Source organism: Serratia sp. M24T3, assembly GCF_000257645.1.
Taxonomy (GTDB): Bacteria; Pseudomonadota; Gammaproteobacteria; order Enterobacterales; family Enterobacteriaceae; genus Rouxiella.
Window position 1 is genome coordinate 1 of record NZ_AJHJ01000006.1, and the last position, 57,671, is coordinate 57,671.

The following is a 57,671-nucleotide window of genomic DNA, read 5'->3' on the forward strand; positions in this document are numbered from 1 at the left end:
TCACTGACGGGTGTCGGCTCATCGGGCTTCACGCTTTTGCCGCCTTGTCACAACGCCAATGGATCTTTTAAAGCTGTGAATGTTATTAGACTGTCACACTGTTTGGGCATGGCTCGCCGTTGGCGAGTTGTGCAAGATTGCCGAGTGTCGTTTCTGAAATGCTTATCAGGGCTTCGCTAGTCAGAAACGCCTGATGGCCAGTAAACAGCACATTGTGACAGGATGAAAGGCGGCGGAAAACGTCGTCGAGTACGACTTCATTGGAATTATCCTCGAAGAACAGGTCGCGTTCATTCTCGTAAACGTCCATTCCCAAAGCGCCAATCTTCTGTTGTTTCAAGGCGTCAATGGCCGCGCTGGCATCGAGCAAAGCACCGCGGCTGGTGTTGATGATCATCACGCCATCTTTCATCTGGCTGAATGATGCTTCATTGAGCAGGTGATGATTATCGGCAGTTAACGGACAGTGAAGCGAAATAACGTCAGACTCGGCATAAAGAGTCGCGAGATCAACATATTCTGCTCCTAATTCCACTGCCAGCGGGTTAGGGTAGGGATCAAAAGCCAGCAGGCGCATGCCAAAACCTTTTAATATACGCAGTGCCGCCAGGCCAATCTTACCGGTGCCAATAATACCCACTGTCCGTTGATACATGTTAAAACCGGTTAGCCCTTCCAGAGAAAAGTTAGCCTCGCGAGTGCGTTGGTAAGCGCGGTGAATGTGCCGGTTAAGGCACAGCATCAGCCCCACTGCATGTTCCGCCACCGCTTCGGGAGAGTAAGCCGGGACGCGAACAACATCGATACCCAGCTCTTTAGCGGCAGTGAGATCAACGTTGTTAAACCCGGCACAGCGCAAGGCCAGTTTTTTTATACCCAGCGAGGCCAGCTCTTGCAAAACTTCTCGGCCACCGTCGTCATTAACAAAAATGCACACGGCATCACATCCGGCTGCCGTTTTTGCCGTCGGCAAAGTTAACATAAAATCAAAGAAAACTAATTCGTAGCCGTAGCGTTGATTCACCAGCTCAAAATACTTTTTGTCGTAATTTTTGGTTCCATAAACCGCTATCTTCATGATTTGTGCTCCGACAAGTTATTAGTCCATTAACGAGAAACCTGTATTAAAACTAGCATCCCGCTTTCGCTGAGACAAAGGGTAAGCGAATGTAAAGTGAGATTTTATGCTATCTTGCAAGCGTTAAGAAAATATCAGGATATTTCATGAGGAAAGGACGTAAACAACTCATCTTGACGCTGTTGGCGGTCGTCGTGAGTCTGGCACTGGTGTTGGCAATACTGTGGAAAACCTTGCCGCAGTGGCTGCCCATGGTTGCTAAACACTGGTTGCCTGCGGGAACAAAACTGGTTTTATCATCCCCTCCTCATTGGTCGCAGGGCGGTTGGCAGCTGCCAGATGCGCGTTATCTGGCCGACCAGTGCGTGCTGGCCGATGCGCAAAACGTCAGCTTGCAAAAACAGCCTGACGGTTGGCATCTCCAGCTTGAGCAATTGAGTCTTGATACGACTTGCCTGAGTAAATTACCGGCCAGTGAAGGGGCGGGTAATCCTCTTTCTCTGCCAGATATTCAAAAACAGTTGCCGCTTGGTCAACTGCAAATTGGTAAGCTCAATGTGATGCCCTGGCAGCAGTATGCCGGAAAGTTGCTGCTGATTAATGATGGGAAAACCCAGAAATTGCGCTATCAGGGGGCGGCTTTGAGTTTTAATGCCGATCTGGATAATCAGCGTCAACTCGCCATACATTCACTCAGCCTGACGCCGCCCGGTGGCAGCGACCCGATTCAGCTTTCTGGTCAGCTTACCGTTCCTGCCGCATTGGACAGCTTGCCGTTGCAGGGCGAGTTGCGAGGTGAACTTCGTACTGCGGTGGTGCCTCATCCGTTGGATATCAGCCTGAATTGGCAGGATAAAAAGGGTGAATTAAAGCTCGTCGAGCAGGGCACTGCACAGCCGCTGGTCAGTATGCCGTGGACGTTGGGCGATAAGCAGATTGAAATCACTCAAGGTCAGTGGCGCTGGCCTTATGCCGAACAGCCGCTTTCCGGCGGACTCAATCTGACTCTGAATAATTGGAGCGATAGTTTTAATCAGACTACCCTCAGCGGCCGCCTGAACGTGCTTACTCAGGGGCACAATGGCAAAGCCAATGCAGTATTAACACTGGGACCAGGCCAAGTTGGGTTGCTAGACAGCAATATAACTTTCCAGTTGACCGGGCAGGCTAACCTGGCGCAGATTTCTCTCAGCGCCTCTTTCCCTGGAACCTTAACCGGCTCGATATTAAATCCGCTGGTTGCCTTGCACAGTGGTGCGCTGCTGCGCGCGTGGGGCAAGCCAACGCCGTCTCTCAATTTGCAGGATGCGCGCTGGCCGTTGGCTGGAGTTAAACTTAGCGCCAATGGCGTTAGCGGGCCGCTGCAGGCGATTGTTAAGGCAAAAGACAATTACTGGGGCAGCTTCGATCTGCATCTCAATGGTAAATCTCAAAATTTTTGGCCTGATAATGGTAATTGGGATTTCAACTATTGGGGCAACGGTTCATTGCCGCCTTTGGACGGAAGTTGGGATGTCACGGGGAAAGGCGCCTGGCACGACAATCAGCTGACGCTGGGCAAACTTTCTGCCGGATTCAATCACCTGCAATACGGGCTGGTCAGTGTTGATGCGCCGCGCCTGACACTGACGAAACCGGTGGTATGGCAGCGACCCGTTCCCGAGCGTTATCGCCAGGTGCTGCCAGTTTCGCAGCCGGATTTTAACGGCGAGCTGAGTTTAGTGGCGAAAAGGATCGCTTTTGAAAACGGTGGATATCTGCCTCCGGCCACACTGCAGCTGGCGTTTAAGGGCGATAATCCGACAAATATCACCCTGAAAGGCCAGCTCGAGGCCTTGCCAATCGGGCCGGTTCGTCTGGCTGGTCGCTGGGACGGCGAGCGATTGCGGGGTCAGGGCTGGTGGCCAAGGCAAGATCTCACCGCTTTTCAGACCTTGCTGACGCCAGACCTGAATATCAAACTCCGCGGCGGGCTTTTCTATGCCCAGTCGGCATTCTCTGCCGCGCGGGGCCAGGGATTTATTGCCGGTGGCCACTGGGTGGTTAAAGATGGCAGCATGTGGTTGAAAGACGGCGACCTCAGCGGGCTGGACTTTTCTTTATCTTATCGGCTAAAAAACCAGGTCTGGAACTTTGGCACCAAGTCGCCCGTTAGCCTGAAGATTGGCGAACTGAATAACTTATTCCCGATGCAAAACATCACTGCCAAGTTGCAGGGCAGTTACCCATGGAGTGAGAAGTCACCTCTGCGGTTGACCGATGTCGGCATGGATGCTTTGCTCGGCCATATCAGCCTCTCGGCCTTGCGCTTACCGCAGCACGACGCGGCCGTGCTCAAGTTGCAAAAAATTGACCTTAGCGCGCTGTTCACCGCCCTGAAACCTAAACAGTTGGCGATGTCTGGCAAGGTTAACGGCGAATTGCCGCTGTACGTCGATAACCCGCGCTGGCTTATCCACGATGGCTGGATTGCCAACGATGGCGGCCTGACGCTGCGTCTGGACACGGATTTTGCCAAAGCCATGGCGGGCGGCAATATCGCTAACGGATTGGTTATTCAGCTGCTGCAATATCTCGAAATTCAACGTTCGTATGCCAAAGTCAGCCTGGATAATCTTGGCGAGTTAACCATGGCGGCACAGGTTTACGGTGTTAACAATACCGATCATCATAAAAAGGAAATTCACCTCAATTACACCCATCAGGAAAACGTTTATCAGCTGTGGCGCAGTCTGCGCTTTGGCGACAGTTTACAGGAATGGCTGCAACAACAGCTCACTGTGTCAAGACAGTCTGCTGCCGTTGGCAAAGACAACGAATTAAGGAATGAAAAATGAAGTCGATAATGGCCTGTATAACTGCCGTCTCGCTGCCGTTAATGCTCAGCGGCTGCGTTCCGCGCATCGAGATTGCAACCCCGACCGCGCCAATCACCATAAATATGAACGTCAAAATCGAGCATGAAATCCACATCAAGGTTGATAAAGACGTCGAAGATTTGTTGAAGAACAAGAGCGATCTTTTCTAAGGAACCGCGTTATGAAATTTCTGAAAAGCAAAGGCTTGCTGATGTTGATGCTGCTCTGCGGCAGTTTATGGTGCAATGCGGCTTTGGCATTGACTGTCGAACAGGCCAAGCAGCAAGGGCTGGTGGGGGAAACGTTGTCGGGCTATCTGGCCCCGGTGAAACAGGGCGCGCAAACTCAGGCCTTGGTGACTCGTATTAATCAGGCGCGCGAACAGCAGTATCGGCAGCTGGCAGAAAATAATCAGGTCAGCACCGGCGATGTGGCGAAACTTGCCGGGCAAAAGCTGGTTCAGCGTGCGGGCAAGGGTGAATATGTGCGCGGCATCAACGGCCAGTGGTTGCAAAAGTAGGGCACGGCGCACCTTGCAAGGGTGAGGTGCGCACGGGTTTACTCACTAATTATTTTTTCTGATAGAAACGGGTAACCAGAGTTTTTATCTCGGCTCGTACCGGATCGCTGACGTGACTGATATTATGACCATTGTGCAGAATCAGGTTTTGAATCCGCGTCTGGTCGAGCTCTGGATCGGCAAAGTCGCGTAAAATCGCATGGAAGGGCACGGTGAAGTCGTAATAACCGCCAATGTTCAGCAGGCGTAACTTCTTGTTGTCACGCATCGCCTGTCGCCAATAGGGCATGACGCTAGAAATGCTCTTCGGCATGCGCTTTAGCGTGATCTTTTCAGTAGGCGGTGACGTTTTCTCGCACAGCGTCGGCCCATCCCAACAGGTAAATTTTACTCTGCTGGTATAACCCAGCGACTGGGTAAAAAATTCTTCCAGACGGGTGTACAGATTGTCGTTAAAGCCAAGTGCCCCGGGCGCATCTTTTCTGCGGCGCATGTCATTGGGCTGGTACGGGCAATCCGGTGAAGTGTCACTGTATGAAGCACATTTGAGATTGGCCGCGTCGATGTAAGTCATCTTTGGGTCTCTAAAGGTCCAAAAATAAGGGAACTCTTCGAGTGATTCACGGCTAAAACCGGTTATTGACAGCAGTTTCTGCACAGTTTTTTCCGGCAGTTCTTTTTCTTCACGCAATGCCGCCAACTCTTGGGGAATATAGGTGTTATCGACAAAGTTATTAACGTCTGACATGAAGTGTTCAAACGTCATTCCTTTACCCGCGATGCCGTAATAATAACTGGTGGCGGCCAGTGTAGGAATATAATCTGCGCAGTGGTGGCTAGGTTTGCGGCCATTGGTAACATCATTAATGTTATCGTCGCAAGAAGCATTATAATTCATGGTGGAAGGCGAGTGCAGAATAATGCCATCAAGAGAAATATGCGCCGCAAAGAGTTTATTCGCCAGAATAGCTGAACGCTCACCGCCTTGTGACCCACTATAAAGATATTTTGGTGAAGCTTGTTTACTGTTGAGGCGAATATATTCGCTAATAAAATCTCTCAGCACATCACTGTCGCCCTTCATCGAGTCAAAGTCACGGTTTTTCGCGGGAAGAATCGCCTGCGAATAGCCGACCATGGGTCTGTCGATATATATCAAATCTGATTGATCAAGAAGGGTGTCGGCAGCGGGAGCAAGAGGAAAAACTGGCGACTCCGCCGTGCCCGTATTGTTGAACAGCCGCATCGGGCCCCAATAGTTAAGCTGCATCGGTGTTCCGGGACCGTTCCAGCCGCCACCAAAGAAAAACGTGAGCGCGCGGGTATTTGGCTTGTCTGTTTCTGCCGTATAGGCCGTATAAAACACCGATGCAGCAGGTCCATTGTCGGTGGGACGGGTCGTAACATGCCCGGTAGTGACTTTGTAGTTCAGAGTTTTGCCGCTGTCCAGTTTTATCGAATGATACATTACCGCAGCTGTATTCATTACTGGAGCATGGAGTGCAGCTTCGGGCTTGAGTGAGTAAAGTATTGGATCATAAAACGGTAAATCTGCTGTAGCAAAACTCGAAGAAGAGAACGTTGTACAAACTAATAAAACGCCGTAGCTGAGGCTGTGTTTTATATTTATTTTAAAGAAATTCCCTGAGTGATATTGTATATATTTCATAATAATCCTTTTTTAAAATGGCTCCATTTTTTACTGGTGCAATAAAATCGAAGTCAAGGGTATAGACTATAAGGAATTAATGAAATAGATAATTGGAGGTTTAAAAATATATCAACAAAGGCAAAAAAAAACGCGCCACAGTGGGCGCGTAATAGTTATTTATCAGAACAGATTATTGCATCACTACCGGCTGAAATGAAATGCTAAAATTAATTAGCCGGTAATGAAATTGCCAAATTAAGCAGCAGCAACTTGTTTGATAGCCACGTCGATGGCAGCTTTGGCGTCAGCCTGAGCTTTAGTCGCAACTTCTGGACCGTAAGCGATGCCCTCAGCGTAAACGAATTCCACGTCAGTCATACCCAGGAAGCCCAGGAACAGGCTCAGGTAAGGAGCAACCAGATCGCTTGGCGTATCTTTATGGATGCCGCCGCGGCTGGTCAGAACGATAACACGTTTGCCTTTGATCAGGCCTTCTGGACCTTTCTCGGTGTATTTGAAAGTCACACCGGCACGGGCTACCAGGTCAAAATAAGTTTTCAACTGAGTAGGGATATTAAAGTTGTACATTGGTGCAGCGATAACGATCACGTCGTTAGCCTGCAGTTCGTCGATCAGAGTGTTGGACAGAGCCAGCGCTTCTTCCTGACGAGCAGTCAGTGGAGCATCGGATGGACGCAGTGCGCCAACCAGCTCACCGTCAAGAACAGGGATTGGCTCGGCAGCCAGATCACGCACAGTGACCTGAGATGCGCCGTTGGCAGCCTGGAATTGAGCAGCAGCGTAGTCAGCCAGTTGGTTCGACTGAGAGAAGTTAGCCAGAATACTTGATTTCAGAATCAGTACTTTACTCATTTAAAATTCCTTCACAGAGTGTGGGTCATACAGGGACGAATTGTCCCGAGAATGTTCATTACTTTATTGATAAAATTCATTGAGTGATAGTGCAATATTTCGAGATCTACATCCAAATATTTTGAACAACCTTTTGGCTTCGCCATTGTCACTGCAGAGGCGTTGGCTTCCTTCACTCGCCCGAATCACTGACTTTTGTCAGCTCATCGGGACTCCTTCAGTCGCCGCCTTGCTACAGCGCCAATGGCTTTGCCAAAAAACTTTGGCTTTGCTTTAGACGCTGTTCCTGCGTTGACTTCCCTCACTCGCCGCCTTGTTACAGCAACAAAAGCCTTGCCAAAAAATTGCTTTATTAAAACAACATTTGTCCAAACATCGCTTGTGATAACATAGTGTTATTCAGGCAAGGCCAGCGCCTGCCGACCATCAAGGAATCTCGAACGTGAAATCACCGCTCGCGGCACTATCAGCACAACTTGACGGGCTGATGCTACGTGACCGACAACGCCTGCAACGCCGTATGCAGGGCGCTAAAAAAGTTAATGACCCCCAGGTATTGCAAGGTCTTACTCAAGAACTGGAAAACGCTGTCCAGCAGGGGCTGCAAAAAGTCAGCTCTCGTGAAGCCTCACGCCCAAAAATTACTTATCCCGACAACCTGCCGGTCAGCCAGAAGAAGCAGGACATCTTTGAGGCTATTCGCGACCACCAGGTGGTGATTGTTGCCGGTGAAACAGGGTCGGGTAAAACCACGCAGATCCCGAAAATTTGCATGGAGCTTGGAAGAGGTATTAAAGGCCTGATTGGTCATACCCAGCCGCGCAGGCTGGCGGCGCGTACCGTGGCCAACCGTATTGCCGACGAACTCGAAACCAGCCTCGGTAATACGGTCGGTTATAAAGTCCGCTTTAACGATCAGGTGAGTGAAAACACGCTGGTCAAGCTGATGACCGACGGCATTCTGCTGGCTGAAATCCAGCAGGACCGCATGCTGATGCAGTACGATACGCTGATCATCGATGAGGCCCATGAACGCAGTCTGAATATCGATTTCATTCTCGGTTATTTGCGCCAGCTGCTGCCAAAACGCCCCGATCTCAAAGTTATCATTACCTCGGCGACCATCGATCCTCAGCGTTTCTCCAGGCATTTCAACAACGCGCCGATAATTGAAGTGTCGGGCCGTACCTATCCGGTCGATGTGCGATACCGCCCGGTGGTTGACGATGCCGACGACACCGATCGCGATCAGCTACAGGCGATTTTTGACGCCGTTGATGAGCTGGGGCGTGAAAGTCGCGGCGATATTCTCATCTTTATGAGTGGTGAGCGGGAAATCCGCGACACCGCCGATGCGCTCAATCGTCTTGATCTGCCGCATACCGAAATCTTGCCGCTGTACGCGCGGTTGTCGAACAGTGAGCAAAATAGGGTATTCCAGTCGCATTCGGGGCGTCGAATTGTCTTGGCGACCAACGTGGCCGAAACCTCACTGACTGTGCCGGGGATCAAATACGTTATTGACCCGGGCACTGCGCGTATCAGCCGCTACAGTTTTCGCACCAAGGTACAGCGTTTGCCGATTGAGCCAGTCTCACAGGCTTCGGCAAACCAACGTAAAGGCCGCTGCGGCCGCGTTTCGGAAGGGATTTGTATTCGTTTATACTCCGAGCAGGACTTCTTGTCGCGCCCGGAATTTACCGACCCTGAGATTCTGCGTACCAATCTGGCATCCGTTATTCTGCAAATGACCTCGCTGGGTCTCGGCGATATATCGGCTTTCCCGTTTGTCGAAGCCCCGGACAAGCGCAATATTCAGGACGGTGTGCGCCTGCTGGAAGAGCTGGGCGCGATTAATCACCCTGAAAATGGTCGTTATACCTTGACCGAGCAGGGGCGTAGTCTGGCGCAACTGCCGGTGGACCCGCGTCTGGCGCGGATGGTGCTTGAGGCGCAGAAAAACGCCTGTCTGCGTGAGGTTATGATTATCACCGCCGCGCTGTCGATTCAGGACCCCCGCGAGCGACCAGCCGACAAACAGCAGGCGTCTGACGAAAAACATCGTCGTTTTGCCGACAAAGACTCCGACTTTTTGGCCTTCGTCAATCTCTGGGACTATCTGCAAGAGCAGCAGAAAGCGCTGTCTTCTGCGCAATTTCGCAAGCTGTGCCGCACCGATTTCCTGAACTATCTGCGCGTTCGTGAATGGCAGGATATTTATACTCAGCTGCGCCAGGTGGTGAAAGAGCTAGGCCTGCGCATCAACAGCGAGCCAGCGGATTTTCGCAGCGTGCATTGCTCATTGCTGACCGGTTTACTGTCGCATATTGGTCAAAAAGATGTCGAAAAGCAGGAATTCACCGGAGCGCGCAACGCCCGTTTTGCGATTTTCCCTGGTTCGGGGCTATTCAAAAGGCCGCCGAAGTGGGCGATTGTCGCCGAACTGGTAGAAACCAGTAGGCTTTGGGGGCGTATTGCCGCCAAAATCGAACCTGAATGGATTGAGCCGTTAGCCCAGCATCTGGTGAAATACAGCTATAGCGAGCCGCATTGGGAAAAAGCCCAGGGCGCGGTGATGGCAACAGAAAAGGTCACGCTGTTTGGTCTGCCTATCGTTATGGCGCGCCGAGTGAATTACGGCAGTATTGATCCCGTGGTTTCACGCGAACTGTTTATCCGCCACGCACTTGTCGAGGGCGATTGGCAAACGCGGCACGCGTTCTTCCGCGAAAATTTACGCCTGCGGGCCGAGGTCGAGGAGCTTGAACACAAGTCTCGTCGCCGTGATATTTTGGTTGATGAAGAGACTTTGTTCCAGTTTTATGACCAGCGTATTGGCCACGAGGTGGTTTCCGGCAAGCATTTCGATACCTGGTGGAAAAAACAGCCCGCTGACAGCCTGAACTTTGAAAAGAACATGCTGATAAAAGAAGGCGCAGGCAAAATCAGCGCCCACGATTATCCGAACTTCTGGCATCAGGGCAATATCAAGCTGCGAGTTACCTATCAGTTTGAGCCGGGTACGCAAGCGGATGGCGTTACGGTCCACATCCCGCTGCCGTTGCTTAATCAGATTGAAGAGCAGGGGTTTGACTGGCAAATTCCCGGCATTCGCCGCGAGCTGATTATGGCGTTGATCAAATCATTGCCAAAGCCGGTGCGCCGCAATTTTGTTCCCGCGCCTAACTATGCCGATGCTTTTCTGGGCCGCGCTACGCCGTTTGAATTGCCTCTTTTGGAGTCTATGGAGCGTGAGCTGCGCAGGATGACCGGCGTGACGGTGTCACGAGAAGACTGGCAGCTGGATCAGGTGCCCGATCATCTTAAAATAACCTTCCGCATTGTCGATGAGAAAAATAAAACTCTGCGTGAGGGCAAAAGCCTGACCGCGTTGAAATCGACCTTGAAAGAACAGGTGCAGCAAACACTGTCAGCGGTCGCCGATGACGGTATTGAGCAAAACAATCTGCACGTGTGGAGTTTTGGAACGCTGCCAGACTGCTATGAGCAGAAGCGTGGCGGCTACGAGGTTAAGGCTTATCCGGCGCTGGTGGATGAAAAAGACAGTATCGCCATCAAACTGTTCGACAGCGAACTCGAACAGTCGCAGGCCATGTGGCGCGGTACTCGCCGGCTTCTGCTACTGAATATTCCTTCGCCAATCAAATATCTGCATGAAAAGTTGCCCAACAAGGCCAAGCTGGGGCTGTATTTTAACCCTTACGGTAAAGTCCTGGACTTGATTGACGACTGTATTTCATGCGGTATCGACAAGCTGATTGCAGAGTCCGGTGCACCGGTGTGGAATGAAGACCGTTTTGCCAAACTGCACGAGCACGTTCGTGCGCATCTTAATGATACTGTTGTCAGCATTGCAACACAGGTGGAGCAGATTCTCACCACGGTGTTCAATATCAATAAACGGCTGAAAGGGCGAATTGATATCACCATGGCATTGGCGCTTTCAGATATCAAAGCGCAGATGTCGGGGCTGATTTATCGCGGTTTTGTGACTCAGAATGGCTGGAAACGTTTGCCGGATACCTTGCGATATTTGCAGGCGATTGAAAGGCGAATGGATAAGCTAGCGGTTGATACCCATCGTGATCGTGCGCAGATGCTAAAAGTGGAGAGCGTCCAGCAGAAGTGGCAGCAGTGGATGAACAAATTACCGCCAGTGCGTCAGGCGAGTGAAGAAGTGCAGGAAGTGCGTTGGATGATTGAGGAGCTGCGCGTCAGTTACTTCGCGCAGCAGCTCGGAACGCCTTACCCTATCTCGGACAAGCGTATTTTGCAGACGATGGAGCAGCTGGCCTAATAAAGGTTTTAAAAATAACTCTCGCTTTAAGATATTAGGTAATATCTCCCATAGAGCGAGAGAAAATTTTGGCACTTAATGGGTTTACTGCATTAGTCGAAACGCTATGAATTGTATTATCTTTTCGAGATGAGGCGATAGCGGCAAGAAGCGAAAGTGAGGTGCCTAATCCTTTGGCATCATACTTTCCAATAGTAATGCCGAATTGCTGTTTTATTTCCTCGCGCTTAGATGAATCTAACCGGGCGAGAAGTGCTGTTGGGTGGACCGATATCCCTCTAACAGTCATGACACCGTTCAAATGTGTCAGCATGGCGATTGCAAAAGGATCATTATTTTTTTTCTTTTTCAGCATGTAAAAATGTGCGCTCGCCCTTTGCTGATTAGGCTGCTTGTATAGGTCAGCTATTTTCTTGATATACTCATTTATGTTAATGGATTGTTCAAGATTATCGCTAATAGCATCATTGTTAAGCATCCCACTAAGTTTACTTTTATAATCGATGGCCATCTGTGCATAGGCGTCGCTCAGTGTGCTCGCATCGGCAGCAGAAATACTTTTTATCTTAAAATCGCCGGATGAACGATAACGATTTTCATTAGGCACTTTGGGACGAAATTGCAGTTTAGTGAAATGTTTAACCAAGCGGTTGTTCATTAGCCCCATCGGTAAATGTTTACGAAAAAATCCCCGCAGGCCGTAGTGCGGAAGGGGAGCAGAGTGTGTCATGTCGTCTTCCTCACTCCCCGCCGAGGAGCTCCTTTGACTAAGGCGTGAAGAGGGGGGCATTGAACCTAAGCTTTGCGTTTCATTTGAATAACTGGGATCAGGGTTAAAGGTTTGAAGTAATTCTCTGGTGCGTTGTTCAGCAAGTTCTTGTTCAGTTGGCGTATATAATGTGCCCATCGTCAAGCGCCTATTCCACTCAAATTGGTTTATTATCCCTGGGCTAGAGTCATGTGATGAGTGCGAAGAATTTGAGGAACTTGAAAGCCGCCTGGAAGGCATAGTTAATGGGGGGGCATAAGAACGCATAAATATCCTCTGGGTGATTCAGGTTATTTTGCAAGCTTATGGCATCAAGACCAGGCTAGATAGGCGGCTAGATTCCGCCTTGTAAGATGATGATATTAATTGAGGATTAAACGCCAGTGTCTATACTTTTAGCTTCGGACACTGGCAAAAAACTAATGGGCCAGCTGGTTACCGCTTAATTCAACTAACGCGTCCCGGATTGCAGGAACAGCCAGAGCGCGGTTATCGGCCAGATAGCGGTCTTGCGCCGCTGGAGCCGAGCTCTGAATGCCAATCAAGGTCCATTTACCATTCTGTTTAAGCAGCAACGGTGAACCGCTGTCGCCCGGCAGTGTGTCACAACGGTGTGACATCACCCCTTGCTGTGCCCATCCCGTAATTAAACAATCCTGATGACTGTACAAGTCATCGAGGTGATCTTCCGGATAGCCAGCCTGAGTAACCTTGCGACCATTGGCCTTGAGCGCTGCGGTCAACTCATCGCGGGTTCCTTGCCATAAAGGCAGAGGCTTGATCGGCAATTTATGTTTAGTGTCGGTAATACGCACCAGCGCGAAATCATAAGGTGCGGCTTTTGGCGGCACAATCCAGCCATCGCCATCGGCTTTAAGTTTTTTACCCAGTGTCGGGTCAACCAGCGTCTCTAATGAGGTAATTTTGTAGCGCCATTTTTCGTGCTGGGAAACAAAGCGCAGGGCGATCACTTTATCGAGATTACCTGGAGGGGCCATAACGCAGTGACCGGCAGTTAACACTAAATGCTCTGAAATCAGCGTGGCGGTACACAAGTTGCCACTGGCTGTTTCTATCTGACCAATTGCCTGCCAGGGCCAGGTTTTAACTTCACTAACGTGAGTACGGTGATCCTGGCCAAAAAATAGGGCAGTTTTCTCTTTAAGGCTGATCGCGGGAGCATCTGAATCGCTATCCGAATCGGAAGAGTCGGCATGAGCAGGGAGAGCGAAGCAGAAAAAGCACAAGACAAGCGGTAAAGCTATGCGCATATCGTTTTGACCTTGAGTGCGGGGGAAGACTGGTGTCGATGAGTAAGATATTGATTATAGCTGGTTATAGCTTTCAGGAAACAGGAGGTCGTGTTAACTCGTTTTAAAACTGTTTCTGATTATGCTGACAGGTGAATGACGTTTCCATTAGAAATAAAAGAATAACGTGATCAGGCCGCAAAGAATCAGTGAACTTAGGGTAATTTCGAACAGGTAGCGTCGCAGCATCGTCCATCAATACCTCAAGATTGCCTAAAGTGATAACCCCGTTTTTAAATCGTACTAAGGGGTATAAGGCCGGAGAAAAAAACACCCGGCGAACCGGGTGTCAAATAATCAGTCTTGATAATGGTGAGACGATTTGCTCACAAAGACTTATTACTTAGCTGCTGGTGCAGCTTTTTTAACGTGTTTCTTGGTAGTGTGCTTTTTAGCAGCCTGAGCTTTCTGAGCTACTGGCTTCTTGGCAGCGTGTTTCTTGGTAGTGTGCTTTTTAGCAGCCTGAGCTTTCTGAGCTACTGGCTTCTTGGCAACGTGTTTCTTGGTAGTGTGCTTTTTAGCAGCCTGAGCTTTCTGAGCTACTGGCTTCTTGGCAGTGTGTTTTTTAGCAACGTGCTTTTTAGCAGCTTGAGCTTTCTGAGCTACTGGCTTCTTGGCAGCGTGTTTCTTGGTAGTGTGCTTTTTAGCAGCCTGAGCTTTCTGAGCTACTGGCTTCTTGGCAGTGTGTTTTTTAGCAACGTGCTTTTTAGCAGCTTGAGCTTTCTGAGCTACAGGCTTCTTGGCAGCATGTTTCTTAGTGGTTTCTTTTTAGCAGCCTGTGCTTTTTGAGCAGCTGGCTTCTTGGCAGCGTGTTTCTTGGTAGTTTCTTTTTAGCCATGTGCTTTTTAGCAACTGGAGCTTTAGCAGCCGGAGCAGCAGTAGTGGTGGTGGTTGCAGCAGCAGCTGGAGCAGCAGTTGTAGTTTCAGCTGCGAAAGCTGCAGAAGACAGGCCCATTGCAGCGGCAATAACCAGAGCTAATACCTTTTTCATCGTTAATTCCTCAGAATTTTAATTTGTGTATCCACCCCACTGCGGGGCCGGTGAATGAATACTAGGCCTGTTACTGTCTGGTGTCCGTTAGTGATTGGTTTCGGCGTGTAACGCTATGTACAAAGCATTAAATCTATAATTATCAGCGGGTTATGCTTGTTGTGACGCTGATTTGTACATCCCAAAACCCTACTTAGTTACAACATACTGAGTGTTGCGGTTACTTGTGATATCTGAAGGTGCATAAATGTCTGTAAATCAGGGGGATCTGTAGAGATTAATTAAGATAATTCTGGGCAGGCGGCGGGGCTTTTACCCGGCCCTGAAATTTCAGAACCGGGTGGGGGATTTCAATTAATGTTATTACAGAATTTAACGATATTACAGATAACGGCTTTCGAGATGCTTACGGAAATAGTCAGTATTAAGCGTTTCACCGGTAGCATTGACCATGAGCTGATCGGTCGAGAAACGGCTGCCGTGCTGCCAGATGTTTTGATTCAGCCATTGGAACAGTGCAGTGAGGTCGCCGCGGCTAATATCATCTTGCAGGGTGGGAATGGCTTTATTTGCGGTCTGGAATAACTGTGCAGCGTACATCGCTCCCAGCGTGTAAGTCGGGAAATAGCCAAAGCCGCCATCAGTCCAGTGAATATCCTGCATACAACCGTTGGTATAATTACCTATCGTGTCGATGCCCAGATATTGCTGCATTTTGCTGCTCCACAGCGCCGGAATATCCTCTACTTCAATTTCACCCTCTATCAGCGCCTGCTCGATTTCATAGCGCAGGATGATATGTGCCGGATAACTGACTTCGTCGGCATCGACACGAATATGTCCTGGCTGCACGCGCTGGTTAAGATTGATAAAGTTGTTTAGATCTAATCCGTCGCGCTGGCCGAACTGCTCAGTGACCAATGGATGAATAGATTTCAGGAAAATTGGGCTAGCGCCAAGCTGCATTTCAAACAACAGACTTTGTGATTCGTGAACCCCCATCGAACGCGCATTGGCTACCGGTTGTCCGAGCCATTCTTTAGGTAAATTCTGTTCATAGCGGGCATGTCCGGTTTCGTGGATAACACCCATCATGGCGGTAATAAACTCATCCTGATTATAGCGGGTGGTAATACGCACATCCTGAGGGACGCCGCCGCAGAAAGGGTGGGCGCTAATATCAAGACGGCCAGCATCGAAGTTGAAACCCAAACGTTTCATGACTTTCAGCCCGAGCTGTTTCTGCTGTTCGATGTCAAACGGCCCCTGCGGCTGAATAAACTGTATTGATTGCTGTTTATCGACCACCTTTTGCAGCAACTGCGGTAACCAGGTTTTCAAATCGCCAAAGATTACGTCGAGCTCGGCGGCGGTCATACCAGGTTCGTACAGGTCAAGCAGGGAATCATAGCGGCTAATGCCAGCAGCCTGCGAACGCAAAGTCGCTTCTTCACGGCTGAGTTTGACCACTTCACGCAGGTTATCGACGAAGCCTTCCCAGTCGTTGGCCGGACGCTGACGACGCCACGCGTGCTCACAGCGCGCACCGGCCAGCGATTTGGCCTCCACCAGGCTTTCGGGCAACAAGGCTGCGTGCTGGTAATGGCGCGCCATTTCACGCAGGTTGGATTGCTCAACATCGTTGAGGTCTTCTTGTTTGGCCTGTTCCAGCCACTCACCGACTTTACCCGCGGTCAGTATCTGATGCTGGAGTACGCTGAGTTCGGCCAAGGCTTCCGAACGCGCCTTGCTGCCCTCCGGTGGCATCATGGTTTGCATGTCCCATCCAGCAATGGATGAAAGGTGGCTAAAACGTGATAACCGGGTGAATGTTGCGCGTAACTGTGAATAAGCTGTCGCCATGATCTACTCCATGCTTTAAAAAAATATGAATACCCGCGCCGCAAGCCAGCGGGGTCATGCCCGATTACTGCGGTTCGATTGCCAGGTTAAAAGAGGGTTTTATCGGCCAGCTAAAACGTATGCTGGCCCCTCCGAGCGGGCTGGCATCGACCATCACCCGACCCTGATAGGCCACGGCAATTGAATGTACAATCGCCAGGCCTAAGCCACACCCGCCAGTCGCTCTGTCACGGCTTGGGTCAAGACGAACAAAAGGCTCGAAAATACGTAGACGCTCTTCCGGTGGAATTCCGGGGCCATCGTCCTCAACCTGCAGGTTGGCTTCTTCTCCCTCGAGCCACAGGCTAATACGCAGCGTGTTGGAGGCGTAGCGCTGGGCGTTGTTCACCAGGTTGTCCAGCACGCGCTCCATCAGGCGCAAATCGACACCGCCAAAATCAGCGGGTTTGGGAACGTGAAGCTCGATTTCATGTTCAGTATTTACCAGACGGAAGTCATCGGCCTTATCTTCAATCCATTCGGGTAGATTAATTTTCGTTAAATGTAATGCCACCTGAGGGCGATCCAGACGGGCATAAGTGAGTAACTCATCAATTAGCGATTCCAGCTGACCGATGTCGCGGTTAATCGCCTGCTGTTCAGAATCAGGAAGATTTTCGCTGATTGCCAGACGATAGCGCAGTCGTACCAGCGGAGTTCGCAGTTCATGGGCTATGCCGTCGATAAGCTGCTTCTTGCTGGCAATCAATGTATTAATATTATCGGCCATCTGGTTGAAGGCAATGCCCAGCCGGTTAAGGCTCGAGGTCGAGTCAAAATTGGTGCGTTCATCAAGATGCCCGTTGCCCAGACGCAGGGCCGAGTTTTCGAGCTTGAGCAAGTCTTGCCAGTGGGGCCGCATCCATAGGAATACCGGCAGAGCCAGCGACAGGCCGATGAAAATAAGCAGGCCTAAATCAAGCAGCCGCATTTCATGCATATAAAACAGATAGGGTATTGGCCCGACGACCAGCACATAATTACTGCGGGGAACGCGCTGGATAAAAGTGTATTCGCTGTCAAGGGCGATAATTTCGCCATCACGAAGCTGGGCGTCCAGCGCCGGGCTGAGTTTGCGTTTACCCAAAGGCTCGATATGCAGTTTGAACGATAGGTTCAGTTCAAGGGTGCTAATGGTTTTATTCCAGTCACGAATGGGGATTTCTCGCAGCTCACTGCGCATCAGATAAAGTGAGCTTTTCATCAAGTCATTCATCGACTGGCGACCGGTGCGTTCGGCGGTAACCTTATAAACCAAACCAACCAGCATCGCCATGACCAGAAAACATACCAGCAGCAGCAGGAAAAACTGCACAAAAAGCTTTCTCATCCCTGCACCGACTCCCAGGCATTAGGGGCAAACAGATAACCTTTATTACGCACTGTTTTAATGCGGAAAGGCTCGAGGGCATTGTCATAAAGTTTGCGACGCAGGCGGGAAATGGCGACGTCGATGCTGCGATCGAGTCCGTCATAGCTTACGCCGCGAAGATTAAGCAGCAGGGCTTCGCGATCCATAATGCGGCCAGCGTGAGTGGCGAGCTCCCACAGCAGATCGAAGTCAGAAGTTGAAAGAGTAATCGTTTCATCGCCCAGCGTGACTTCTCGGTTTACCGGATCAATACACAGTTGGCCAAAGTGCAGGGCATTGCCTTTTTGAATCGGTTTGCCGGTTTTTTCCGGTTCGCTGCCCGCTGTCGTTCTCTGGCGCAGATGCAAACGCAGGCGCGCCAGCAGCACCGCGGGCGGTGTGGTTTTCAGAATATAGTCGTTGGCGCCCATTTCCAGCGATAATATGTGGTTCATATCGCTATCGAGGGACGTCAACAGCACAATAGGGCCATCATAGGCCGGGCGCAGATCGCGGCAAAGGGTCATGCCGTCTTTTCCGGGCAGCATAATATCCAGCAACACTAAATCAGGCTGTTCGAGAGCAATTCTTGCCTGAGCCGTATCACCGCGTGGTTCTATCAGAACTTCAATGTCATGCTTACCCAGATAAGCAGCGATCAGCTTGCCTACCTCGGCGTCATCTTCTACAAAAACGATTCTATTCATTGGTTTGCTGTTAACATAAAAATCGGCTTCCAGAATAGCGCGAGCAGGGCATCAACGCTATAACCCAGTCTACATTAACGCAGTTTTTGGCCATGGTTAAAAGCGGAAAGCACTTTAACTCACTGGCAAAGTAGCCATAAACTATGTCATTATATAAAGCTATGCCATTATATAGATGATTGTGTTTATCGTTTCAAAACATTATCTTCAAAATAGTAAGGTCTTTTCTAACTCACGTTAGATTAGTTAGCACTGGCCGCGAGAGGAATGGAGATGGCTGATAGTCGCCTGGTACCCGATGTGCGTAGTGAAACAGCTTCCTTTGATTATATGGAATACCTGTCCGCATCGTGCAAGAAGCAATGGAGTTTTCTCGATGCCATCTACGGCGTATTACCTTTTTTCGGCATGGTGTTGAGATCTCGCACTACCCACGAAAAATCTAAACAAGACACGCTTAACGCGTTGGCATTGCAGGTGGTTTCTACCCAAGTCAGCGATGAAATCAATATCGTACGTTTAATTGAGCTTGCACAGCAGCAAAATATTTACAGCGTAGATATTCATCTTCCTTATGGATTAACCGAAGAACAAATTGCCGCTATCCATCGGGAATGCAAACACCCGCTCGCACTGACCCAGAGTGATGAGCATTTAGCGGTGCAGATACTGATAGATTCCTCAAAGCATTAAACAGTCATTCAGCGAGTTATTCTTCTCGACTCCCCATTTTCGAAAAAAGCGGCATTTCGCACACGGTGGGTGATGTCGATTACTACAACCAAAGACTTGACGTCCTTGGTTGTAGCCAACCTAAACATATTTCAATTACTTAAACAGGTCTGCTGTAACAGTCAGGTTGCCACCGCTTTGGTTCTGCCACTGGCGAGTCACGTGATAGAATTTAGCGCCTGCGGCATCGGCACGCTTCGCAACTTCTTGCGAGACATCAGTGATGCTGTTGAAGTGACCCGTAAAGGTCACAGTTTTAAACGGCGTCATCTGTGCGGCAGTAATATTGTTAACTTCTTCAACTTTATTGCCGCTTGGCAATGTCACCGAGTAGCGTTTACCGGTTGAAGACTGTGTCTGGAAGAACAGACCAACATTGCTGCTTGGTGTGCTGGAAGAGGCCACGCCAGGAATTTCGACTTTCTTGGCTTCAGCACCACCGGCTGCCAGCGCGGCACGACCCGCTTCAGAGTTGTAAGGAATAGCATCCGGGCTCTGGGTCACGCGCTTGGGCGCATCTTTCTTGTACACGAAGGCAGTAATGTACTGATTGCCGCCGTTGTTGGCATCAATTTGGCGAACGATAAAGAACGAGTATGCGCCTTTAGCTTTCGCCGCCTCTGCTACTGCCTCTAAAACGTCTGGCTGGCTGTGGAAAAGGCCATTAACGCTGACGGTGTCAAAAGGTTCGAGCTGGAAAGCGACTTCTTTCGGCAGCTGCTTAACGCCGCTCACTCCATTGACGCTGTTCAGAACCGGTTTAGGGCTGGCCTTGGGGGCATCTTTACGATATAGATCAGCCACTACGCGCCAGTTACCGCTTTCACTAACGCTGTTGGTATCCAGAATATAGAAATATGCCGCGCCTTCTTTATCAGCACGTTTCGATGCTTCGTCAGAGGCATCGCCCAGATTATTAAAATGACCAGTAAATGCAATGCGATCAAAGGGTTTTAGGGCAGCTGCTTTCTCGGGACTGATTTCTTCTGCAGCCTTGGCTACAGACAAAACAGAGAGTTGCGAGATTAATAAAACAACGGCCGATGCGATGATCGTTTTCGTCTGCTTCATAAAAAATCCTTTCACCTTGCGCAGTAATGTTGAAACATGCTGAATTATTGATGTGTAACAGATTAGCTCCCGATTATTGCATGTAATAATGGCGAACGCTTGAGTAATTTTTTAAAAATCGCAACCCCTAAATCTTAACTCAGGTCACTTTAATTTCTATTGATAACTTATATAAGTAGGGTGACTCAATGAATAAGTGAAATAAATGTTAATTTTTTACATTTTACTCACTTTTTCCTGCGCGGGGTGAGGATTTGATGATGCCTTGCAGAGTGAATCATCTCGTTTAATTACCATTATTAAGTGAATTAAATAGGTAATTTGGCCCGTTAGCAGAGGGATTGTGGCTTATGCCGCTTTTAGGTGATTTAACCCTCATAACTGCGCTTTCAATGTAGCTTATTAATCTGATATTCAGTAGGTTATAGCCGGCCTGAAAAATGTGTCAGTAATTCGGCGAAACAAGCCGACAGGTTTTTAATTTTCTATCTACATCGATGACTAGCAGTATCAAATAAAAGGGTGAAGGGAATAATTATGCGTATTGGTATACCAAGAGAACGGTTGACCAATGAAGCCCGCGTTGCAGCAACACCAAAAACGGTGGAACAACTGCTGAAACTCGGCTTTACAGTCGCCATCGAGCAGGGCGCAGGTAAACTGGCCAGTTTTGATGATGCTGCGTATGCAGCAGTTGGCGCAACGGTCGAAGCGGGTGATGTCGTTTGGCAGTCCGATATCGTGATGAAGGTCAATGCGCCTCTCGATGACGAAATCAATAAATTACAGGCAGGATCTACTCTGGTCAGCTTTATCTGGCCTGCACAGAATCCTGAACTGATTCAAAAGCTTGCCGAGCGTAATGTTACTGCGCTGGCCATGGATTCTGTCCCGCGTATTTCGCGCGCACAATCTATGGATGCTCTCAGCTCGATGGCTAACATCGCCGGTTATCGTGCGATCGTCGAAGCCGCTCACGAGTTTGGCCGCTTCTTTACGGGGCAGATAACCGCCGCAGGTAAAGTTCCACCGGCAAAAGTAATGATTATCGGAGCCGGTGTTGCCGGTTTGGCGGCCATCGGTGCAGCGGGCAGTCTGGGTGCTATCGTTCGCGCCTTTGATACCCGTCCGGAAGTAAAAGAGCAAGTTCAAAGCATGGGCGCGGAATTCCTCGAGCTCGACTTTGAAGAAGAAGCCGGCAACGGCGACGGCTACGCGAAAGTGATGTCCGAAGCTTTTATTAAGGCCGAAATGGCGCTCTTTGCCGCGCAGGCTGAAGAAGTCGACATCATTGTCACTACCGCGCTTATTCCGGGCCGTCCGGCACCGAAACTGATCACCCGTGAAATGGTTGAATCAATGAAGCCGGGCAGTGTGATTGTTGACCTTGCTGCACAAACTGGCGGTAACTGCGAACTGACCGTGGCAGATACCATCACCGTGACGCCAAACGGCGTGAAAATCATTGGCTATACCGATTTGCCAAGCCGCCTGCCGACACAGTCGTCGCAACTTTACGGCACTAACCTGCTTAACTTGCTGAAACTGTTGTGCAAAGAGAAAAACGGCGAAATCGTTATCGACTTTGATGACACCGTCGTTCGCGGCGTCACGGTTGTTAAATCAGGTGAAATCACCTGGCCAGCTCCGCCAATTCAGGTTTCTGCTCAGCCGCAGGCTGCCAAAGTCGAGGCACCGAGTGCCAAAGCCGCAGCCAAGCCTTCGTCGCCGTGGACCAAATACATCATTATGGCGATTGCTGTGGTGTTGTTTGGCTGGTTGGCCGACGTCGCGCCAAAAGAGTTCCTGTCGCACTTTACCGTATTCGCGCTTTCTTGCGTGGTAGGTTACTACGTGGTCTGGAACGTCAGCCACGCGCTGCATACTCCTTTGATGGCGGTAACCAACGCAATTTCAGGCATTATCGTTGTCGGTGCATTGCTGCAAATCGGTCACGGTGGCTGGGTCAGTTTCCTGTCTTTTGTCGCGGTGCTGATTGCCAGTATCAATATTTTTGGCGGATTTACCGTCACTCAGCGCATGCTGAAAATGTTTCGCAAGAATTAAGGGGTAGCATATGTCTGGGGGTTTAGTTACAGCTGCATACATTGTTGCCGCTATTCTATTTATTTTCAGCCTTGCGGGATTGTCGAAGCACGAGACGTCCAGGCAGGGGAATATTTTTGGCATCACCGGAATGGCGATCGCGTTAATCGTGACCATTCTCGGACCTGACTCCGGCCACACAGGCTGGATTATTCTGGCAATGGTTGTCGGCGGTGCGATCGGCGTTTATCTGGCGCGTAAAGTCGAAATGACTCAAATGCCAGAGCTGGTCGCGATTCTGCACAGTTTTGTCGGATTGGCGGCTGTACTGGTTGGCTTTAACAGTTACCTCGACCGTGGCGCAGTGCCGATGGAAGGGGTGATGGAAAATATCCATCTGGTCGAAGTGTTCCTCGGCATCTTTATCGGCGCAGTGACTTTTACCGGTTCAATTGTAGCGTTTGGCAAGCTGCGCGGGATTTTCTCCTCCAAGCCGCTGGCTCTGCCACATCGCCACAGGCTGAATCTGGCGGCGCTGGTCGTTTCCTTTATGTTGCTGATTATCTTTGTGCGCACCGAAAGTGTGTCCACTCAGGTACTGGCTCTGCTGGTCATGACCGTGATCGCTCTGGCTTTCGGCTGGCATCTGGTGTCATCCATTGGTGGAGCAGACATGCCGGTGGTGGTTTCAATGCTTAACTCTTATTCGGGTTGGGCGGCAGCGGCGGCGGGCTTTATGCTCGGCAATGACCTGCTGATTGTCACCGGCGCGCTGGTGGGTTCTTCAGGTGCGATCCTGTCTTATATAATGTGCAAGGCGATGAACCGCTCGTTTATCAGCGTGATTGCCGGCGGTTTCGGCACCGAAATCTCCTCGACCGGTGACGATCAGGAGATGGGCGAGTACCGTGAAGCCAGCGCGGAAGACGTGGCTGAAATGCTGAAAAGCGCCAGCTCGGTGATCATCACTCCTGGCTACGGCATGGCGGTGGCACAGGCGCAGTATCCGGTGCAGGATATCACCGCTCGACTTCGCGCCAAGGGTATCAAGGTTCGCTTTGGTATTCATCCGGTTGCCGGTCGTTTGCCCGGGCACATGAATGTGCTGCTGGCTGAAGCCAAAGTGCCTTACGATATCGTGCTTGAAATGGATGAAATCAACGACGATTTCAGCGATACCGACGTGGTGCTGGTGATTGGCGCCAACGATACCGTTAACCCGGCGGCACAGGAAGATCCGCGCAGTCCAATCGCGGGTATGCCGGTGCTGGAAGTGTGGAAAGCGCAGAATGTTATCGTGTTTAAGCGTTCAATGAGCACCGGTTATGCTGGCGTTCAAAACCCGCTGTTCTTCAAAGAGAACACTCACATGCTGTTTGGCGATGCAAAAGATAGTGTTGAAGGGATCCTGCGCGCGCTGTAATTGATCGCCAGTTTCTAGATAAAGAAAAAGCCAGTCATCGTGACTGGCTTTTTTTATCACAAAACGAAGTCGAATTTCGTGGGTTTATTCGGCATCTGCCGCCTTAAGGTTTTGGCTAGTTTCATCCAGCGTAATCGGACAAACGAAGTCATCAGGCTTGATTGCCAGCAAATCACATTTCAGGTGATCAATGACCTGTTCAGTGGTGTTACCGAGAAACGCAGCGGAAAGTCCGGTGCGGCCAATAGACCCAAGAACCACGACACCAGCCTGCAAATGCTCGGCCAGATCCGGGATAACCTCTTCAGGCAGCCCTTTCTCGACGTGGGTATATTTTTCATCGAGCTGGAATTTTTGTCTTAAGGCCTTCATGGCAATCAGATGCTGACCACGGATGGCATCGTTATACACACTAGGGTCGAAATCTGGCAGCTCAATCGCAATATTGATTGGCGTAACCGGGTAAGCGCCGACCAGGTGAACTTCAGTCTGATTGACGTGGGAAGCCAGCTCAATGCTTTCTTTAACCAGTTTGATGTTGAGCGGATCGTGATAAGGCTCTTCACTGGACAGGTTGACCGCCACCACCGCTTTGCCGCCCTCGGGCCAGGGTTGGTCTTTCACCATCCAGACCGGGCAAGGACATTTGCGTAAAAGATTCCAGTCGGTAGGCGTGAAGATAACCGACTCGAGGCGGTCGTGCTGATGGGCCATCTTAAGCAGCAGATCGTGCTTGCCGACCAGAACTTCATTAATGATGGCTTCAAAAGGTTTGTTATTCCACACCACTTTAATATCAATGGGAATGCCTGCTTCGACATAATAGTGGCACTGCTCGGCTATCCATGCGGTACGTTCGCTGATCACACCCTGACGCATTGCGCTGCGCTCTTCAGGGGAAAGCATGGTGGTCATTTCATAGGAAAAATCATAGATGGACAGGAAGGCTTTAATCTTCCCGCCGTTGCGTTGAACCAGATACACCGCACGGCGTAACGCCGGTTGGTCGTCCTGATTGGGGTCAATAGCGACCAGAAGGTTCTGATACTTGGCCAAGGTAGCCTCCTAAACATCTGTGATTGAAACCGCACAGTTATAGAGTAAACCAGGAAGAGGAAACAGAACAGAGGATAAATTGAACCGGATCAATAAACTAAAGTTAATTTTGATCCGGTATTAACCGCTGCCAGAGGTAACAGCGGAGAGTTTATTTAAGAAGCGACCGGCAGAGGGTGTCCGGCAAGCACGGAAAGCGCGCTATAGTCTTCAATTGTAATGTATTTGCCTTTCACGCTGAGCATGCCGGATTTCTGGAAACGGCCCAGCAGGCGGCTGATGGTTTCAACCGTTAAGCCAAGATAATTACCAATGTCCCCGCGCGTCATAGTCAGGCGAAACTCACGCTGCGAGAATCCACGTTGCGAGAAGCGGCGGGCAAGATTGTAGATAAAGGCCGAAAGGCGCTCTTCAGCGTTTTTCTTGGACAGCAGTAATATCATGTCCTGGTCGCCTTTTATCTCGCCGCTCATCAGACGCATCATCTGCTGGCGCAGTTTTGGCATTTTTCCTGAAAGGTCATCCACGGTTTCAAACGGGATTTCGCAGACCATTGAGGTTTCCAATGCCTGGGCAAAACTTGGGTGCTGTAGCCCGGCAATTGCGTCGAAACCCACCAGATCACCGGCAAGATGGAAGCCGGTTATCTGCTCATCGCCTTGCTCGGTAATGGTATAGCTTTTAATGGTCCCGGAGCGAATAGCATAAAGAGACTTGAGTTCGTCCCCTGCTTTAAACAACGTTTGCCCTTTCTGAATCGGTTTTTTTCGCTCAATGATGTTATCAAGCTGGTCGAGTTCATGCTCGTTTAAGGTGAATGGAATGCATAGTTGACTAATACTGCAATCTTGGCAGTGAATTGCACAGCCACCAGATTGGATACGTCGAATAATACGTTTTTCCGGGATCATAGGTTTCGCTCTCGCAATATTGATATGAGTCAATTTTAACATCATTTGCAATAAGTGATAAGTGCAATATTTGTTTTAAATAGGGTATTTACTTAAAAGCCACGATTTATAAAGGGTTTTTTCTTAAATAAATATTGATCTGACAACCGATTATTACCTCATTAGAGTTAGAGATTAATGGTTAAATATAAAATTTATCATTATCAATGAGATATGATTGCCATGAAATATGGATATTTTTAACTTGCGCGGTGAAAGCCACCAGAAAATTTTGAGGTTAATATTCCAATTGTTGCCGTAATGTTATTTTTAACCTAATGGATACTTTTAGTGGATTATTTTAAGTAAGAGTTTACGTACCCCGAGGGAGTTATTGACTAAGGTTTATTAAGGGAGATTCACGCTATTAAATCGTCTGGCATTAATATTTAATGTTATTGAGTAGGATTGCGGTCGAAATTTCAACAACTTAAAACGAAACCTGGCCAATCAATCAGCCAGGCATCGGATATTTATTACTTCAACTCGAAAAACATTATCTTGTCCTGAGTCGTGCTTAAACGAGAAATGGGAGCAGGTTAAACATTACCCTTATTGTCTTCCTCCACTGCATCATGCAAACGTTCAAGCATATCCGGGAAGGCAGACTGCACGCGGCTCCAGCTTGGAATAAACGGTTTTTCACTCGGCGTATCAATAAACGCCGAGCCTGCTTCCATAATTGCGCCGGAGAACAGTTCTACCGCCGACTCCTCGCTGTGTCGATCAAACTTCAGACCATTCATGCGAGCATCGTGTTCAAAGCCATCAATCATATCCAGCGCATTACGATAATAAGTGGCTTTAAGGATACGGAAAGATTCTGAGGTGATAGGAACCCCCAAAATTGCCATTTTGCGATACAGCGCCTTGGTAATATCAATACTCATGCGCTGTAGCCCATTGCTGGCGTCGTCTTCAGACATCGGTTGATGCTTGTGATCGTAATTATCCGCGATATCCACCTGGCAAATACGCTTGGTCGCCGTGGTGCGATGCAGCTCTGAAAGTACGCCAATCTCCAGGCCCCAGTCGCTGGGAATACGCAAATCATTCAGCACGTGAGTTCGCATCGCAAATTCGCCGGAAAGCGGGTAGCGGAAGCTGCGCAGATACTCGAGAAACTCAGTGGTGCCATAGACTATCTGCAACGATTTCAGCAATGGGAATACCAGCAAACGACCCACGCGACCATTAAATTTGCCGTCGGCGACTCGGGCATAGTAACCCTTGCAAAAATCATAATGGAAATTGGGGTTTGCCACCGGATACATCAGGCGTGCAAGCATGTCACGACTATAGGTGACGATGTCACAATCATGTAACCCAACGACCGTGGTGCGGCGTGAAGCCAGCGTGTATCCGACACAGAACCACACATTGCGGCCTTTTCCCGGTTCCATTGGCGAGAGATTTTCTTTCTTCAACTCTTCATCCAATGCCTTGAGTCGCGGACCGTCGTTCCACAAAATACGGTGTCTTTGCGGCAGCCTGGAGAAGAATTCGCGGGCGAAAAGAAACTGATCGCGGTCGGCGCGATCGAGTCCAATAACAATTTCTTCAAGGTAGGGAACCTTGGTCAGTTCATCGACAATCTTGGATAAGGCAGGCCCTTCAAGCTCCGAGAATAGGGAAGGGAGAATCAAACCCATTGAGCGGCGACCAGAAAATACCTGTAAATCGTATTCCAATTCTTCTAATTTTCGTTTTGTCAGATTGTGAAAATTAGTAATGATGCCGTCCTGATAAAAGTCGCTCATAGGAACCTCTCTAAAAGTACCCGCGGATCTGTCGCTTTAGCTCCAGTTTTCCAGGGCCTTATTGTTGTGGAGTAGATGGCGGGCTGATGATGTGGTCAAGCCCCTGCTTCCAACCTTCAGGTCCGTGCTGGCTGGTACGAAAAACGTGCTTCTCCTTGTCGAGCTGCATGGGGCGGTCATGATGACCGAGAATAATGACTGAATAATCAGTGGCATTAAGCATGCCAATATCGTTGGGACCATCACCCAAACCGATGCTAACCACCGGCCTTGCGGTGCGCTGGTGGTATTGTTGGCTGAGCCAGTGCACCGCCGGACCTTTACCGGCCTCGACGCCCATGACATGCCAGAAGCGGCCACCGCGAGTTAGAGCAAGTTTCTCGGCCTGTAAAAATTTCTCGAAACGAGCGAAATCCAGATCATTACCAAACCAGACGATAGGTTCAGAGGCTTCACGCTGCATCGCCAGTTTTGCCCCTTCTTGCGGCAGACTGGTCCAGTCAATGACCTGTTGGACACTGACATCGCCAAAACCGCGAAATTCAAAATCATAACGTTGACGCAGGCTGACCAGAGTATGGCGAATTTCTGAATATGCCAAACCGATAACATGGCTGATTGACGAGTTCTCGCGCGAGGGCCAGCCAGCAGGCAGGCCAATCAACGCACCGTTTTCAGCAATAAAAGGGTGCTGCGTAAGTTGCAGCTGTTGCTGAAGTTCGGCAACTTCGGCGGAGGTTTTGCTGGTAGTCAAAATAACCGGCACCTGCGCCGCACTCAGTCTATCTAGCCATTCCTGAGCCGGCTGCCAGCTGTAACTGTTATGGTCCAGTAGCGATCCGTCGAGGTCAGTAAATACAACCAGATTGTCATCAAGGTACGGCATCTTTTCTCCTCACTTTTAATGGAAACAGTAAAGCCGCGTATTGATGGTTTTCTGTTCCAGCTTTTAAGTATATACCGAAATTTATAACCTATTTTTTAAGCAATTCAATAACACGCAATGTTACAGGGAGTTATCTGAGTATCACCGGGCTAATAGCCACTAAATTAATCCAGGAAGATTGCAGCCAGAGCATTTTTCTATACACTCAAAATTTGGGGTTGATGGGCCAGCATAGACAGCCGTCATCCTCGAAAAGTGCATAAAACGTTCAGCTACGTCGGGAGGCAAGCGATGAAAAATGATGATGAGAATGAGGATTTTCTTTTCTTTCAGGAAATGGCCGACGTACAAAAATTATCAGAAAATAATCAGGTGGTTTACTTAAAAAACCATCATAAAACCCTCAAGTCTTGCCCAGAGGAGCTACAAGAGCCCGAGAACATTCTCACCACAGGATTTCTCGAGGTGATCGACTGTGCCGAACCGCTGGAATACAAGCAGGATGGCGTGCAGCAGGGCGTGCTGGACAAGTTGCGCCACGGTAAATATCCACTTGAAGCGAGCCTTAACCTGTTACGCAAACCGGTTGAAACCTGTCGCCAGGAGCTATTTAGCTTTTTCTTGCAGGCGCAGGCACAAAATCTACGCACCTTGCTTATCGTACACGGTCGCGGCCGTCATGATGAAAGTCACCCCAATATTGTTCGTAGCTATCTGGCGAAATGGCTTAAACAGCTCGATGAGGTGCAGGCTTTCAGCGTCGCCTTGGGTAAAGACGGCGGGGCGGGAGCCTGTTATGTCGCGCTGAAAAAATCTGCCGCCGCCAAGCAGGAAAACTGGGAACGCCACGCTAAACGCAGTAAATAAATCACGTTTAAACGACAGGAAAACAGGTAACTCTGTGTTGGCATCGTTAACGCGAGGTTTAATAAGATCTGTATACTCTCAGGCCTACGGTTTTGATATCTCGCAAGTTTATTGTCTTTCGATGTATGGATATCAATACCTTGGACCTCTAGGCTGTTAGTTTGAAAGTCTGAGTATCAACTTTTTATGCGTTTCGCTAAGCGAGTTTTCATGCTGTCCTATCGTCATCTTATTGCTACTTCTCTGGTTATCGGCTGTGGGGCGCTGCTCGGCGCCTGCGGGCCGACAAATGAAAACCAGCCTGCCGTCGTTATATCTGGTACAACCATGGGCACCTATTATCGCGTTAGCATGGTAGGTCTGGATAAAAGCCGTGAGCCAGAGCTGCGCCAGCAAATTGAAGCCCAGTTGAAAGAAGACGATCATGAGCTGTCGACCTACAAAAACGATTCGGTGCTTTCCCGGTTCAATCAATATCAGGGCACTGACCCGCAGCCAATCAGCAATGGGATGGCCGATGCCATTATCACTTCACTGCGTATTGGTCATAAAACCGATAATGAGATGGATATCACCGTCGGTCCGCTGGTGAATCTTTGGGGCTTTGGCCCGACCAAAGAGCCGGTAAAAATGCCGACCCAACAGCAAATCGATGCTGCCCGTGCAGAAATTGGTCTGCAACATCTCAAGGTGATTCAGCAAGTTAATGGCGATTTTCTGCAAAAAGATATGCCCAATATGTACGTCGATTTATCTACCGTGGGCGAAGGTTATGCCACCGATCACCTTGCTCGTTTAGTTGAAGGAAACGGGATAAGTAATTATCTGGTGTCAGTGGGCGGAGCCGTTGTCTCACGCGGCCATAACCCTGAGGGCAAACCTTGGCAGGTCGCTATTCAAAAACCCACCGATAAAGAAAACGCCGTGGAAGCGATTGTTGATTTGCAAGGCATGGGGATCAGTACCTCCGGCAGCTATCGAAACTACTATGAGCTGGATGGCAAACGCCTTTCGCACATTATCGACCCGGCAACCGGGCGTCCAATCACCCACAAATTAGTTTCTGCTACCGTGATTGCTCCAACGGCGCTGGAAGCCGATGGCTGGGATACCGGCCTGATGGTGCTAGGCACCCAAAAAGCGTTGGCTTTGGCCGAGAAAGAGCATTTGGCGGTGTATTTGATTACTAAAGAGCCGAACGGCTTCAAAATTACGATGACGCCGCAGTTTAAGGCCTATTTGCGAAAAGCCGATAAATCACTCTGACTCTGGCTAAGAAATTTCTCAAAACGGTTTTGCCGATCCCTACTGGGCGGGGCCGTTTTGTTCTGCAACGATTTTTTTACAATTTACTTTTTGGTCGCTTGATGCAAGTTGGGCAGTATTTGTCTTAGGGGGAGCTTTTGTCTGGCAGAAAAAGCGCGATCCCCTGCACTGTCTTCAGGAAAGCGGCTGGATTGTCACTATGTTGTTGAAGTCATACATTCATTTTTAAAGTCTTATGGTCGTCATGTCATTTTTTTCCCGCAATCTTGCTTCTAAAACTATCCGTTTCGCGCTGCTGGCTACTGCGCTATTCGCTTCACTGGTCTCAACCAGCGCGCTGGCTAAAACTTATCCCCGCATGCTGTCACGATCGGTTTTGGTGATGAACGCCACCAATGGCCGGGTGCTTTACCAGAAAAACACCACACGGGCTTACCCCATAGCCTCATTAACCAAGCTAATGACCGCGATGGTGGTGCTCGACAGCAAACAGTCATTACAGCAAAAAATCACGGTAACCTCGGCGGACCGCGATTTGCTGAAGCATACCCATTCCCGCCTGACGATTGGCTCGGTGCTGTCACGCAAAGATATGTTGCACATTGCACTGATGTCTTCCGAAAACCGCGCCGCTGCAGCGCTGAGCCGTTATTATCCCGGCGGTCGCAAGGCGTTTGTGCGCCAGATGAATCGCAAGGCGCGAGCTTATGGTATGCGGAACACTCATTTTTATGATCCGACCGGCTTAACGCCGCGAAATACCGCCTCGGCGCATGATTTGGCAATAATGGCCAAGCATGCTTATCGCTACGCATTAATTCGTCAGCTTTCAACAGACAAACGCTACGTGGTGCATCCGGGACGCGGACAACTGGTGTATCGCAGCTCTGACGGGCTGATCAACAATAAAACCTGGAATATCGTGCTGCAAAAAACCGGCTTTACCGATCAGGCCGGGCACTGTCTGATTATCTACAGCAAGATTAAAGGGCAGGACGTATTGATGGTGATTGCTGGCGGGCCTCGCGGTTACTCCCACTATCACGATGCATTGGGACTGAAAGCCTGGCTGATGCACGGTAATCTGTAGGCTGCGTTGCACAGACAACAGGGCAGGCGTAGGCGAAAGATTATCGCCGCCGCCTGCCTGAGTTTATTTCGGCAAGCTCATTAACTCGAACAGCACCACGGTGCGTGAAGTACATTTATACTCTCGGCCAAAGTCGAAGCTGTGCTCATAAATATCATCCGGTTGGAAAGTATCCAGAATGTGGCGCCAGCTTTGACCATGTGCCACCGACGGCAGTGTAAACACCACATCTTCATGGGCGGCATTAAACAGCAGCAATACGGTGCTCAACGAACCGTAACGCATCAGGCCGGTGGGCTGTGCGCGACCGTCCAGCAGCATACCGATACATTTAGCGTGCGCGTCACCCCAGGCCTCATCGGTCATTTCCTCTCCGTTAGGCTGAAACCAGCTTACATCTTTTACATCGAGCTTTTCATGCAATTCACCCGTGAGGAAGCGACCCCGGTGCAGAATTGGAAAACGCTTGCGCAGGGCAATCAGTCGATAAGTAAACAGGATTAACGCCTTGCCTTTGTCGCCGATTTCCCAGTTAACCCAGGCGATAGGCGTATCTTGGCAGTAGCCGTTGTTGTTACCGTTTTGCGAACGGGCAAACTCGTCACCCGCCAGCAGCATCGGCGTGCCCTGCGAGAAGAACAGCGTGGCCAGCATGTTGCGCATTTGCCTGACGCGCAGCTCGTTGATTGCCGGATCGTCGGTTTCGCCCTCTACGCCGTAGTTGGCTGAAATATTGTTATCGGTGCCATCCTGACCCCCTTCGCCATTCTCATCATTGTGTTTATCCTGATAAGAGACCAGATCGTTGAGGGTGAAGCCATCGTGCGCGGTGATAAAGTTGACCGAGGCGTAAGGCTTGCGGCCGCGATGGTTAAAGATGTCGGCAGAGCCGGACAGGCGCGTGGTGAACTGCGCCAGCTGGCCCTCGTCACCCCGCCAGAATTGACGGACGGTATCGCGGAAGCGGTCGTTCCATTCCACCCAGCCGGGAGGGAAACCGCCAACCTGATAGCCGCCGGGGCCGCAGTCCCAAGGTTCGGCAATCAGCTTGCACTGGCTTAAAATCGGATCCTGACGGCAGGTGTCGAGGAAGCCGCAGCCTTCATCAAAACCGTAACTTTCGCGCCCAAGAATGGTGGCCAGGTCAAAGCGAAAACCGTCGACCTGCATTTCAGTCGCCCAATAGCGCAGCGAGTCAGTCACCATCTGCAACACGCGCGGATGACTGAGGTTTAAGGTATTACCGGTCCCGGTATCGTTGATATAGTAGCGTTTATTTTCCGGCATTAGGCGATAATAGCTAGCGTTATCAATGCCTTTAAACGACAGCGTCGGGCCAAGTTCATTGCCTTCGGCGGTATGGTTATACACCACATCCAAGATCACTTCGATTTCGGCCGCATGCAGCGCGGCGATCATCTGCTTGAACTCACTGATAGTGTGCGTCGCCATATATTGAGGATGCGGCGCAAAGAAACTCAGTGTGTTATAGCCCCAATAGTTGTGCAGGCCGTTATCCTGCAAATGACGGTCATCGGTAAAGGCGTGGATAGGCATCAGCTCGATTGAGGTGATGCCCAGCGATTTAATGTAATCGACAATTTGCGGCGTGCTCATGCCAGAGAAGGTGCCGCGCAGATGTTCGGGTACCGCCGGATGGCGCATGGTGTAGCCGCGAACGTGAGTTTCATAGATGATGGTATGTTCCCACGGCACGGGATTTTTACGCGATCTGGACCATGAAAAAGCAGGGTCGATAACTCGACACTTAGGCAGAAACTGCGCGCTGTCGCGATCGTCAATGTGCAGGTCTTTCTTGTCGCTTTCCATATCGTAGGCAAAAAGTGCATCGTCCCATTTCAAATCACCGACGATTTGCTTGGCGTAAGGGTCGAGCAGCAGTTTGGCCGGGTTAAAACGATGGCCGTCATGCGGAGCATAGGGACCGTGTACGCGATAACCATAAAGCAGGCCGGGGCGCGCATCGGGAAGGTAGCCGTGCCAGACTTCATCGGTATATTCTGGCAGATCGATGCGGTCATATTCTTCGCCATCGTCATTAAACAGGCAAAGCTCAACTTTGGTGGCATTGGCCGAGAAAATAGCAAAGTTGACGCCTAATCCATCCCAGGTTGCGCCTAATGGCACAGGCAAACCTTCGCGAACGCGAGTCTTGTGGCCGCTATCAAAGTTTTTAACCAGTTCTCCATCGCTGTAGGGATGGATCAGACGCACTCCTTGCTCGTTAACTTCAACATCTACTTGGGCCTGAGGTTTAATTTGGGTGTCGAGTGAAGCCGTAGGTTTAACGGGTTTTTTAGGTGGGGCTTTGGCCATCGTTAGACAATCTCCGGGAAAGTAAACAATCAAAGTTGTGCAAAGCGCATATTTGGAGTGTAGACGAGTTTACAAAACGCACCTTGAAACAGATGATTTGGCCGAAATACTGTACAACTTGAAGTTGTTACCGGATAGTAAATAGCAGGCTAGTTATTTTTTTTCGAGCGCGTTTAAAGCGCCATATGACGTCATGCAAGGCCGTTTTTTACGCCTGACGATGATTTTTTTGGGGGATTACCGATGAATATTCCACTGTTATGCCATTTTGAAATGGACCCTGGCTTCCCGGCGCATTATGCCGCGGCGGGCTATGAAGTCCATTATGCTCGAACGCCGCAGGAGCGTGACAACCTTGACCCAAAACTGGCCGCAGAAATTCGCGCGGTGTTAACCGTGGGGTCTATCGGCCTTTCAGCGCAGCAGATGGCATCGATGCCGAAGCTGGAGATAATTTGTGCGCAGGGAGTCGGCTTTGAATTAATCGATACTCAGGCAGCCAAAGCGCGAAATATTCAGGTTACCCACGGGCCAGGCACCAATAATTCTGCCGTTGCAGACCATACTTTGGCCCTGATGCTGGCCATAACGCGTAATATCCCCGATTTTGACCACCGAGTTCGTACCGGCCAGTGGGCACGCTCCCGCGTGGTAACGCCGGGCATGTTCGGTAAGAAACTCGGTATTATCGGCCTTGGGAATATTGGTATGCAGATAGCCAAACGCTGCGCCGGAGGTTTTGACATGCCGGTGGGGTATTTCAATCGCCGACCGATTATAGATAGCCCATACCAATATTTTGATAGCCGTGAAGCCTTGGCGCGCTGGGCTGATTATTTGGTGGTTGCCACGCCGGGCGGTAAAGACACACGCCAACTGATAGACGCCGACGTATTACGTGAATTAGGCCCAAGCGGTTTTCTGATTAATATCGCTCGCGGAACCGTGGTTGATACCACCGCGCTAATTGAAAGTCTCAACAACCATAGCATTGCTGGCGCAGCGCTTGACGTGCTCGACGGCGAGCCTGACGTCCCCGAAGCGCTGATTGGCATTACCGGTAATTTGGTCATGACACCGCACGTTGCTGGCCGCTCGCCACAGGCCATGAATAATATGATGCAACTGGTGCTCGGCAACCTTAACGCCCATTTCTCCGGCAAGCCGGTATTAACGCCTGTTCCGGCATAATAAAGGTGTTTATTCGAGCTGATTACATTCAGTAAAGTCGGCCAATAATCATTGAAATACTGCATCAAACGGATATAAAGCATCACCCCTTATTAGGAAAAAGCATAAGTAACGATTTTTTCGTATTTGTCCTACTGCTTACTTGAACGTAAGAATAGTCGACAAGTAAAACTAACAGGGGTGCACGGTGAATTTCCAACAGCTAAAAATTATTCGGGAATCAGCGCGATGCAATTACAACCTGACCGAAGTGTCGAACATGCTTTTCACTTCACAGTCAGGGGTAAGTCGACACATTCGTGAGCTTGAAGACGAGCTTGGGGTTGAGATATTTATTCGACGCGGCAAACGTTTGCTGGGACTGACTGAGCCTGGCAAAGAGCTGCTGGCTGTCGCTGAACGTATTCTCAACGAGGCACAAAACATCCGTCGTCTGGCTGACATCTTCTCCAAGGAAGACGCCGGAGTATTGACCATTGCCACGACTCACACGCAGGCGCGTTACAGTCTTCCTCGGGTGATCAAGGCGTTTCGCGCGGTTTACCCTGCGGTACGGCTGGAGCTGCATCAAGGATCGCCGCAGGAAGTGTTGGCGATGCTGCTGAGCGGGCAGGCGGACGTGGCGATTGCCAGCGAGAAGCTGATAAGCGACCCTTCGGTAGCCTCGTTCCCTTACTATCGCTGGCATCATGCAATTCTGGTCCCGGACGGCCACCCATTGCTTGAACAGCAGCCGCTGACACTGGAACATCTCAATCAGTATTCTTTGGTGACTTATCGTCAGGGGATAACCGGGCGTTCAAGAGTTGACAGCGCTTTCGAGCAGCAAGGTTTAAATCCGGATATCGTACTCAGTGCCCAGGATTCTGACGTGATTAAAACTTATGTCGAGCTAGGATTGGGCGTTGGGATACTGGCCGATAAAGCCTTTGACCCAGACCGCGATCGCGGGCTGCAACTGATTAACGCAGAACACCTTTTTGAATCCAACACCGTATGGTTAGGCCTTAAGCGCGCTCAGTTACAACGTAACTATGTTTGGCGCTTTATCGAATTGTGCAATCAAAGTCTGTCGATTAATGAGATCAAGGAAAAGGTTTTCAAACAGCCACAAACGGGTACCGATGCGGTCATTGATTACCAGATTTAGTTTTTGATGGCATAAACTTTTCTGCTGCTGAACTTAGGTCCTAAAAAGATTTCTCAGGCATGAGCGCTTATTGATGAAAGGGCTGCAATGAATTGCCAATTCAGGCCATAAAAATGGGCAGCCTAGGCTGCCCATAACGTCAGTGCTTAATATTTTCTAGCGACGGCCGCGCGGATGGGTTCTTGCGGTCCAATCATAAGTTGCCGAAGTGCTTGGCGTGGCATTGGCTTTGGCACGGCGTTTTTCTGCGCGCGCCTTGCTGGCGACTTTCTCTTTTTCAGCCATCAATGCATCAATATAATCGTCTTTAATACGGTTGTTCTCGGAGTTTGTCAGCTCTCGTCCCTGGGCCTTTCTCGCCCTGTCTAGCTGAGTCTTCAACTCACGTTGCTCGCTTTCCGTCATGTCTTGCTGTGTCATTCTTTTCATTACTTTTGCGTCCCTCTGAGGAAAGTGACAACCAGTGTAGCCGTTAAACGTTAAAAAACTCAGACATTACGCTTATTTTACTCAAGAATTTCGTGGTTTTCCTTTGGCTGCTGTTTAACGCCGGGAAATTGAATCAGCGGCAGTCTTGTCGATTGCCAAAACGCCAGCAAAGCCAGCAGCGCAGAAACCGCCAGGCCGATATCAATCGCGTTGACGATTGCACTGCGCGCCAGCGGATAGTACTGAGCAAACTGCTGCGCGACGGGCTGCAACAGCACCTGAGGATCGGCAAAGTACTGGCTAACCGCCTCGGGAACTTGCCTGTCACCGGCTTCAAGCAGTTTACCGCCGACGTGTACGCCGTACCATTTGGTGACCGCAGCACCGGTTAGCGCGGTGCCAAGCAGCCCGCCAACCAGACGCAGCGACTGGGTCAGTGCGGTCGCGATGCCCAGATATTCGCGCAGGGCGAGGGTCTGAATAAAAATGGTCACGTTAAGCAGAATGAACCCGATGCCGATCCCGGCCATCATCATCAACCCCATCAGCACGCCATAATGGCCGTTGCCGCCAATCAGGGCGAGTATTGCGCAGGCGGTGGCGGTCACCAGCAGACCCATCTGTGGCAGGCGCATCGGGTTACGCATGCGCGTGACGATACGGCCATTAATAATGGCGCTGACGGTAATGCTGACCCCCATCGGCGTTATCAGCCATGCTGCCTGTTTCGGCGAATACCCATAGCCCCCCTGAAATAAAAGCGGCATAAAATACAGCAGAGTAAACAGCACCGCGCCAATCAGAATCGAAATCATAAACAACTGTCTGATCGGTCCGATGGCAAACAACGGCGGCGGCAGGATAGGCGAATGCGCACGCCGCTGCTGGAATACCAGCACCGCGCCGCTTATCCCGCAGGCCAGCATCAGTGCTATCAGGGTAAAGGCCGAACCGTTGCTGGGCAGGAATTCTGCCAAAAGCTGCATGCTGCCCAGCACGCACATGATAAGCAGCGCTCCCAGCCAATCGAGGCGGATCGCAGCCTTCTTCGACGGCCTGATATAGGGCAGATAAATCCACGACACCACCAGCGCCACCAGCCCCAGCGGCAAATTAAGGTAAAACACGGAGCGCCAGCCGTACTGTTCGGTCAGGATCCCGCCAAGCGTCGGCCCCAAGGCATTAACGATGCTAAATGCAGTACTGAACAATATTTGCCAACGCAGGCGCTGTCGAGTATCGGGAAACAGTTCAGGAATACAGGCAAACGCGGTGCCAACCAGCATCCCGCCGCCAATACCTTGCACCGCACGCCAGAGGATCAGCATCTGCATGCTGCCGGCAAACGAGCACAGCGCGGAGGAGAGGGTGAACAGCACGGTCGCGGCAATCACAAAATATTTACGGCCATAGTAGTCACCCAGGCGACCAAAAATCGGCACGGTGATAATCGAGGTCAGCAAATAGCTGGTGGCTACCCAGGAATAGAGGTTGAAATTACCTAAATCGGCGACGATGTACGGCATGGCGTTGCCAATTACCGTTTGATCTAAAGCAGAAAGCATCAATACCAGCGCCAGTCCAAGCACGGCTAATAAAGAACGGCGAAAAGTTAAGGTTGAGGCAACAGCTGAATCGGTCATAAAACGTGCTCTGCGGCAGAATATAAATAAGTACAGCCTCAACCCGGTCTTCCCTGGCCTAAGCCTGCCAAGATAATGGGCCGTTAATCGCCTGGAAGCAAAGAGGAGTTTCACATCACCTAATCAGTTTTACTTATAGCTGGCAACATGCTGGGAGCGCCCAGAGCCAAAAGCCCGTCCACCACTTTCTTAAGTGCTTTATTCAGCGGTTTATCCTGTCGCAGCACCACGGCAAGCTGACGATTTAAAGGCGGATTCAGCGGGTGCGAGCAGAGGCGGCTGGAATTTTGAGGCTGACTCATCGCCAACTGCGGCACAATGCTCACGCCTAAACCGGCCATCACCATCTGCTTAATCGCCTCGACGCTGCCAAGTTCCATGATAGGGTGCGGCCTCAAACCCTGCCGCTGAAACCAGTCATCGATCAACTGCCGCGTACTGCTGCCGTTTTCAAACAATATTAATGGCAGATTGACCAGCCGTTCAGGCGTTATTTCATCAAGTAAAAGCCGAGGCTGTGCCTGTTGAATAACAACGAAACTTTCTTCATACACTGGCGTAATCGACAGGTTGTTGCCCGCAGCCGGCAAGGTTACCAGTGCCAAATCAAGACGGTTTTCCGTGACCGCTTTCAACATTTCATCGGTATTACCTATTTTGACGTTGACGTCCAACTCTGGCCATTGCTGCTTTAAGTGACCAAGCAGCGGCGGCAGTAAATGGATGCAGGCGGTGGCGCCAGTGCCCAGAGTGACTTGCCCACTGATTTCGTGAGCATGGACTGCCATCGACTGTAAAGCCTCATCAATGGCGTTATTTATCAATATATTGTGTTCCAGCAGGGTGAATCCAGCCGAGGTGGGTTTCATCTTTTTGGCAATGCGTTCCAGCAACTTGAGGTTGAAGAATTTTTCCAGCTGACGAATTTGCAGGCTGACAGCCGGTTGAGTCAGACCCAGCTGCTCGGCCGCGGCAGAAAAGCTGCCGTGCAGTACCACCAGTTCGAAAGTCGCCAACTGCTCAAGGTTCAGTTTTTGCGGGATGATTCGTTTCATGGCAAAGTTTTTCTTATGATGATGATAAGTTTGCAAAGCTACATTAAGTTATCTGTTTACTTTACTCTTAATTCAAATCAATCAGCGAGTGAAAAATAGCTATGTTTGCAGCGCGTTACGACGAGCAGGAGATTGAACTGGCAGACGCCAGCGAGTCCGATATGGCCGAGGTTCAGGCGATTTATGCCCATCACGTTATCCACGGGTTATCCAGCTTTGAAACTGAAGCGCCCTCGGTGGAAGAAATGCAGCAGCGTCGCAAAACGGTGTTGGAAAAAGGTCTGCCGTATCTGGTTGCGCGCCAGCAGGGCAAAGTGCTGGGGTATTGTTATCTTTCGCCCTATAGACCGCGTTACGCTTACCGTTTTACCGTTGAAGGTTCGGTATATATTGCCGTGGGTCAGCAGGGTAAAGGGCTGGGCAAGAGGCTAATGGCCGAGGCTATCGAACGCGCCGAACGTGGCGGCTGGCGGCAGATGATGGCAGTGATTGGAAACAGCGAAAACATTGCTTCACTGAGGCTGCATCAGTCGTTGGGCTTTCACACCATCGGCCAGCTAACCGGAGTCGGATTCAAGCACGGCCGCTGGGTGAACACCATCATGATGCAGCGCACTTTGGGTGAAGGTGATACCACGCCACCTGTTGATTGCGAAAAATAATAATAATCATTATCATCCAAGGCTTTGAAGATGAATTTTGAGGCCTTATGCGTTTTTCAAGTTGGGCAATAGCCATCACTATTGCAATAGGCGGCGGGGCGCTGGCGTCTGGCGTAGAGGCCAAAACGGTGGTAGATATCTATCAGCGTAAAGTCGAGGTGCCAGACAACCCGCAGCGTATTATTCTCGGTGAAAGCCGCATGTTGTACAGTCTGGCACTGATTGAAAACGGTGATCCCTCGGCGCACGTTGTCGGTTGGCCGGGCGATATGTTGCATTACGATCCACAAAGCTGGCAGCTCTACGTTAAGGCTTTCCCTCATATTGCCACCATTCCTCAGCTCGGCACGGTGAGTTACGACCAGATGAGCGTCGAGAATATCCTGGCGCTCAAACCTGATTTAGTCATTTTGCCGCGCTATGCAAAACGCCCTTCCAGCGAAGGAACGGTTGAAGCGCAGCTCACCAAGGCCGAAGTCCCTTTTATTTATGTCGATTTCCGTGTTGACCCGCTGCATAACACCGTACCCAGTCTCAGGCTGCTGGGCGAGGTGCTAAATACGCAGCAGAAAGCAGGTCGATTTATTGAATTTTATCAGCAGCATATGCAATATATCAGCCGCACGTTGGCGACCTACAAAGGACCCAAACCCAAGGTGATGCTGCAACTGCATCTGGGCCGCAAAGAGAGCTGCTGTACCACGGTGGGCAAGGGTAATCTGGCTGATTTACTGGAGTTTGCCGGTGGTCAGAACATTGCAAAAAATATGTTCAAAGGTGTTTACGGCGAGATGAACCCAGAGTCAGTTATCATCGCCAACCCGGATATCTATATGACGACCGGCATGTCGGGCGCTGAAAAACCGGATGATTTACAGCTAGGTCCTTTGGTCAGTCGTGAACAGGCCGAGGAGAGTTTTAGAAATCTGATGTCGAAGCAGCCAATTTTATCGAGCCTGCGCGCGGTGAAAGACGGCAAAGCCTACAGCCTGTGGCATAATTTTTATCTAAGTCCGTATCATTTGCTCGACGTAGAAATGTTTGCCAAGGCGTTTTATCCACAACTGTTTGCCTCGCTGGACCCACAGCAAACGCTGCAACAGATGTATCAGCAATTTTTACCGATACCGCTTACCGGCACCTATTGGACACAGCTTCCCGCTGCGAAATAAATGACGCACTGCCGGAATTTCCCGTCAGTGCGTTGGTTGCCTTCAAACTTGGTCAGAATACTGCCTAGAAATCTACACTGGCCGACAGCACCACATTGCGCGTCTCACCTTCCTCGACGCGCAAGTTACCGGCGCTGGAGGTGTAGTATTCTTTGTTGAAAATATTATTGATGTTCAGCTGTAGCTGGGTGTGTTTGCCTAACAGTTGGTTGTCCCACGAGATAAAGGCATCCGCCACTGTGTAAGCCGGCATGGTGAAGCTGTTTTCCGGATCGCCTGCGCGTTTACCGACATAACGCGCTCCGCCGCCGAGGCGAATATCGCCCTGAACCGGCACCCAGCGCAGTGTGTGACTGAGATACAGACTGCCCATATTCGTGGGGGCATTGACCAGACGATTGCCAACGTTGTCTGGCGTAACATTATCTTTCACGATCTCGGTTTTGTCATAGGCGTAGTTGGCGCTGAGGTTCCAGTCTTTGGCAACCTCGCCGTTCATTTCCAGCTCTATTCCACTGGATCGCGCCTTTGGAATATTTCGCGTTACCCCATTGATGTAAACTGACATGTCTTTCTCATCAATACGATACAGTGCCAAAGTGGCATCAAGGCGCGGGGTTATCTGCCACTTACTGCCCACTTCATAGGTTGTGCCCAGCTCGGGCTGCGCGGTAGTTCCGTTGTCATCAACGTCGGTGGACGGGGTAAACGACTTGCTGACATTGCCATAGAACGACAGCGATTCATTGAGCTTGTACACCAGTCCAACCTGAGGCAGGAACTTGTTCACGGTATAGTTCTGCGTTTCTAGCGGGGTGACAAAACCTTGCGAACCTTTCTGATTGACGTGCTGATAACGCCCGCCAATGACCCCAATCCAGTGCTCGGTGAAATGAATGCTGTCCTTGGCATAAATCGAGTGATTATAAATTGTCGATCGTAAATTGCTGTTGCTGTCTGAATACGTCGAACTGTTGGTGATGGGCGCGACCTGATAAACCGGATCGTACATATTGAAGTCAGAGTTAACTTTGCCGCGATAGGAATACTGCTTGTAGGTCTCGACTTTTTCGTATTCTGCGCCAATCAACAGGTCATGAGTCATGCCGAACACCTGCGGTTCGCCAATCCAGTCCCACGAGGTCAGGCTGGTTTGGTGATTGAAGCCCCGGTTGGCGTCGGCGCGGCGCGTGACCGCTCCGGTGGTGGTGTTGATAGCAGTGGCGCGGACCTCATTGCTGTCATAGCGGCGCTGCATCCAGGCATAGGACAAACGGGTTTTCCAGTCAGGGCCAAGCTCGTATTCCCAAGTGGTGTTCAGGCGTTTATTTTTTCCCCAGGCGTGGTTGGCCGCTTCGTCGATTCGCTCTTTGTAGGGGATGTCTAACGGTTTGCCGTTGATAAACGCCGTGCCGCGGTCGTAAGGCACGTCGTATTTAAACTCTTCATAACTAATATTAAAACTGGCTTTCTCGCCAAACCAGCTCAGTGAAGGGGCTAGCAGGGTATGCTGATTTTTACCAAAATTTCGCCAATAGTCTTCCGATTGTCGTTCGGCTATCAACCTAAAGGCAAAGCCGTTGCCCAACGGCCCAGTCACATCGAGGGTTCCCGAGCCGCCGCCGGATCCGCCGGTGCGTCCGCTGACGCGAGTATTCCATTGGTATTGTGGCTTTTTACTGATCATGTTGATCACGCCACCGGGATTCTGGATGCCGTAAAGCAGCGATGCAGAACCTTTCAATACTTCTACATGATCAATGGTTGAATCGAACGCCAGACCCTGATTACTGCGCACGCCGTCGAGCAGGATGGAGCCGTCGCTGTTGGCTCCGAAGCCGCGTTTTACGAAGCCATCTTCAGTACCGCCCAGCGTGTTGCCCTGGGTGACGCCACTGACAAACTTCATCGCATCGTCCAGCGAAGTCACTTGATAATCTTCGATCATCGAGCCGGTGACGACACTGACAGACTGCGGGGTTTCGTTGAGCGGAGTGTTATTTTTGTTGGCGGTCGATGCCTGCGTTGCGCCGTACTCTACAGCGGCATCATCGTCTGCATTGGCGGTGATGGTCATCAGCGAGGCAGAATTATCGGCATCGCTGGTGGCCGCCAGCAGCGGGGAGCAGTGCAGAATAGCCAGTGCGATCAGGCTAGGTTTACAATATTTGGGGGTAAAACGTTGGCCAGCGGCACTGCGTGTTGCGTTTTTTTTATAATTGGATAGACAGTTCAAAATAGTAATCCCTGAAAATGCAAATGATAACGCTTTGCATTCTAATTACCATTTCAAAACTTTTAAACGATTATTTACATTTATTTATCTTCTACTGAGTTGATAGATATCTTTGGATTCCATGATCTTATCGCCTTCACACAGTCTGGCGGCGTTGAGCATCGCGAAAGCAACATTTTCGGTAGTCAAGATAACGCCGGGCATCAATGGCTTCAAGACGGTAATAAATGGCCACATAAGCGGGTACAGCAGGCGATAGGCTTTGGTTTTCGATTTCACACCGTGTAGCGGTTGGATAACGCCCGGCCGGAACAAATAAGTCGCCTTGAACGGCATATCCAGCAGCGCATTTTCGGTCTTTCCCTTGACTCGCGCCCACATGCTTTTCCCTTTCTCAGTGCTATCGGTGCCAGCACCCGAGACGTAAACGAAAGTCATCATTGGGTTATGCGGCAACAGCATTTTCGCAACCGATAGAGTCAAGTCATAGGTAATGTGCGAGTAATCGGCTTCGCTCATCCCCAGCGACGACACGCCCAGGCAGAAGAAACAGGCATCAAGATTGGTTAATTGAGGAATAAAGCTGTCGAGGTCGAAGAGGTCGCGGTGTACAAGCTGGGTAAGTTTGTGAGCGGGATCGCCAGGCGGTAACGGCTCGACCGGCGATCTTGCCAATGAGATAACCTCACTGACGTCTTTGGCCAGCAGAGTTTCGCGCAAAACTCCCTGACCCACCATTCCCGTGGCACCTAAAATCAGAATTCGCATCATGAACCTCTACAAGCTGGAGGGCGGCGTACACGCCGTCGTCTGACGGCGTGACTGTTAATCGACAGTATCGTATTTGATGTATTTATTTGTACAGTTCAGATGAGCCAGATATTTCAGTGTGCCGTCAGGGCCCTTGGCGCTGAATGGAATAATGTAAGTGCCTTTATCATCTTTTACGGTATCGGCAATAAATGCCAGACTAGGAACTTCTGTACCAAGGTTGTCTTTATCGTTGCCCCAGTTAGGCAGTTTGTTTTGCATATAATCACGGGTGATCAAGTCCATTGCGTTTTGCGGCGTTAAGCTGGTGCAGGCCTGTGGCGTAGTGCGTTGCATGTAAGTTGGATAGATATAAGTCATACCCAGCGTCAATACCACCATCACAAAAACCACACAAACCATGGTGCCTAAAACCATTTTACCCGTCTTTCCAATCACATTAACTCCTGAGTCTTACTGACAAATAACAAAAATTTACCCGCCAAGAGTACGATAAAGAAAGAGGGAGTGAAACGGCAGGAGGATTTTTTAATGCCTGATTCGCATTTACAAACAAATTCAACGTTAAATATCCTGCCCTACGTGCTAGCCTTTTAGTTAGATTAATCCATCAATTTAGACCGACATTGCCGTATTTATAAGGAGTTGGATATGAGTCAGCAACCTAGCGTCGCAGTATTGGGATTGGGTGCCATGGGGCACGCATTCGCCGCTAACCTGATTAAAAAGGGTTTTACAACCCGCGTCTGGAACCGCACTGCTTCCAAGGGCGACGATTTGGTCAAGGCCGGAGCCGTGGCGGGTAAAACGCCGCGTGAAACCGTTGAAGGCGTTGATGTGGTGATCGCCATGTTGGCCGACGGTAAAACCACTCAGTCTGTTCTCAACGGGGAAGATGGTATTCTCGCTGGCCTGAAACAGGGCGGGATCGTGGTACAAATGGGGACCATCGGAGTCGAAGCTACCGATGAACTGATCGCTCAGCTGAAAAAACAACGCCCTGACGTTGTGTTCTTTGACGCGCCAGTTTCTGGCACCAAAGCGCCTGCCGAGCAGGCGCAAATCGTGGTGCTGGCCAGCGGCGATCGCGAAAAAGGCGCGGCGGTCGAGCCGGTATTTGCGGCTATCTCCAAGGGTGTAAAATGGCTCGGCGAAGCGGGTAGAGCCTCGAAAATGAAGCTGGTCGTTAATGCCTGGCTGATTTCAATGGTGGAAGGGATTGCCGAAAGTTCGCAGCTGGCGCAAGAACTGGGCTTTACCACGGATGAGCTTTGGAACGTGCTCGACGGCGGTCCACTGGCCGTGCCTTATATCAAGGGCAAAATGGAAATGTTCAAAACCGATGATTACACGCCGCAGATGCAGCTGACCTGGGCGCTTAAAGACATCAATCTGGCACTGAAAGCCAGTGGTTCGCGCACCTTGCCGCTGATGCAAAACATCAGTAATACCTGGCAAAAAGTGGTCGATGCCGGATACGGTGACAGCGACCTGTCGGTGGTTTACCGCTATCTGGGTAGCCAAAACAAGTAAAAAATTTTAGCGCCGCCTTATTCTGCCGGCGGCGCAGCAACGAGCCTTATCATCACAACTTTTTCAGGTTTTCCTCAGATCTTCCTCAGCTTCCCTTACGGCATTATCAGATCTCATAGTGACTCAGGCCTCACTCAGGCGTTCCTCAGGTTGCAATTGGAACTGTCACCTCGCATTAATAAAACCGTCATTTAAGCTCGTTAGCTTAATCCCGTTGCTTTAACTTTCTCTGCCCCTTCAAGGGCCGATTCTGTGCGGGATGCATTATTGATGTCTTCAATAGAAATTAATCAGTTAACCAAGTCTTTCGACGGCAAAAAAGTGCTCGATAACGTGTCGTTGCAGATTCATCACGGTGAGTTTGTCGTGGTATTGGGCCCCTCGGGCTGTGGCAAAACCACGCTGCTGCGCACGATTGCCGGATTTGAACCGATCGACGAAGGTAACATTAAAATCGGTGGCAACACGGTCTCAACCCCGGAGCGGCATCTTCCTCCAGAACAACGCCAGCTTGCGATCGTGTTCCAAAACTATGCCTTGTGGCCACACATGTCGGTGGAAGAAAACGTCGCCTATAGCCTTAAAGTTAATGGCGTTAATGCGTTTGAACGTGCCCAGCGCACGGCTTGCGCCCTGGAACAGGTTGGATTGAGCGAGTTTGGCAATCGCCGTCCGGCCGATCTTTCCGGAGGCCAGCGGCAAAGGGTAGCACTGGCGCGATGCCTGGTCGCACAGCCTTCCGTGGTATTGCTCGATGAGCCGCTGGCGAATCTTGACGTACATTTGCGAGCCGCCATGGAAGAAGAGTTTGCTCAATTCCATCGTCATACTGCCGCGACGTTGCTTTATATCACTCACGATCAGCATGAAGCGATGGCAATTGCCGATCGGGTGGTGGTTATGAATGCCGGAAAAATCATGCAGTTTGCCACCCCGCAAACTCTGTACCTCGAACCGGCCAATGAGATGGTCGCTCGATTTATCGATGATGGCCGCATCATCGAAGTGGAAAATATCCGCCCGCGTGGCCACGGCATGGCAGATGTCATGCTGTTTGGCACTGAGTATCGGCTGCGCGCAAGTCCTGGGCAGCAGGCCGCGGGGCGAGGAAAAGTCTGTGTTCACGCCTCCTCATTACGGGTGGCGCGAAACGATGAGCAGGGCTTTGGCGCAAGAATTAAACGTATTATCTACCGCGGCGGTTATAGCCAACTGGACGTAGAACCAGATGGCAACGCCTCACAGCCGTTGGCGTTACATCTTGCCAATGTCAGTGGCTTGGCGGTAGGCGATAGCCTGTGGCTAACCCTTAATGACGGATGGGTTATTCCTGATTAAATCGTGAGTTAATCATTACTTTTCTTTTATTTTAAGGACAGGGTTATGCGCAAAATTAAAAAAATCGCCAAGATCGCACTGCTGATTTCCACTGGGCTATTGACCCCTTTCCTCGCCCGTGCCGACGAGGCAGTGAGCGGGAAACTGGTCATTTACACCTCGCAGGCACCGGAAATCGCCCAGCAAACCATCGACGCTTTTAAAGCAGCCTATCCCTCGCTACAGGTCGAGTGGTCGCGCAATGGCACAACGCAGCTGATGAACGTGCTGCAAACAGAGATGATGGCCGGGGAAGTAAAGCCTGATGTTCTGCTGGTGGCTGACTCGATAAACCTCGGCGCGCTAAAGAAAGAAGGCAAACTGATGGCTTACCCGCAGGCACCGGTCGGCAATATTAGTCCGAACTTCTATGACAAGGACAAAACTTGGTTCGGCACCAAAATTATCGCCACCGTGATTGGCTACAACACTAAAAATGCCAAGCCGGTAGATTCATGGATGGCGTTGACCGATCCCGCCAATAAAGGGCAAGTGGCAGTTCCCAGCCCGCTGTATTCCGGGGCGGCCTTGTATAATTTGCACACCGCGATTAACACCCCGGACATCGGCTGGGAGTTTTACCAAAAACTCGCCAACAATGGCATAAGTCCCGAGGGCGGCAACGGCCCGGCGCTGAAAGCCGTCGCCAGCGGTGTAGATAAATACGGCATGATAACCGACGCCGACATTATTCTCGCCAGGCAGAAAGGCTCGCCGATTGACCTGATTTATCCCAAAGAGGGCGTGTCTTTTGTCACTGAACCCGTGGCTATTTTATCGTCTGCACACAATATTCCTGCGGCCAAAGCCTTCGTGAATTTCCTGCTTTCAAAACAGGGTCAACAACTGGTGGTGAAACAGGGTAATCGGCCAATTGATGCCAGTGTTGCCGCGCCAGCCGGATTTACACCGCTCGATAAAATCAAGCTGCTGACACTGGATGCCGATAAAGCGGTAAATGATGATCGGCAGGTCAGAAATAAATTCACCGAGATTTTCGGTGGCTAAGCGGGATTGTTAAGGGTTTTTGGAAGATGCCAGCGTTAACTTTATGAGATTATAGAGAAAGTTATGAGTGTAATAGGTGAGATTACCCGCTCGGTTGCCTTTCGGCGTCTTTCACGATGGCGCAGCGATCGGGCGGTATTATGGTTACTGGCGTTGATGATTGGTATTTTATCGATAGCACCGTTATCTCGACTTATTTGGGCCGCTATCGCGCCAGCAGGAACGCTGGACCTGAATCGCTTATTACGGCTTATTGCGACGCAAAAAGTGTTGCAGGCGACGCTGAATACCGTGGGCATTGCCCTCGCAGCAACACTTTTGGCGATACTTACCGGGACGCTGGCGGCATTGCTGGTCGCGCTGACCCACCTGCGCGCCAAACAGCTATGGGTTTTTGCCTTTATCTTGCCGTTGATGATCCCGCCGCAGGTGATTGCCTTGGCGTGGGTTCAGGCGCTGTCACCCTCAGGCCTGCTGCTGACGGGGCTTGAAGCTCTGTGCCGCAGTCTGGGATGGAAAATTGCGATCGGCAATCATCAGCCACTCTATTCTGCCGGTGGAATCGTTTTGTTGCTGGGATTGCACAATGCGCCACTGGTCTTTCTCACCGTTCGCGCGGGTTTGCGCCAACTGCCTGCCGACTTGGTCGAAGCTGCACGCATTACCGGTGCTTCGCCACTGCGAGTGCTTTTTACCGTCATCCTGCCGTTGGCACGACCCGCTATCTTTGCCGGAGCGGCGCTGTCGTTCGTGGCCGCAGCCGGTAATTTCGGGATTCAGGCCATGCTCGGCATACCGGGCCGCGTTCCCACGTTGATTACGTTAATCTACCAGCGGCTCAATAGTGTCGGTCCTTCCGCGCTGTCAGATATGGCCGTGCTGTCATTATTAATTGCGATAATCACTTTCGGCGGATTGGCGTTGAGTCGCTATCTTGGCGGTCGCCGTGATGTCCGCGTGAACGGCTCGCCAAAGCCGCTGCGCCAGCCGTTGGGGGCATGGCGTTTGCCGGTGGAAAGCCTTGCCTGGCTATGGGTAGTCATCACGCTGTTATTGCCACTTTCGGCTCTGGTGAGCACTTCTCTGACGCAGGGGTTTGGGCAGGCATTAAACTGGCAAACTCTGACCTTCGCCAACTACAGCAGCGCATTGTGGGGGTATCCGGCAATCCATCAGGCGTTTTTTACCAGCCTTGGACTGACACTGATGGCGGTGGTTATCTTGACCGTGGCTTCGTTGTTTTTGGCCTATTTTCTCAGCTGGCAGCGCAGCCGTCTGGTTAGCGTGCTGCAAATGTCCACGGAGCTGGCCTATGCACTGCCGGGTATTGTTACCGGCATAGCGGCCATTCTGTTTTTCCTCAAGCCGCTGCCGCTGGTGAATGTCAGCATTTATGGCACGGTGTGGATTATTCTGGCGGCCTATTTGTCGAACTTTTTGGCCTTGGTGTTACGCCCAACTCTGGCAGGTTTTGCTCAAATAGACCGTTCACTGGATGAGGCCGCGCAGATTTCCGGCGCTGGGTTTATAAGGCGGATGTGGGACATTTTGCTGCCGTTGGCGGCCCCGTCGGCAATGGCTGGCGCAATCCTGGTATTCCTGACCGCACTGAACGAGATTCAGGTTTCTATTCTGTTGGTGACCTCCAGCACGCAGACACTGGGGCCGATGGTAATTTTCCTGGATGAAGGCGGGTCTTCAACGCTGGCGGCGGCGGTAGGGTGTCTAATGATTCTGCTGGTGGCCTCACTGTTTGGCCGCCGGTTACCAGAAGGTGTTTTACCCTGGCGAGCATGAAAAACTGATGCCTTTCATGGCTGAAAATCCTATGTGCTACAGTTAATCCTAACGGTGAGTCTGCAAGGATTACCTTAAAACCGAGAAAAGTGAAAGGAGGATTTATGGCTAAGGTCGCAATCGTGGGCGCACATGGTCAAATAGGACAGTTTATTATTAAGCATTTGCAACTCCAGGGGCATCAGGCTTTAGGTATTGTGCGTAAAGAAGAGCAGATTGCGAACATTCATAAACTGGGTGCAGAAAGTTTATTGCTGGATATTGAATCCGCGACGGCACAACAGCTGGCCAGCGGGCTAAAAGGTGTTGATGCGGTGGTGTTTGCAGCCGGAGCCGGCGGTGGTTCGACGGCAGAGCGTAAGCATACCGTAGACTATGGCGGTTCAGTGCTGTTGGCCGATGCGGCAAAACAGGCCGGAGTTGCTCGCTATATTCAGGTTTCGGCAGTTGGCGTCGATGAACCCGTCAAACCTGGGACCGAGCCGGTATGGAAGGCTTATGTCGAGGCCAAACGTGATGCCGATATTTATCTGCGTAAAAGTGGTCTTGAGTGGACGATTATCCGTCCCGGGCCGTTGACCAACGATTCAGCCATTGGACTGGTCAATCTGTCCGAACATGCGGGCAGGGGTGAAGTGCCTCGCGAAGATGTGGCGCTGGTGGTGGTTGCCGCGCTGGATGCTAAATCATCGATTGGCAAACAGTGGGAACTGCGCAGCGGCAACACGCCGATCCGCGACGCAGTGAGTCAGTAACTCTTTGCTGAGCTATTGACCCTTTGGCATTGAATAACCGTGGCCCGTTAAGGGCCGCGGTTATTTTCAAGGTTATAGGTTCTTTTGGCCGCGCGGTTTTGCCAGTTCGCTTTGCTCTTTGTTTTCCCAATTATCCCAACATTGATGAAGATCTGCAGTTTTGGTGGATTGATAGCTTTCTCGGAGGTTGTAAGATTTAATCGGGTAACAAGATTTTATGGCAGACATTATACTATTGGGCATTACAGTTCCTTTGTAATGAGATGAAGTCAGTTTGGTTAATTATAAAAGTATTAAGGTGCGCTATGTCACAGTGGGTTAGTGAGTCAGAATATTTTGAGAAAATCTTTAATAAGCTTGATGTGTCCTCATCCGTTACCGAGCACGCAAGCTTTGAAGAGTGTACTTTTAATCATTGCAACTTTACTTCTGCCAGGCTTTCGCACTGTAAATTCACCCACTGCACCTTTAATCACTGCAACTTCAGCATCGCCGAGATTATGGGTAGCCGTTTCTATGAAATTGACTTCAATGAGTGCAAGCTCAGCGGCATTGACTGGACGCGGGCGCAGTGGCCGACCTTCAACCTTGACCCTGAACTGCGTTTTAATAAAAGCATCCTGACTCATTCCGCCTTTTTCGGCCTTAAGTTGCAAGGGATGAAGATGGACGAATGCATATTACATGAAGTGGATTTCAGGGAGTGTGATCTTGCCGGCGCAGAGATCGTGAATTGCGACCTGGCCGGCAGTTTGTTTCATAACACCGACCTGCGCGGAGCGAATTTTACCGACTCCTGGGATTTTCAAATCGACGTGATGAACAATCTCATCGCGCGAGCAAAATTCTCACGTCAGGAGGCGGTTTCGTTACTGGAAAGTCTGGGCATTGAGTTAGTTGACTAAGGCTAATAGCTATTTATTTGCCGGTCTTTTTAACCCAGCTAATGCGCATTGCAGCCGCCAGACAAAGGGTATAACCAAACAGTTCAATGCCTTCTTCGACCAAATTCTTAACCAGTTTTACGTGATCCCCCGCAATTGCAGCCTGCCAGATAAAATGCAGGCCCATCAGGCGTGAAAACACCAGAATAGTTACCAGTCCAAACAACAGCACGGGAAAGGCTTCATCCTCAACGAGGGCATAAAGGCCATTAAGCGTGGTTTTCGGCGTTGTTGCTGCCCAACATAATGAATATATCGCTAACATGCTGGCAAAATAAACCCAGGCACCAAGATGAATATAATCAAACAGCGCATCAAGCTCACGAATCAGCATACAGCCAAAAAAACCGGCGGCGAGGATAAATCCCCCGCGCAAATTTTTGTGCTTGCGTGATTGAATGAAAAATAATGCGGCGGTAGCCAGCAGAAAAATCTCCTGAATTATTTCTGTGGCAGAAATCTCTTTAACCTGATCGCCCAGACCCACAACATCGAAAAGTAATACCCCGGCAGAAAACGCTGCACACACCGCCAGGATCAGAAAAGTAATAAATTGTTTTATTATTGGATTTTGCATGGTCTTATTCCGTAAACAAAAATTATCGCGCATGGTACGTAGCTGAAAGATTTAATACTGATCAAAGTGTGCGCAGCAGAGTATCTGACTAGCCGTAATATTCAGCAAAGCTTGCATGAAACATGACGCTGAACATAGAATTGGTCATTGTAGGACGTTTCATATATTGGGGATGCAATGAGCAATAATACGACTACGGCCAAGCAACTTGAAGTTAAGCGCATAGTAGATGTTCTTTCCAAAGCTATTGCCCAGCATCGGCTTCGCCCGGGGGCGCGCCTTATTGAAGCGCAAATTGTTGAAGCATTAAATGCCAACCGTAACCACGTTCAGGTGGCATTACAGCGTTTGGCGATGCAGCGTATTGTGGATATTGAGCCAAATCGCGGTGCGATGGTATCGCAACCGACAGCAAAAGAGGCGCGCGAAATATTTGTTGCTCGCCGGGCCATTGAAAGGGCGATTGTCGAGACCATCACGCCAGAACTGATTCGACGCCATCGTAACCGAATTTCCACGCATTTACGCAATGAGCGTGAAGCCACCGACTCCACCGATCGTCGCGCGATAGTGCGTGAACTCAGTGAATTCCACTTGATGCTGGGTGAAATTTGCGGCAATGAAGTGCTCAGTGAGGTATTGGGCAACCTGATGGTTCGCAGCTCGCTTATTGTCGCGCTTTATCAGCGAAATGATGTGCCGTCCTGTCAGTCTGACGAACATCAGGCCATCATTACGGCGCTGGAAGCCGGTGATAATGAGCAGGCAGTGGCAGTAATGCTTGAACACCTCGAAGAGCTGGAAGCGCAATTAGAACTTGAAGACCAGTCCAGCAGCGAGGTCAATCTTCGTCAAGCCCTAGCCGACCTTTAAAGCCGCTAACCTTTTTTTATCAAAATCCTTTTAGTGTTAAAAGTCTGCCCCTGAAATCTCGGGGGGCATATATTTCTGCATGGGGCCGGTGGAAAGTTTTCACCCCTGCTTTAAAACCCATCAGCGGCGGGGCAATTTCAGCCACGACGGCTGAAGGGCCTGCCACGTCAAACACGACAAAATCTGCTCGGCATCCCGGCGTCAGTCCATAATCTTTTAAACGCAGTAAACGTGCTGACTCGGTCGAGATCCACGCCAGACAGCGCAGCAATTCTGCTTCTGTCGCCAGTTGACTGACATTGGCAAACAGATTTGCCTGCCGCACCAGTGATGCGTCGCCGTAAGGAGTGAATGGATTTGCAATGTTATTACTCGAAAGTGAACACACCACTCCGCATTGATCCAGTTGAGCCAGAGGTGCCAACCCTCGTGGGCGATTGTGGTAATGCTCGCGGCCAGTAAGAAACAGGTCGGTGGAAGGTAAGGAGGTAATACTCACTCCGGCAGCGGCCATTTGCTCGCCGATTACAGCGACTTGCTCCCAAGGCAAGGCAGAGAGTTTGGTGACGTGCCCGACGGTAACGCGGCCATGTCGGTTAAATCTATGCGTACATTCAATCACCTGCGGTAAAGTCATCCCCATTGGCGAAAGATCGAAATCCAAATGAAAATCGAGGCAGCAGTCATATTCTACCGCCATCTCAAACAGCCGCTCAATCTGCCCGGCGGGCGAACTGTCAGTATAAGGGCAGCCGCCCAGCACCGTAGCACCTTGTTCCAGCGCCTGTCGCAATAGTGCTTCGGTGCCGGGGTTATTTAGCATCCCCTCCTGAGGAAAAACGCAAATTTCCAGCGTAATCGCCCAGGCGTAATCCCGCTGTAACCGCTTGATCGCGTTAAATCCCTGCAATTTAATCTGCGGGTCCAGCTCGACGTGAGTACGAATATGGGTTGTTCCCTGAACGATCGCCTTATCCAGCACGCTGGCACCCCGTTGATAAATATCCTCCTCGCTAAACTGTTGTTTGGCGAGTCGAGTTTGTTCCACCGCCTCAAGCACAGTGCCTGCTTGCAGGTCACAGCGTGAAAGAATGCAGGCTTTATCAAGATGAAGATGCGTTTCGACCAAACCGGGCAGCAGCAGTTTTCCCTGTAAATCTAAGGTCGCGGCGTTTTGTTGACCCTCTGGCGAGAGAGAGGCCACGAAGAAACCGTTTTCCACCATCAAACTGACAGGCAAATTCGCTGACGAAGGCAAACGAACGTTAATTATTTTTAGGCTTTTGGTATTGTCTCGCATTTATTTTATCCTGATTGCTAGCATTGTCATGTATTTTGCTAGCAATATGGGTGCCATGTTGAAAATGCCAGTTTCACGGGCCTGATGCCATAATATGCCGATTTTTTTGCACTTAAGCAGTGCGTCAATGCACTTTTAGAAGACGTCGGCTCGCCAAAGTTAATTTTCAGGAGAGATTAAACGTGAGTAAATCGAATGATGCTGTAGAGATTGTTAGCAATTTTCTAGCCGCCTCCATGACGCCCGATCCCGTTAAGGCGGCGACCTTTATGGCTACGGATGTAGTGATCACGTTTACCGGCAAGCGCGTCATGCCGGATGCGCACCACATCACGGCTTTCAATAAGTCGCGCTATGCCTGGGTAAAAAAATCTATCGGCCAATATGACTGCATGGACAAGGGCGATCACCTGGTGGTTTACTCCAACGGCACGCTTTACGGTGAATGGCCTGATGGCCGCGCGTTCGCCGGAAATCGCTATCTGGATCGTTATGAAATCCGCGACGGCCAAATCACCCGCATGGACGTGTGGAACGACAGCGCCGAGTGGATTCTGGAACCGCAGATTTCTCGGTCCTGATGCAGGCTGCCGCCTTGCGATAGTTGCGCAAGGCGGCACTGGGCGAGTCATGTCGTGGGATTTACAGTAAAAGAATGGGCAAATAACTTGTCCAGCGGAGGGTGCTGAAAGCTGCGCTCAGGGTAGGTCGCCATCAGCCGTTCAAACTGCCGTTGAGCCTGCCGATGCAATTGCTCGAGGTCAATCTGCCTTTTCACCAATTGGCGATCCCACACGACTTTTTCACCGGCAATAATCACGCCACGCACGTCGCGGCCATTGCCGTTGATGACTAACGCGGTGATCGGATCAAAAATCTGCCCCATTGCCGGTTCGTCGAGAGAAATCAGCGTGATATCTGCCTGTGCACCCGCGCATAGTCGGCCAAGATCCTCGCGGCCCAAGGCTTTGGCTCCTCCCAGTGTCGCCATGCGATAATAGTCGGCCGCGCTGGCAGCCTGCACGTTTTGGGTCACAACTCGACTCAAAATCGTGCCGAGATGCATATTGGCCAGCATATCCGGCGGGAAGGTGTCAGTGCCTAATCCCATGGTCACGCCCGCCTCGCGCAGCGGCAAATACTGTTCCAGATATTTGGCATGGCGACCCGACACCAGCGGGCACAGCACCAGATTGGTCTGCGATTCAACAAGCAGCCGGATGTCTCGCGTGATGCTGTCACGGGTGGCCGACTTGCCCCCAAGATATTGGCCGTGCGGCAGTAACATTTTTTTATGCAGCAGGTCAAAATCTGCCAGCACTTGCAGGGAATAACGCCCCTGAAAACGCTGGTGGATTTCATTAACTTCCAGCTCGCTCTGGTAGCAGTGCAGCCTGACCGGAACGTCATGGCGTTTTGCTGTTTCGCTTAGCGCGGCCAATAGTCCCGGAGTGCAGCCCTCGATACGGTCTGGTGCCAGAAAGCCGCGCAAAGTCGACACCTTGCGAGCCGCCATCTCCTCGATAAAACGTTCTGCGTCCTCCAAACCTGCCAGCCCGCGCTGTTCATCGAAACGCATGCCTATTTGACCGCCGGCCTCTACCACGTTATGACCGGACATAAACGCCGGGCCGAGCCACGCGCGCAGCCCGAGAGACTCGGCAACGTCTGCCGCGTGGCGATACTCGTCGATATCTTCAGCCCACTGGCGATACAGTATCGAGGTTATCGGCATGGCAGTGGTGATGCCGTTCAGTAACAGCTGAGTGTAGGCATATAGCTTGTTAAAGTTGAGTTCTTCGCGGGAATACAGGTCGCGCCTTTGCCAGTCGGCGGCAACAACGCGGCCCTTGGTCCAACCCGGCTGATTGTCAAATCCCAACACCGTGGTGTCCAGATCGCCAAGCGCGTCAAGGTCGATAAAACCGGGGCCAACCAAGGTATTTCCGGCGTGGATTTCCTCATCGACCCGTCCGACATAGTTCTGGCCGACAAATACCACCACACTGCCTTGATAGACCACCTCTCCCGGCGAAAACAGCCGGTGATCGCCATCCTGATAACCTACAACCCAGGTGGCGCGGATGCGGATAACCGGTTGCGAGGCCATCAGAACAGACACTCACCAGCGGTGGCTACCACCTTACCGTGCTTGATAACCGTGCGCGGCATCGGCTGTGCCACAATGGCTTCGGCCAACACGCGAGCGGGCAGCAGTACCAGATCGGCGTGGCATCCTACCTCGATGCCGTAATTTTCACGTTTCATGACTCTGGCTCCGCCGTAGGTGATGGCGTCCAGCGCATTAAGCATTTCGCTGTCTTTGCGCCAGCGATAACGCAGCCCAACCATCATCGCGCGGTGCAACATATCGCCGTTGCCATAAGGGCTCCATGTATCGCGAATGCCGTCGTTACCGGCGCAGACATCGACACCGTGTTCGCGCAACAGCAGATAAGGAGGCACTGCAACGTCAACCGGAGCCGTGGTGGCAATCGAAATTCCCAGCTCGGCCAACTGTTCGGCAAACCATTTCTGCCGATCTGCCTCGACCATGCCCAGACAGAATGCGTGACTGATGGTGACCTTCCCGGCGAGGCCAAACTCACGGGTTTTATCCAAAATGCGCTCCACGCTGAACGCGCCAACTTCGCCGCGCTCGTGCAGGTGAATATCAACCCCTTTATCGTATTTTGCCGCCAGCCGGAAAATAATATTCAGGTGGGCAATGGGATCTTTTTCATAGGTACACGGGTCGAGTACGCCGATATAGTCCGCACCGAGGATCAGCGCCTGCTCAAGATATTTTTCCGCGCCTGGGTTTTCTAAAATACCACTTTGCGGGAAGGCAACGGTCTCGATATCAATCGCGTGGGCCAGCTTCTCTCTGGTTTCCAGCACGCCCTCGACATGACTGACGCCAATTTCATTATCAACGTCAATGTGTGTGCGAATAAAAGAAGTACCGCGGCTGATGCAATGCCGCGCAATTCGTTCAGACTGCAGCTGTGGATCAGGATGATGTTCGCGGCGATAGGCGCGCTCGTTGGCGATAATTGCCGGTAAATTTCGCGGCACGTCGTTTTCGTACCATTCGCGTCCCCAGAGACTTTTATCAATGTGGGCGTGGCCGTCGATAAAACCGGGCAGTAATAGCTGATTATTGCCCTCGATAATCTCTGTCTGCGCGGAAATGCTGGAAATACTGGCGCCGATTTCAACGATCGTTCCATCCTTGATTAATACGTCTACTGTCTCAGTGCCGTTAAACGGGCGGACCTGCTTTAAAAGTAAAGACGAGCTCATCGATTTTCTCCTGTTATAACCTGTAAAGAAGGGCGCGCCGTGGCGGCCGGATGGTGACATTCAATCTGGTGAAGCTCGGA

47 protein-coding genes and 1 pseudogene (1 of these 48 running past the window's edge) are annotated in these 57,671 nt (G+C 50.6%); 22 read left to right on the forward strand and 26 right to left on the reverse strand.

Going from position 1 to position 57,671, the window contains the following annotated elements:
- Nucleotides 1-85 precede the first annotated feature (85 nt).
- Complete coding sequence (locus SPM24T3_RS06950; RefSeq protein ID WP_009636016.1) at nucleotides 86-1,078, reverse strand: 2-hydroxyacid dehydrogenase; 993 nt, start codon at nucleotides 1,076-1,078, stop codon at nucleotides 86-88.
- Between the two features lie 146 nt (nucleotides 1,079-1,224).
- On the opposite strand from SPM24T3_RS06950, the gene SPM24T3_RS06955 reads away from it, so the two are divergent.
- Genes SPM24T3_RS06955 through SPM24T3_RS06965 form a run of 3 tightly spaced genes read left to right on the forward strand, consistent with a single transcriptional unit; the run spans nucleotide 1,225 to nucleotide 4,456 of the window.
- Nucleotides 1,225-3,915, forward strand: coding sequence for a YdbH family protein (locus tag SPM24T3_RS06955; protein WP_009636017.1), 2,691 nt, complete (start codon nucleotides 1,225-1,227; stop codon nucleotides 3,913-3,915).
- Nucleotides 3,912-4,106 (forward strand): YnbE family lipoprotein, encoded by a 195-nt coding sequence (locus SPM24T3_RS06960; RefSeq protein WP_009636018.1) that lies wholly within the window; start codon nucleotides 3,912-3,914, stop codon nucleotides 4,104-4,106. Before SPM24T3_RS06955 ends, SPM24T3_RS06960 begins: the two co-directional genes overlap by 4 nt.
- Nucleotides 4,107-4,117: 11 nt before the next feature.
- Nucleotides 4,118-4,456 carry a YdbL family protein gene (locus SPM24T3_RS06965; protein WP_009636019.1) on the forward strand — a complete coding sequence of 113 codons (339 nt, stop codon included), beginning with the start codon at nucleotides 4,118-4,120 and terminating at the stop codon, nucleotides 4,454-4,456.
- A 49-nt stretch (nucleotides 4,457-4,505) separates the two neighbouring features.
- Here the strand turns inward: SPM24T3_RS06965 and SPM24T3_RS06970 are convergent, their stop codons facing one another.
- Both SPM24T3_RS06970 and SPM24T3_RS06975 read right to left on the reverse strand, forming a co-directional pair.
- A complete protein-coding gene (locus SPM24T3_RS06970) occupies nucleotides 4,506-5,924 on the reverse strand; it encodes a carboxypeptidase C (cathepsin A)-like protein (RefSeq protein ID WP_009636020.1) in 1,419 nt (472 codons plus the stop codon).
- A gap of 438 nt (nucleotides 5,925-6,362) precedes the next feature.
- On the reverse strand, nucleotides 6,363-6,980 hold the full coding sequence (locus tag SPM24T3_RS06975; protein ID WP_009636021.1) for an FMN-dependent NADH-azoreductase: 618 nt from the start codon (nucleotides 6,978-6,980) through the stop codon (nucleotides 6,363-6,365).
- Nucleotides 6,981-7,422: 442 nt separating this feature from the next.
- Here SPM24T3_RS06975 and hrpA point away from each other — a divergent pair, with 442 nt between their 5' ends.
- On the forward strand, nucleotides 7,423-11,298 hold the full coding sequence (gene hrpA, locus SPM24T3_RS06980; protein ID WP_071988414.1) for an ATP-dependent RNA helicase HrpA: 3,876 nt from the start codon (nucleotides 7,423-7,425) through the stop codon (nucleotides 11,296-11,298).
- 34 nt (nucleotides 11,299-11,332) lie between these two features.
- Here the strand turns inward: hrpA and SPM24T3_RS06985 are convergent, their stop codons facing one another.
- The 6 genes and pseudogenes from SPM24T3_RS06985 to rstA all read right to left on the reverse strand — a co-directional run bounded on the left by SPM24T3_RS06985 (nucleotide 11,333) and on the right by rstA (nucleotide 18,328).
- The gene (locus SPM24T3_RS06985) at nucleotides 11,333-12,205 is read right to left on the reverse strand and encodes a hypothetical protein (RefSeq protein WP_157135265.1); all 873 of its coding nucleotides are present in this window, start codon (nucleotides 12,203-12,205) and stop codon (nucleotides 11,333-11,335) included.
- A gap of 281 nt (nucleotides 12,206-12,486) precedes the next feature.
- Nucleotides 12,487-13,338 (reverse strand): serine protease, encoded by an 852-nt coding sequence (locus tag SPM24T3_RS06990; RefSeq protein ID WP_009636024.1) that lies wholly within the window; start codon nucleotides 13,336-13,338, stop codon nucleotides 12,487-12,489.
- Nucleotides 13,339-13,788: 450 nt separating this feature from the next.
- Nucleotides 13,789-14,368: pseudogene (asr, locus tag SPM24T3_RS26130) on the reverse strand (acid resistance repetitive basic protein Asr); the annotation flags it as partial.
- 381 nt (nucleotides 14,369-14,749) lie between these two features.
- On the reverse strand, nucleotides 14,750-16,231 hold the full coding sequence (locus SPM24T3_RS07005; protein WP_009636027.1) for a carboxypeptidase M32: 1,482 nt from the start codon (nucleotides 16,229-16,231) through the stop codon (nucleotides 14,750-14,752).
- Nucleotides 16,232-16,295: 64 nt separating this feature from the next.
- A complete protein-coding gene (rstB, locus tag SPM24T3_RS07010) occupies nucleotides 16,296-17,600 on the reverse strand; it encodes a two-component system sensor histidine kinase RstB (protein WP_009636028.1) in 1,305 nt (434 codons plus the stop codon).
- Nucleotides 17,597-18,328, reverse strand: coding sequence for a two-component system response regulator RstA (gene rstA / locus SPM24T3_RS07015; RefSeq protein WP_009636029.1), 732 nt, complete (start codon nucleotides 18,326-18,328; stop codon nucleotides 17,597-17,599). The genes rstB and rstA overlap by 4 nt, the downstream gene beginning before the upstream one ends.
- A gap of 273 nt (nucleotides 18,329-18,601) precedes the next feature.
- Between rstA and SPM24T3_RS07020 the strand changes: the two genes are divergently transcribed.
- A complete protein-coding gene (locus SPM24T3_RS07020; RefSeq protein ID WP_009636030.1) occupies nucleotides 18,602-19,021 on the forward strand; it encodes a hypothetical protein in 420 nt (139 codons plus the stop codon).
- Between the two features lie 135 nt (nucleotides 19,022-19,156).
- Here SPM24T3_RS07020 and ydgH read toward each other — a convergent pair whose 3' ends face one another.
- Nucleotides 19,157-20,131, reverse strand: coding sequence for a DUF1471 family protein YdgH (gene ydgH, locus SPM24T3_RS07025; protein WP_009636031.1), 975 nt, complete (start codon nucleotides 20,129-20,131; stop codon nucleotides 19,157-19,159).
- Between the two features lie 537 nt (nucleotides 20,132-20,668).
- Here ydgH and pntA point away from each other — a divergent pair.
- Nucleotides 20,669-22,198 (forward strand): Re/Si-specific NAD(P)(+) transhydrogenase subunit alpha, encoded by a 1,530-nt coding sequence (gene pntA, locus SPM24T3_RS07030; RefSeq protein WP_009636032.1) that lies wholly within the window; start codon nucleotides 20,669-20,671, stop codon nucleotides 22,196-22,198.
- A gap of 10 nt (nucleotides 22,199-22,208) precedes the next feature.
- On the forward strand, nucleotides 22,209-23,600 hold the full coding sequence (pntB, locus tag SPM24T3_RS07035) for a Re/Si-specific NAD(P)(+) transhydrogenase subunit beta (RefSeq protein WP_009636033.1): 1,392 nt from the start codon (nucleotides 22,209-22,211) through the stop codon (nucleotides 23,598-23,600).
- A gap of 84 nt (nucleotides 23,601-23,684) precedes the next feature.
- On the opposite strand, the gene uspE is transcribed toward pntB, so the two are convergent.
- From uspE to SPM24T3_RS07055, 4 genes are all read right to left on the reverse strand, one after another.
- Entirely contained in the window at nucleotides 23,685-24,656 is a 972-nt protein-coding gene (gene uspE / locus SPM24T3_RS07040) for a universal stress protein UspE (protein WP_009636034.1), read from the reverse strand.
- 155 nt (nucleotides 24,657-24,811) lie between these two features.
- A complete protein-coding gene (locus SPM24T3_RS07045; RefSeq protein ID WP_009636035.1) occupies nucleotides 24,812-25,567 on the reverse strand; it encodes an FNR family transcription factor in 756 nt (251 codons plus the stop codon).
- Between the two features lie 578 nt (nucleotides 25,568-26,145).
- Nucleotides 26,146-27,366: a glycosyl transferase gene (locus SPM24T3_RS07050; RefSeq protein ID WP_009636036.1), complete on the reverse strand. Its 1,221-nt coding sequence runs from the start codon at nucleotides 27,364-27,366 to the stop codon at nucleotides 26,146-26,148.
- 58 nt (nucleotides 27,367-27,424) lie between these two features.
- On the reverse strand, nucleotides 27,425-28,252 hold the full coding sequence (locus SPM24T3_RS07055; RefSeq protein ID WP_009636037.1) for a mannosyl-3-phosphoglycerate phosphatase-related protein: 828 nt from the start codon (nucleotides 28,250-28,252) through the stop codon (nucleotides 27,425-27,427).
- A 291-nt stretch (nucleotides 28,253-28,543) separates the two neighbouring features.
- On the opposite strand from SPM24T3_RS07055, the gene smrA reads away from it, so the two are divergent.
- The 3 genes from smrA to SPM24T3_RS07070 all read left to right on the forward strand — a co-directional run bounded on the left by smrA (nucleotide 28,544) and on the right by SPM24T3_RS07070 (nucleotide 31,475).
- The gene (smrA, locus tag SPM24T3_RS07060; protein WP_009636038.1) at nucleotides 28,544-29,119 is read left to right on the forward strand and encodes a DNA endonuclease SmrA; all 576 of its coding nucleotides are present in this window, start codon (nucleotides 28,544-28,546) and stop codon (nucleotides 29,117-29,119) included.
- Nucleotides 29,120-29,329: 210 nt separating this feature from the next.
- A complete protein-coding gene (apbE, locus tag SPM24T3_RS07065) occupies nucleotides 29,330-30,385 on the forward strand; it encodes an FAD:protein FMN transferase ApbE (protein ID WP_009636039.1) in 1,056 nt (351 codons plus the stop codon).
- Nucleotides 30,386-30,629: 244 nt separating this feature from the next.
- Nucleotides 30,630-31,475 (forward strand): serine hydrolase, encoded by an 846-nt coding sequence (locus SPM24T3_RS07070; RefSeq protein WP_009636040.1) that lies wholly within the window; start codon nucleotides 30,630-30,632, stop codon nucleotides 31,473-31,475.
- Between the two features lie 63 nt (nucleotides 31,476-31,538).
- On the opposite strand, the gene glgX is transcribed toward SPM24T3_RS07070, so the two are convergent.
- The gene (gene glgX, locus SPM24T3_RS07075; RefSeq protein WP_009636041.1) at nucleotides 31,539-33,812 is read right to left on the reverse strand and encodes a glycogen debranching protein GlgX; all 2,274 of its coding nucleotides are present in this window, start codon (nucleotides 33,810-33,812) and stop codon (nucleotides 31,539-31,541) included.
- A gap of 243 nt (nucleotides 33,813-34,055) precedes the next feature.
- On the opposite strand from glgX, the gene SPM24T3_RS07080 reads away from it, so the two are divergent.
- The gene (locus SPM24T3_RS07080) at nucleotides 34,056-35,003 is read left to right on the forward strand and encodes a 2-hydroxyacid dehydrogenase (RefSeq protein ID WP_009636042.1); all 948 of its coding nucleotides are present in this window, start codon (nucleotides 34,056-34,058) and stop codon (nucleotides 35,001-35,003) included.
- Nucleotides 35,004-35,190: 187 nt separating this feature from the next.
- Nucleotides 35,191-36,153: an HTH-type transcriptional regulator Cbl gene (cbl, locus tag SPM24T3_RS07085; RefSeq protein WP_009636043.1), complete on the forward strand. Its 963-nt coding sequence runs from the start codon at nucleotides 35,191-35,193 to the stop codon at nucleotides 36,151-36,153.
- Between the two features lie 156 nt (nucleotides 36,154-36,309).
- Here cbl and SPM24T3_RS07090 read toward each other — a convergent pair whose 3' ends face one another.
- The 3 genes from SPM24T3_RS07090 to SPM24T3_RS07100 form a co-directional block, all read right to left on the reverse strand.
- Complete coding sequence (locus SPM24T3_RS07090) at nucleotides 36,310-36,582, reverse strand: DUF3811 domain-containing protein (RefSeq protein WP_009636044.1); 273 nt, start codon at nucleotides 36,580-36,582, stop codon at nucleotides 36,310-36,312.
- A gap of 77 nt (nucleotides 36,583-36,659) precedes the next feature.
- On the reverse strand, nucleotides 36,660-38,225 hold the full coding sequence (locus SPM24T3_RS07095) for an MFS transporter (protein ID WP_009636045.1): 1,566 nt from the start codon (nucleotides 38,223-38,225) through the stop codon (nucleotides 36,660-36,662).
- A 119-nt stretch (nucleotides 38,226-38,344) separates the two neighbouring features.
- Nucleotides 38,345-39,280: a LysR family transcriptional regulator gene (locus tag SPM24T3_RS07100; protein WP_009636046.1), complete on the reverse strand. Its 936-nt coding sequence runs from the start codon at nucleotides 39,278-39,280 to the stop codon at nucleotides 38,345-38,347.
- A 101-nt stretch (nucleotides 39,281-39,381) separates the two neighbouring features.
- Between SPM24T3_RS07100 and SPM24T3_RS07105 the strand changes: the two genes are divergently transcribed.
- Nucleotides 39,382-39,942, forward strand: a complete 561-nt coding sequence (locus tag SPM24T3_RS07105) for a GNAT family N-acetyltransferase (protein WP_009636047.1) — start codon at nucleotides 39,382-39,384, stop codon at nucleotides 39,940-39,942.
- A gap of 47 nt (nucleotides 39,943-39,989) precedes the next feature.
- Nucleotides 39,990-41,114, forward strand: coding sequence for an ABC transporter substrate-binding protein (locus SPM24T3_RS07110; RefSeq protein ID WP_009636048.1), 1,125 nt, complete (start codon nucleotides 39,990-39,992; stop codon nucleotides 41,112-41,114).
- 64 nt (nucleotides 41,115-41,178) lie between these two features.
- Here SPM24T3_RS07110 and SPM24T3_RS07115 read toward each other — a convergent pair whose 3' ends face one another.
- The 3 genes from SPM24T3_RS07115 to SPM24T3_RS07125 all read right to left on the reverse strand — a co-directional run bounded on the left by SPM24T3_RS07115 (nucleotide 41,179) and on the right by SPM24T3_RS07125 (nucleotide 44,559).
- The gene (locus SPM24T3_RS07115; RefSeq protein WP_050956143.1) at nucleotides 41,179-43,191 is read right to left on the reverse strand and encodes a TonB-dependent siderophore receptor; all 2,013 of its coding nucleotides are present in this window, start codon (nucleotides 43,189-43,191) and stop codon (nucleotides 41,179-41,181) included.
- A gap of 243 nt (nucleotides 43,192-43,434) precedes the next feature.
- On the reverse strand, nucleotides 43,435-44,118 hold the full coding sequence (locus tag SPM24T3_RS07120; RefSeq protein WP_009636050.1) for an NAD-dependent epimerase/dehydratase family protein: 684 nt from the start codon (nucleotides 44,116-44,118) through the stop codon (nucleotides 43,435-43,437).
- 57 nt (nucleotides 44,119-44,175) lie between these two features.
- Nucleotides 44,176-44,559: a colicin M resistance protein gene (locus tag SPM24T3_RS07125; protein ID WP_009636051.1), complete on the reverse strand. Its 384-nt coding sequence runs from the start codon at nucleotides 44,557-44,559 to the stop codon at nucleotides 44,176-44,178.
- A gap of 213 nt (nucleotides 44,560-44,772) precedes the next feature.
- On the opposite strand from SPM24T3_RS07125, the gene SPM24T3_RS07130 reads away from it, so the two are divergent.
- From SPM24T3_RS07130 to SPM24T3_RS07155, 6 genes are all read left to right on the forward strand, one after another.
- Nucleotides 44,773-45,654, forward strand: a complete 882-nt coding sequence (locus tag SPM24T3_RS07130) for an NAD(P)-dependent oxidoreductase (RefSeq protein ID WP_009636052.1) — start codon at nucleotides 44,773-44,775, stop codon at nucleotides 45,652-45,654.
- Nucleotides 45,655-45,924: 270 nt separating this feature from the next.
- Nucleotides 45,925-46,992: an ABC transporter ATP-binding protein gene (locus SPM24T3_RS07135; protein ID WP_009636053.1), complete on the forward strand. Its 1,068-nt coding sequence runs from the start codon at nucleotides 45,925-45,927 to the stop codon at nucleotides 46,990-46,992.
- A 45-nt stretch (nucleotides 46,993-47,037) separates the two neighbouring features.
- On the forward strand, nucleotides 47,038-48,039 hold the full coding sequence (locus SPM24T3_RS07140; protein WP_009636054.1) for an ABC transporter substrate-binding protein: 1,002 nt from the start codon (nucleotides 47,038-47,040) through the stop codon (nucleotides 48,037-48,039).
- Between the two features lie 63 nt (nucleotides 48,040-48,102).
- Nucleotides 48,103-49,836: an iron ABC transporter permease gene (locus SPM24T3_RS07145; protein ID WP_009636055.1), complete on the forward strand. Its 1,734-nt coding sequence runs from the start codon at nucleotides 48,103-48,105 to the stop codon at nucleotides 49,834-49,836.
- A gap of 104 nt (nucleotides 49,837-49,940) precedes the next feature.
- On the forward strand, nucleotides 49,941-50,591 hold the full coding sequence (locus tag SPM24T3_RS07150; RefSeq protein ID WP_009636056.1) for an SDR family oxidoreductase: 651 nt from the start codon (nucleotides 49,941-49,943) through the stop codon (nucleotides 50,589-50,591).
- Nucleotides 50,592-50,896: 305 nt separating this feature from the next.
- The gene (locus SPM24T3_RS07155; RefSeq protein WP_009636057.1) at nucleotides 50,897-51,496 is read left to right on the forward strand and encodes a pentapeptide repeat-containing protein; all 600 of its coding nucleotides are present in this window, start codon (nucleotides 50,897-50,899) and stop codon (nucleotides 51,494-51,496) included.
- A gap of 13 nt (nucleotides 51,497-51,509) precedes the next feature.
- Here the strand turns inward: SPM24T3_RS07155 and SPM24T3_RS07160 are convergent, their stop codons facing one another.
- Entirely contained in the window at nucleotides 51,510-52,112 is a 603-nt protein-coding gene (locus SPM24T3_RS07160; RefSeq protein WP_009636058.1) for a hypothetical protein, read from the reverse strand.
- A gap of 177 nt (nucleotides 52,113-52,289) precedes the next feature.
- On the opposite strand from SPM24T3_RS07160, the gene SPM24T3_RS07165 reads away from it, so the two are divergent.
- Entirely contained in the window at nucleotides 52,290-52,985 is a 696-nt protein-coding gene (locus SPM24T3_RS07165; RefSeq protein ID WP_009636059.1) for a GntR family transcriptional regulator, read from the forward strand.
- 19 nt (nucleotides 52,986-53,004) lie between these two features.
- Here the strand turns inward: SPM24T3_RS07165 and SPM24T3_RS07170 are convergent, their stop codons facing one another.
- On the reverse strand, nucleotides 53,005-54,285 hold the full coding sequence (locus tag SPM24T3_RS07170) for an amidohydrolase family protein (RefSeq protein WP_009636060.1): 1,281 nt from the start codon (nucleotides 54,283-54,285) through the stop codon (nucleotides 53,005-53,007).
- A gap of 182 nt (nucleotides 54,286-54,467) precedes the next feature.
- Between SPM24T3_RS07170 and SPM24T3_RS07175 the strand changes: the two genes are divergently transcribed.
- The gene (locus tag SPM24T3_RS07175) at nucleotides 54,468-54,866 is read left to right on the forward strand and encodes a nuclear transport factor 2 family protein (RefSeq protein ID WP_009636061.1); all 399 of its coding nucleotides are present in this window, start codon (nucleotides 54,468-54,470) and stop codon (nucleotides 54,864-54,866) included.
- Between the two features lie 47 nt (nucleotides 54,867-54,913).
- Here the strand turns inward: SPM24T3_RS07175 and SPM24T3_RS07180 are convergent, their stop codons facing one another.
- The 3 genes in view from SPM24T3_RS07180 to SPM24T3_RS07190 are tightly spaced (each overlapping or abutting the next) and all read right to left on the reverse strand, a layout consistent with a single transcriptional unit that may run on beyond the window.
- A complete protein-coding gene (locus tag SPM24T3_RS07180) occupies nucleotides 54,914-56,407 on the reverse strand; it encodes a chlorohydrolase family protein (RefSeq protein WP_237712993.1) in 1,494 nt (497 codons plus the stop codon).
- Nucleotides 56,395-57,591 (reverse strand): amidohydrolase family protein, encoded by a 1,197-nt coding sequence (locus SPM24T3_RS07185; protein ID WP_009636063.1) that lies wholly within the window; start codon nucleotides 57,589-57,591, stop codon nucleotides 56,395-56,397. The genes SPM24T3_RS07180 and SPM24T3_RS07185 overlap by 13 nt, the downstream gene beginning before the upstream one ends.
- Nucleotides 57,588-57,671, reverse strand: the 3' end of a protein-coding gene (locus SPM24T3_RS07190) for an ABC transporter ATP-binding protein (RefSeq protein ID WP_009636064.1). 993 nt of this gene lie beyond the right edge of the window; the window shows 84 of its 1,077 coding nt (coding positions 994-1,077); its start codon lies beyond the right edge, outside the window — the gene reads right to left on this strand; its stop codon occupies nucleotides 57,588-57,590. The genes SPM24T3_RS07185 and SPM24T3_RS07190 overlap by 4 nt, the downstream gene beginning before the upstream one ends.

Bases quoted from the DNA above. Each gene is read 5' to 3' on its own strand.
- SPM24T3_RS06950 (WP_009636016.1), bottom strand. From the start codon at position 1,078: ATGAAGATAGCGGTTTATGGAACCAAAAATTACGACAAAAAGTATTTT.
- SPM24T3_RS06955 (WP_009636017.1), top strand. From the start codon at position 1,225: ATGAGGAAAGGACGTAAACAACTCATCTTGACGCTGTTGGCGGTCGTC.
- SPM24T3_RS06960 (WP_009636018.1), top strand. From the start codon at position 3,912: ATGAAGTCGATAATGGCCTGTATAACTGCCGTCTCGCTGCCGTTAATG.
- SPM24T3_RS06965 (WP_009636019.1), top strand. From the start codon at position 4,118: ATGAAATTTCTGAAAAGCAAAGGCTTGCTGATGTTGATGCTGCTCTGC.
- SPM24T3_RS06970 (WP_009636020.1), bottom strand. From the start codon at position 5,924: ATGTATCATTCGATAAAACTGGACAGCGGCAAAACTCTGAACTACAAA.
- SPM24T3_RS06975 (WP_009636021.1), bottom strand. From the start codon at position 6,980: ATGAGTAAAGTACTGATTCTGAAATCAAGTATTCTGGCTAACTTCTCT.
- SPM24T3_RS06985 (WP_157135265.1), bottom strand. From the start codon at position 12,205: ATGGGCACATTATATACGCCAACTGAACAAGAACTTGCTGAACAACGC.
- SPM24T3_RS06990 (WP_009636024.1), bottom strand. From the start codon at position 13,338: ATGCGCATAGCTTTACCGCTTGTCTTGTGCTTTTTCTGCTTCGCTCTC.
- SPM24T3_RS07005 (WP_009636027.1), bottom strand. From the start codon at position 16,231: ATGGCGACAGCTTATTCACAGTTACGCGCAACATTCACCCGGTTATCA.
- rstB (WP_009636028.1), bottom strand. From the start codon at position 17,600: ATGAGAAAGCTTTTTGTGCAGTTTTTCCTGCTGCTGCTGGTATGTTTT.
- rstA (WP_009636029.1), bottom strand. From the start codon at position 18,328: ATGAATAGAATCGTTTTTGTAGAAGATGACGCCGAGGTAGGCAAGCTG.
- SPM24T3_RS07020 (WP_009636030.1), top strand. From the start codon at position 18,602: ATGGCTGATAGTCGCCTGGTACCCGATGTGCGTAGTGAAACAGCTTCC.
- ydgH (WP_009636031.1), bottom strand. From the start codon at position 20,131: ATGAAGCAGACGAAAACGATCATCGCATCGGCCGTTGTTTTATTAATC.
- pntA (WP_009636032.1), top strand. From the start codon at position 20,669: ATGCGTATTGGTATACCAAGAGAACGGTTGACCAATGAAGCCCGCGTT.
- pntB (WP_009636033.1), top strand. From the start codon at position 22,209: ATGTCTGGGGGTTTAGTTACAGCTGCATACATTGTTGCCGCTATTCTA.
- SPM24T3_RS07045 (WP_009636035.1), bottom strand. From the start codon at position 25,567: ATGATCCCGGAAAAACGTATTATTCGACGTATCCAATCTGGTGGCTGT.
- SPM24T3_RS07050 (WP_009636036.1), bottom strand. From the start codon at position 27,366: ATGAGCGACTTTTATCAGGACGGCATCATTACTAATTTTCACAATCTG.
- SPM24T3_RS07055 (WP_009636037.1), bottom strand. From the start codon at position 28,252: ATGCCGTACCTTGATGACAATCTGGTTGTATTTACTGACCTCGACGGA.
- smrA (WP_009636038.1), top strand. From the start codon at position 28,544: ATGAAAAATGATGATGAGAATGAGGATTTTCTTTTCTTTCAGGAAATG.
- apbE (WP_009636039.1), top strand. From the start codon at position 29,330: ATGCTGTCCTATCGTCATCTTATTGCTACTTCTCTGGTTATCGGCTGT.
- SPM24T3_RS07070 (WP_009636040.1), top strand. From the start codon at position 30,630: ATGTCATTTTTTTCCCGCAATCTTGCTTCTAAAACTATCCGTTTCGCG.
- glgX (WP_009636041.1), bottom strand. From the start codon at position 33,812: ATGGCCAAAGCCCCACCTAAAAAACCCGTTAAACCTACGGCTTCACTC.
- SPM24T3_RS07080 (WP_009636042.1), top strand. From the start codon at position 34,056: ATGAATATTCCACTGTTATGCCATTTTGAAATGGACCCTGGCTTCCCG.
- SPM24T3_RS07090 (WP_009636044.1), bottom strand. From the start codon at position 36,582: ATGAAAAGAATGACACAGCAAGACATGACGGAAAGCGAGCAACGTGAG.
- SPM24T3_RS07095 (WP_009636045.1), bottom strand. From the start codon at position 38,225: ATGACCGATTCAGCTGTTGCCTCAACCTTAACTTTTCGCCGTTCTTTA.
- SPM24T3_RS07100 (WP_009636046.1), bottom strand. From the start codon at position 39,280: ATGAAACGAATCATCCCGCAAAAACTGAACCTTGAGCAGTTGGCGACT.
- SPM24T3_RS07105 (WP_009636047.1), top strand. From the start codon at position 39,382: ATGTTTGCAGCGCGTTACGACGAGCAGGAGATTGAACTGGCAGACGCC.
- SPM24T3_RS07110 (WP_009636048.1), top strand. From the start codon at position 39,990: ATGCGTTTTTCAAGTTGGGCAATAGCCATCACTATTGCAATAGGCGGC.
- SPM24T3_RS07115 (WP_050956143.1), bottom strand. From the start codon at position 43,191: ATGACCATCACCGCCAATGCAGACGATGATGCCGCTGTAGAGTACGGC.
- SPM24T3_RS07120 (WP_009636050.1), bottom strand. From the start codon at position 44,118: ATGCGAATTCTGATTTTAGGTGCCACGGGAATGGTGGGTCAGGGAGTT.
- SPM24T3_RS07130 (WP_009636052.1), top strand. From the start codon at position 44,773: ATGAGTCAGCAACCTAGCGTCGCAGTATTGGGATTGGGTGCCATGGGG.
- SPM24T3_RS07135 (WP_009636053.1), top strand. From the start codon at position 45,925: ATGTCTTCAATAGAAATTAATCAGTTAACCAAGTCTTTCGACGGCAAA.
- SPM24T3_RS07140 (WP_009636054.1), top strand. From the start codon at position 47,038: ATGCGCAAAATTAAAAAAATCGCCAAGATCGCACTGCTGATTTCCACT.
- SPM24T3_RS07145 (WP_009636055.1), top strand. From the start codon at position 48,103: ATGAGTGTAATAGGTGAGATTACCCGCTCGGTTGCCTTTCGGCGTCTT.
- SPM24T3_RS07150 (WP_009636056.1), top strand. From the start codon at position 49,941: ATGGCTAAGGTCGCAATCGTGGGCGCACATGGTCAAATAGGACAGTTT.
- SPM24T3_RS07155 (WP_009636057.1), top strand. From the start codon at position 50,897: ATGTCACAGTGGGTTAGTGAGTCAGAATATTTTGAGAAAATCTTTAAT.
- SPM24T3_RS07160 (WP_009636058.1), bottom strand. From the start codon at position 52,112: ATGCAAAATCCAATAATAAAACAATTTATTACTTTTCTGATCCTGGCG.
- SPM24T3_RS07165 (WP_009636059.1), top strand. From the start codon at position 52,290: ATGAGCAATAATACGACTACGGCCAAGCAACTTGAAGTTAAGCGCATA.
- SPM24T3_RS07170 (WP_009636060.1), bottom strand. From the start codon at position 54,285: ATGCGAGACAATACCAAAAGCCTAAAAATAATTAACGTTCGTTTGCCT.
- SPM24T3_RS07185 (WP_009636063.1), bottom strand. From the start codon at position 57,591: ATGAGCTCGTCTTTACTTTTAAAGCAGGTCCGCCCGTTTAACGGCACT.